The 57671-nt window shown below is 51.4% G+C and carries 46 protein-coding genes (2 of these 46 only partly in view); 29 read left to right on the top strand and 17 right to left on the bottom strand.

All coding sequences use genetic code 11. The annotated features are described in order from the left end of the window. The 4 genes from M3223_RS09970 to hxlA all read right to left on the bottom strand — a co-directional run. Window positions 1–298, bottom strand: the 5' end (the start) of a protein-coding gene (locus M3223_RS09970; RefSeq protein ID WP_251561414.1) for a DEAD/DEAH box helicase. 4823 nt of this gene lie to the left of the window's left edge; the window shows 298 of its 5121 coding nt (coding positions 1–298); the start codon lies at window positions 296–298; its stop codon lies off the left edge, out of view. A gap of 89 nt (window positions 299–387) precedes the next feature. Next, window positions 388–807: a winged helix-turn-helix transcriptional regulator gene (locus M3223_RS09965; protein ID WP_251561152.1), complete on the bottom strand. Its 420-nt coding sequence runs from the start codon at window positions 805–807 to the stop codon at window positions 388–390. 176 nt (window positions 808–983) lie between these two features. Then, complete coding sequence (hxlB, locus tag M3223_RS09960; RefSeq protein ID WP_251561151.1) at window positions 984–1538, bottom strand: 6-phospho-3-hexuloisomerase; 555 nt, start codon at window positions 1536–1538, stop codon at window positions 984–986. Window positions 1539–1544: 6 nt separating this feature from the next. After that, complete coding sequence (gene hxlA / locus M3223_RS09955) at window positions 1545–2180, bottom strand: 3-hexulose-6-phosphate synthase (protein ID WP_251561150.1); 636 nt, start codon at window positions 2178–2180, stop codon at window positions 1545–1547. 252 nt (window positions 2181–2432) lie between these two features. Between hxlA and M3223_RS09950 the strand changes: the two genes are divergently transcribed. From M3223_RS09950 to M3223_RS09930, 5 genes are all read left to right on the top strand, one after another. Next, window positions 2433–3746: a stalk domain-containing protein gene (locus M3223_RS09950; RefSeq protein ID WP_251561149.1), complete on the top strand. Its 1314-nt coding sequence runs from the start codon at window positions 2433–2435 to the stop codon at window positions 3744–3746. 90 nt (window positions 3747–3836) lie between these two features. Next, the gene (locus tag M3223_RS09945) at window positions 3837–5684 is read left to right on the top strand and encodes an ABC transporter ATP-binding protein (RefSeq protein ID WP_251561148.1); all 1848 of its coding nucleotides are present in this window, start codon (window positions 3837–3839) and stop codon (window positions 5682–5684) included. 233 nt (window positions 5685–5917) lie between these two features. Beyond that, window positions 5918–6751, top strand: a complete 834-nt coding sequence (locus tag M3223_RS09940) for a winged helix-turn-helix domain-containing protein (protein WP_251561147.1) — start codon at window positions 5918–5920, stop codon at window positions 6749–6751. 446 nt (window positions 6752–7197) lie between these two features. After that, on the top strand, window positions 7198–8238 hold the full coding sequence (locus M3223_RS09935) for an oxidoreductase (RefSeq protein WP_251561146.1): 1041 nt from the start codon (window positions 7198–7200) through the stop codon (window positions 8236–8238). A gap of 518 nt (window positions 8239–8756) precedes the next feature. Next, a complete protein-coding gene (locus M3223_RS09930) occupies window positions 8757–10265 on the top strand; it encodes a sulfatase-like hydrolase/transferase (protein ID WP_251561145.1) in 1509 nt (502 codons plus the stop codon). Window positions 10266–10397: 132 nt separating this feature from the next. On the opposite strand, the gene M3223_RS09925 is transcribed toward M3223_RS09930, so the two are convergent. The 7 genes from M3223_RS09925 to M3223_RS09895 form a co-directional block, all read right to left on the bottom strand. Then, window positions 10398–10952 carry a hypothetical protein gene (locus M3223_RS09925; RefSeq protein ID WP_251561144.1) on the bottom strand — a complete coding sequence of 185 codons (555 nt, stop codon included), beginning with the start codon at window positions 10950–10952 and terminating at the stop codon, window positions 10398–10400. Window positions 10953–11023: 71 nt separating this feature from the next. Then, window positions 11024–12304 (bottom strand): MFS transporter, encoded by a 1281-nt coding sequence (locus M3223_RS09920; RefSeq protein ID WP_251561143.1) that lies wholly within the window; start codon window positions 12302–12304, stop codon window positions 11024–11026. A 249-nt stretch (window positions 12305–12553) separates the two neighbouring features. Continuing rightward, window positions 12554–14362 (bottom strand): ABC transporter ATP-binding protein, encoded by a 1809-nt coding sequence (locus M3223_RS09915; RefSeq protein ID WP_251561142.1) that lies wholly within the window; start codon window positions 14360–14362, stop codon window positions 12554–12556. A gap of 88 nt (window positions 14363–14450) precedes the next feature. Continuing rightward, window positions 14451–16727 carry an ATP-binding protein gene (locus tag M3223_RS09910; RefSeq protein WP_251561141.1) on the bottom strand — a complete coding sequence of 759 codons (2277 nt, stop codon included), beginning with the start codon at window positions 16725–16727 and terminating at the stop codon, window positions 14451–14453. A 48-nt stretch (window positions 16728–16775) separates the two neighbouring features. Next, window positions 16776–17429, bottom strand: a complete 654-nt coding sequence (locus M3223_RS09905) for a TetR/AcrR family transcriptional regulator (protein WP_251561140.1) — start codon at window positions 17427–17429, stop codon at window positions 16776–16778. Between the two features lie 218 nt (window positions 17430–17647). Beyond that, window positions 17648–18964, bottom strand: a complete 1317-nt coding sequence (locus M3223_RS09900) for a deoxyguanosinetriphosphate triphosphohydrolase family protein (RefSeq protein WP_251561139.1) — start codon at window positions 18962–18964, stop codon at window positions 17648–17650. A gap of 175 nt (window positions 18965–19139) precedes the next feature. Then, complete coding sequence (locus M3223_RS09895; RefSeq protein WP_251561138.1) at window positions 19140–20108, bottom strand: L-lactate dehydrogenase; 969 nt, start codon at window positions 20106–20108, stop codon at window positions 19140–19142. Between the two features lie 383 nt (window positions 20109–20491). Here M3223_RS09895 and M3223_RS09890 point away from each other — a divergent pair, with 383 nt between their 5' ends. The 5 genes from M3223_RS09890 (at window position 20492) to ptsP (ending at window position 26093) form a co-directional block, all read left to right on the top strand. Further along, complete coding sequence (locus M3223_RS09890) at window positions 20492–21403, top strand: PRD domain-containing protein (protein ID WP_251561137.1); 912 nt, start codon at window positions 20492–20494, stop codon at window positions 21401–21403. Between the two features lie 403 nt (window positions 21404–21806). After that, window positions 21807–22298 carry a PTS sugar transporter subunit IIA gene (locus M3223_RS09885; RefSeq protein WP_251561136.1) on the top strand — a complete coding sequence of 164 codons (492 nt, stop codon included), beginning with the start codon at window positions 21807–21809 and terminating at the stop codon, window positions 22296–22298. A gap of 33 nt (window positions 22299–22331) precedes the next feature. Beyond that, window positions 22332–23801, top strand: coding sequence for an N-acetylglucosamine-specific PTS transporter subunit IIBC (gene nagE / locus M3223_RS09880; protein WP_251561135.1), 1470 nt, complete (start codon window positions 22332–22334; stop codon window positions 23799–23801). Between the two features lie 87 nt (window positions 23802–23888). Continuing rightward, a complete protein-coding gene (locus M3223_RS09875; RefSeq protein WP_251561134.1) occupies window positions 23889–24149 on the top strand; it encodes an HPr family phosphocarrier protein in 261 nt (86 codons plus the stop codon). Window positions 24150–24158: 9 nt separating this feature from the next. After that, on the top strand, window positions 24159–26093 hold the full coding sequence (gene ptsP / locus M3223_RS09870; RefSeq protein WP_251561133.1) for a phosphoenolpyruvate--protein phosphotransferase: 1935 nt from the start codon (window positions 24159–24161) through the stop codon (window positions 26091–26093). A 168-nt stretch (window positions 26094–26261) separates the two neighbouring features. Here ptsP and M3223_RS24250 read toward each other — a convergent pair whose 3' ends face one another. Both M3223_RS24250 and rpiA read right to left on the bottom strand, forming a co-directional pair. Continuing rightward, window positions 26262–27587 (bottom strand): glycosyltransferase, encoded by a 1326-nt coding sequence (locus M3223_RS24250; RefSeq protein ID WP_285891228.1) that lies wholly within the window; start codon window positions 27585–27587, stop codon window positions 26262–26264. Between the two features lie 96 nt (window positions 27588–27683). Next, on the bottom strand, window positions 27684–28364 hold the full coding sequence (gene rpiA / locus M3223_RS09855; RefSeq protein WP_251561132.1) for a ribose 5-phosphate isomerase A: 681 nt from the start codon (window positions 28362–28364) through the stop codon (window positions 27684–27686). A 536-nt stretch (window positions 28365–28900) separates the two neighbouring features. Here rpiA and M3223_RS09850 point away from each other — a divergent pair. The 7 genes from M3223_RS09850 to M3223_RS09820 all read left to right on the top strand — a co-directional run bounded on the left by M3223_RS09850 (window position 28901) and on the right by M3223_RS09820 (window position 35963). Beyond that, on the top strand, window positions 28901–29356 hold the full coding sequence (locus tag M3223_RS09850; protein ID WP_251561131.1) for a hypothetical protein: 456 nt from the start codon (window positions 28901–28903) through the stop codon (window positions 29354–29356). A gap of 138 nt (window positions 29357–29494) precedes the next feature. After that, a complete protein-coding gene (locus M3223_RS09845; protein WP_251561130.1) occupies window positions 29495–29974 on the top strand; it encodes a hypothetical protein in 480 nt (159 codons plus the stop codon). Between the two features lie 267 nt (window positions 29975–30241). Then, a complete protein-coding gene (gene cls / locus M3223_RS09840) occupies window positions 30242–31708 on the top strand; it encodes a cardiolipin synthase (RefSeq protein WP_251561129.1) in 1467 nt (488 codons plus the stop codon). Between the two features lie 38 nt (window positions 31709–31746). Beyond that, window positions 31747–32814 carry a cobalamin B12-binding domain-containing protein gene (locus tag M3223_RS09835; protein WP_251561128.1) on the top strand — a complete coding sequence of 356 codons (1068 nt, stop codon included), beginning with the start codon at window positions 31747–31749 and terminating at the stop codon, window positions 32812–32814. Window positions 32815–32829: 15 nt separating this feature from the next. After that, window positions 32830–34911, top strand: coding sequence for an ATP-binding protein (locus M3223_RS09830; RefSeq protein ID WP_251561413.1), 2082 nt, complete (start codon window positions 32830–32832; stop codon window positions 34909–34911). A gap of 71 nt (window positions 34912–34982) precedes the next feature. Beyond that, a complete protein-coding gene (locus M3223_RS09825; protein ID WP_251561127.1) occupies window positions 34983–35519 on the top strand; it encodes a general stress protein in 537 nt (178 codons plus the stop codon). Window positions 35520–35534: 15 nt separating this feature from the next. Further along, on the top strand, window positions 35535–35963 hold the full coding sequence (locus M3223_RS09820; RefSeq protein WP_251561126.1) for a DUF2188 domain-containing protein: 429 nt from the start codon (window positions 35535–35537) through the stop codon (window positions 35961–35963). Between the two features lie 85 nt (window positions 35964–36048). Here the strand turns inward: M3223_RS09820 and M3223_RS09815 are convergent, their stop codons facing one another. Beyond that, the gene (locus M3223_RS09815) at window positions 36049–37167 is read right to left on the bottom strand and encodes a stalk domain-containing protein (protein ID WP_251561125.1); all 1119 of its coding nucleotides are present in this window, start codon (window positions 37165–37167) and stop codon (window positions 36049–36051) included. A gap of 171 nt (window positions 37168–37338) precedes the next feature. Here M3223_RS09815 and M3223_RS09810 point away from each other — a divergent pair, with 171 nt between their 5' ends. Then, on the top strand, window positions 37339–37872 hold the full coding sequence (locus M3223_RS09810; protein WP_251561124.1) for a type 1 glutamine amidotransferase domain-containing protein: 534 nt from the start codon (window positions 37339–37341) through the stop codon (window positions 37870–37872). A 205-nt stretch (window positions 37873–38077) separates the two neighbouring features. Further along, complete coding sequence (locus M3223_RS09805; protein ID WP_251561123.1) at window positions 38078–38572, top strand: CcdC family protein; 495 nt, start codon at window positions 38078–38080, stop codon at window positions 38570–38572. Between the two features lie 129 nt (window positions 38573–38701). On the opposite strand, the gene bioB is transcribed toward M3223_RS09805, so the two are convergent. Continuing rightward, a complete protein-coding gene (gene bioB / locus M3223_RS09800) occupies window positions 38702–39766 on the bottom strand; it encodes a biotin synthase BioB (RefSeq protein WP_251561122.1) in 1065 nt (354 codons plus the stop codon). Between the two features lie 200 nt (window positions 39767–39966). Between bioB and M3223_RS09795 the strand changes: the two genes are divergently transcribed. The 3 genes from M3223_RS09795 to M3223_RS09785 all read left to right on the top strand — a co-directional run bounded on the left by M3223_RS09795 (window position 39967) and on the right by M3223_RS09785 (window position 42824). After that, the gene (locus M3223_RS09795) at window positions 39967–40539 is read left to right on the top strand and encodes a MarR family winged helix-turn-helix transcriptional regulator (protein ID WP_251561121.1); all 573 of its coding nucleotides are present in this window, start codon (window positions 39967–39969) and stop codon (window positions 40537–40539) included. Window position 40540: 1 nt separating this feature from the next. After that, window positions 40541–41077 carry a glutathione peroxidase gene (locus tag M3223_RS09790; RefSeq protein WP_251561120.1) on the top strand — a complete coding sequence of 179 codons (537 nt, stop codon included), beginning with the start codon at window positions 40541–40543 and terminating at the stop codon, window positions 41075–41077. Between the two features lie 82 nt (window positions 41078–41159). Continuing rightward, window positions 41160–42824 (top strand): glutamine--tRNA ligase/YqeY domain fusion protein, encoded by a 1665-nt coding sequence (locus M3223_RS09785; protein ID WP_251561119.1) that lies wholly within the window; start codon window positions 41160–41162, stop codon window positions 42822–42824. 120 nt (window positions 42825–42944) lie between these two features. Here M3223_RS09785 and M3223_RS09780 read toward each other — a convergent pair whose 3' ends face one another. Beyond that, the gene (locus tag M3223_RS09780; protein WP_251561118.1) at window positions 42945–44540 is read right to left on the bottom strand and encodes an S-layer homology domain-containing protein; all 1596 of its coding nucleotides are present in this window, start codon (window positions 44538–44540) and stop codon (window positions 42945–42947) included. Between the two features lie 709 nt (window positions 44541–45249). After that, window positions 45250–47736, bottom strand: a complete 2487-nt coding sequence (locus M3223_RS09775) for an O-antigen ligase family protein (RefSeq protein WP_251561117.1) — start codon at window positions 47734–47736, stop codon at window positions 45250–45252. Between M3223_RS09775 and M3223_RS09770 the strand changes: the two genes are divergently transcribed. The 7 genes in view from M3223_RS09770 to M3223_RS09740 are tightly spaced (at most 17 nt apart) and all read left to right on the top strand, a layout consistent with a single transcriptional unit that may run on beyond the window. Beyond that, entirely contained in the window at window positions 47735–49195 is a 1461-nt protein-coding gene (locus M3223_RS09770) for an ABC transporter permease (RefSeq protein WP_251561116.1), read from the top strand. The genes M3223_RS09775 and M3223_RS09770 overlap by 2 nt on opposite strands. Window positions 49196–49212: 17 nt before the next feature. Then, entirely contained in the window at window positions 49213–50418 is a 1206-nt protein-coding gene (locus M3223_RS09765; protein WP_251561115.1) for an ABC transporter ATP-binding protein, read from the top strand. A 15-nt stretch (window positions 50419–50433) separates the two neighbouring features. Continuing rightward, a complete protein-coding gene (locus M3223_RS09760; protein WP_251561114.1) occupies window positions 50434–51894 on the top strand; it encodes a class I SAM-dependent methyltransferase in 1461 nt (486 codons plus the stop codon). Continuing rightward, window positions 51887–55729 carry a glycosyltransferase gene (locus M3223_RS09755; protein WP_251561113.1) on the top strand — a complete coding sequence of 1281 codons (3843 nt, stop codon included), beginning with the start codon at window positions 51887–51889 and terminating at the stop codon, window positions 55727–55729. Before M3223_RS09760 ends, M3223_RS09755 begins: the two co-directional genes overlap by 8 nt. Then, window positions 55726–56658: an NAD-dependent epimerase/dehydratase family protein gene (locus M3223_RS09750; protein ID WP_251561112.1), complete on the top strand. Its 933-nt coding sequence runs from the start codon at window positions 55726–55728 to the stop codon at window positions 56656–56658. Before M3223_RS09755 ends, M3223_RS09750 begins: the two co-directional genes overlap by 4 nt. Further along, entirely contained in the window at window positions 56655–57632 is a 978-nt protein-coding gene (locus tag M3223_RS09745; RefSeq protein WP_251561111.1) for a glycosyltransferase family 2 protein, read from the top strand. Before M3223_RS09750 ends, M3223_RS09745 begins: the two co-directional genes overlap by 4 nt. A gap of 1 nt (window position 57633) precedes the next feature. After that, window positions 57634–57671, top strand: the 5' end (the start) of a protein-coding gene (locus M3223_RS09740; protein ID WP_251561110.1) for a sugar phosphate nucleotidyltransferase. The gene runs 706 nt beyond the window's last position; only the first 38 of its 744 coding nucleotides appear in the window; it begins with the start codon at window positions 57634–57636; its stop codon lies beyond the right edge, outside the window.

The following is a 57671-nucleotide window of genomic DNA, read 5'->3' as shown; positions in this document are numbered from 1 at the left end:
GTTCATAGATGTCGTTGTTTAACGCTTTAAGCGGGGTTACGTACAGGACGCGCACGCCTGAAACGGACGTTTGGGCGGCTGTGGAGGTTTCTTTCATGCGCAGCACCCGGTCCAGGCAGGGGAGCAGAGCCGCGAGCGTTTTGCCGGAGCCGGTCGGAGCGGCCAGCAGCGTGTGGGACCCGCTGAGGATCGCCTCCCAGCAGCGGCGCTGCGCATCGGTTGGCGAACCAAAGGCGGTGTGAAACCATTCGGCCAGCACCGGATGAAAAGGAGCCAGGGAAGGGTCGCGCTCCGCCATTACGCTGTCTGGGGCTGCGCCGCCGTTAGCGGCATGACTGTTGTTTTGCTGTGAAATGCCTGGCTGTGGAATATCGTTGGTTCCGCTCATCACGTGCCCCCTTTTTGCGCGTACTTAGGGTATTCACGGGTTAACACTGCGCTATCTTCCGGCTCGCCGGTCCAAATGACCTCTTCGCCGTATTTTTTGCCCCAGTCATACATGAGCCGCAGCACAGGCATGAGGCTTTCGCCGTATTCAGTCAACGAATATTCTACCTTGGGCGGCACCTCAGGGTAGATTTTGCGGGTGACAAGGCGGTCTTCTTCCAGCTCGCGCAGCTGATTGGTCAGCATTTTCTGGGTGATATGGGGAATCAGCTTTTTAAGCTCGCTGAACCGTTTCGTTCCTTCTATGCCAAGATGCCACAAGATAATGAGTTTCCATTTGCCGCCGATGACGGCGAGCGTAAGCTCCTTCTCGCAGTTGATCTCCTTGAGATTGATCCGGTCTTTCACATCCTGAACCATGCTTATCGATCCTCCTTGACACCTCCATTCGGACGGCAGTCTTCTTTAGTTTACTATTTTCCGTTCAGGATTGCTCGGCCATAGCCGGGAAACGCGGTGAGTTTGCGGTCTTATTAACAGCCCGATGCGCTAAAAGCCCCCTGAATCCGCGCAAGGCGGAATCAGGGGGCAGGCGGTTATTCCAAATTGGCGTGCCGTCCGAACATGGAGCTGCCGTCCAGCTCCAGCAGCTCCATCAGGCGAAGCACAACAGCGTCAAAAAAGAGCAGCAGCGCTTGCTCGAACAGCGTGCCCATCGGCTGGGCGCCGCCGCCCTCTTCCTTGGCTGAAGCCGGGAGCGCAACGGTTAAACCGGCGTCCAAAGCGAGCGGCGATTGCGGCTTCGCCGTGACGAGCGCAACCGCCGCGCCGCTGCTGCGGGCTTTGCGCGCCATAAGCAGCAGGCTCTCCGTGCCGCCGGAGCCAGAGCCGCAAACGAGCAGGCCGCCTGCGCCGATGCCCGGAGTTACCGTCTCGCCGACGACGTAGGCGCGCAGGCCGAGATGGGCCAACCGCATCGCAAACGCTCGTCCCATCAGCCCGGAGCGGCCCGCTCCGGCGAGAAACACGCCGCCGCTGCGGCCAGCCGCCAGCACCGCCTGTGCAAACTCCTCCGCCGCTGCGGCATCAATGCCCTCGACGGCGCGCGTTAGCTCCGCCGCCGCCGTCCGGGCGTGAGCCGTCATGGACATGACGGCTCAGCTCCGCGCCGCGACCAGCTCGCGCATGGCCGCTGCCGCAGCTTTTGGATCGTCCTGGCTGGCGATGCCGCCGCCAACGATAACAAGGTCCGGACCAGCCGCAATAACTTCCGGCAGCGTCTCCAGCTTGATGCCGCCGGCAACGGCTGTGCGGGCGTTGGTCACGACACCCTTGATGGCGCGCAGCTGATCGAAGGAGTTTTTGCCTTCAGCCTGATGGTCGTAACCGGCATGCACACAGATGTAATCCACGCCAAGCGCGTCGACCTCGCGGGCCCGCTCTTCCAGATTGCGCACATTGATCATGTCGATCATCACCTGGCGGCCCTGCTTGCGGGCTTCCTCAACGCCGCCCCGAATCGTGGCGTCGTCGGACACGCCAAGAATAGTCACGATATCCGCTCCAGCCTCGGAAGCTTTCATCACCTCATAGCCGCCCGCATCCATCACCTTCAAATCGGCCAGCACCCGCAGCTGCGGGAACGCCTGCTTGATCGCTTTTACGGCATGAAGACCCTCGTTGATGACGATCGGCGTGCCGATTTCCACAATATCCACGTACTCCGCCACTTTGTCCACAACTTCAATTGCCCCTTTAATATCCACCAAATCCAATGCCAGCTGCAGTTCCATGTATGCGGTCACTCTCCCAAGAGCAGATTCGCGTTTGTTGCGCGTGCTTTCCAGTTTAGCCACTTCGCTTTATTTTTGTAAGAAGGCACTTCTACGTGCCGTAGTCACCTGTAGGATACTATTGCGCGGGGCAAGGGATTGCAGCGCTTAACTCCTCTGCATTTCATGCAACATTATGGATGCCGGACTCGTTCTCACAACTAGATAAATATTCCTGTACATATTCGCTCTCGTTAAGGAGGATCATTCATCATGCCGCTTGCCCCTCAACATCCGCTGACCGCTGCGCTCGCTGCTGTTTTGCTGCTTGGCGCGGCTCTAACAGGAGCCGGATCCGCTCCGGCCCATGCCGCTATGAAAAAGGTCTCATACGACCAATCAACCGCCGTTTCCAAAACATCTTCCGCCTCCATTGTGCTGGACGGTTACCCCCTGAAGTTCCCGGTAGCTCCGCTGATCCGCAACGGTTCGACGCTTGTGCCTTTCCGCTCCATTGCGGAGGCGCTGAACGTGGCGGTCGCCTGGAATGCCAAGGCAAAGGCGATTACCGCCGTCAAATCATTCCCGGATGAGAGCAAGCGCAGCATCGAGCTTCGCTTGGGCAGCGCACAAGCGCTGCTTGACGGCCGTCCGGTGAAGCTGGGGCAGGCGCCAATCCAGAGCAGCGGAACCGTGTTAGTGCCGCTTAGCTTTTTCAGCACCGCCTTCGGGGCGCAGGTGAGCTGGAATGGGGCGTCGAAGACGGTAAGCATTCAATCTCCAGCAGAGCGGATTTATACGAAGGCTTATTATGCCATTGAGTCGTTTTCCCAATTGAAACATCTGAACCGTTTTGATGCGGTTGCTTTCGGCTGGGGAAGAATCGGAGAGGACGGCAGGCTCACGCTGAAAGGCCGTGATTTTTACTGGCCGCAGCCAAGCGGAAGCACTACGCCGGAAAGCATTGTAGCGGATGCGTCCGCGACGGGCGTTAACACGCAGTTTATGGTGTTTGGCGTTGACGGCAAAGGCGAGCTTACGAAGCTGCTCGGCGACAAAAAGCTGCGCGAGGAAGCGATTGAGGGCATCGTATCCACGGCCTCTATTGGCGGATTCAACGGTATCTCTCTGGACTTTGAAGGGCTGGGGCTTACGGGAGACAAGCTCGCTGTGCAGAAGTCGTTTACGGGCTTTGTGACGGAGCTTCGCGCCGCCTCCCAAAAGGCAGGACTTGGCCTGACGCTGGCGCTTCACCCGCTTAACGGCGCTTATGGGGGTTATGACTACAAGGCTCTCGCGAAGCAAGCAGACGAAATTGTCATCATGGCCTATGCTTATGAAGGTGAAAAGGGCCCTGAACCGCTGAACCGTGTAGACGAGGCGATTCGGCTGGCCTTAAAAGAAGTCGGCCGCAGCAAGCTGCTGCTCGGCATCTCAATGGGCAGCGAAACAGCTGAGTCGCTGCGCGGACCGGCTGGTCTTGCGAAGCGGTACGGGCTGAAGGGAATCGCTCTGTGGAGGCTTGGCGCCGGTCTTGTCGACGGGGACTCGATTGCGGCGCTTGAGAATACGGTCAAGCTGAAATAACGTCCTCATCCTCCGGTCCGATTGCAGGCGTAAATCGGGCAAGCCTATAATGGCTGTATTAGTTTATTTAGGCAAAAGGAGATGCCGATCATGTCTTCCACAACCGCCTCATCCGCTGCAAACAACCGCCGCCAAAAAGCGGCCGGCTCCGAAGCCAAACCTGAGCCCCGCGCAAATTGGCGCTCCTTCATCCGGCTAATCGCCGATACGAAGCCTCCGCGCAAACTGGCCGCCACCGCTCTTGGACTCAGCCTGGTAGCGACCGCGGCCGGCCTTGTCGTGCCGATGGCTACGAAACAGTTCATCGACGGCTTCAGCCTTAGCCAGCTGAGCGCTATGCATATTGTGCTGCTGGTGCTCTTTTTCCTGCTGCAGGCAGCGGGTGGAGCTTATTCCAGCTACCTGCTCGCGCGAATTGGCCAGCATGTCGTCGCCAGCTTAAGAGAGCGCCTCTGGCGCAAGCTGATGGCGCTGCCGGTTCCTTATTACGACCGCCATCAGACCGGGGAAACGGTCAGCCGCATGACGAGCGATACGCTCGTTGTACGCGGGCTTATCACCGATCATCTTGTCGGATTTATTACCGGCATCATATCGGCTGCAGGCGCGCTCGTGCTGCTGCTTCTGCTCGATTGGCGGATGACGCTTATTCTGCTCGTGGCGATTCCGCTGTTGGCGGGCATCATGGTGCCGCTGGGCATTCGCATGCACCGCATCGCAAAAGCGACGCAGGATGAGACGGCGGCTTTTTCCGGACATTTGAACAATGTCGTGTCCGAGGTGCGGCTTGTTAAGGCATCCGGCGCGGAAGGACGCGAGCTTCAAGAGGGGATGAAGGGCATACGCTCCTTGCAAAAGCTCGGCGTTCGCGAGGGCGCAGCCGGAGCCATGATTGGCCCGGCCGTGTCGCTGACCATCATGCTCATGCTCGTCATTATTATCGGGTACGGCGGGGTGCGTGTTTCGTCCGGGGCCATAACGGCTGGCGACTTGGTCGCGTTTATCCTTTATTTGATGCAAATTATTATGCCGCTTAGCCAAATCGCCGTGTTTTTCACCCAGTTTAACAAAGCGATGGGAGCGACGGAGCGGATCAACGCGACGCTTGCAGAGCCGGAGGAGAACTTCGCTGCGGGCAGGGAGCTCAAGCGGGCGCAGCTGCCTATTTCGGCCGAGGGCGTCGGCTTTGCCTATGAAAACGGTGAACCAATCCTGCAAGGAATGGACTTTACGCTGCATCCGGGACAGGTGACGGCAATTGTCGGTCCGAGCGGCGGCGGCAAAACGACGCTGTTTTCGCTGCTGGAGCGGTATTACGAGCCAACCGAGGGCAGTCTTCTGATCGGCGGGGAGCCGATCGGCAGCTACTCGCTGGCGAGCTGGCGCAGCCGGATCGGCTACGTGGCGCAGGAAAGCCCGCTCATGGCGGGCACAATCCGGGAAAATATGACCTACGGCATTGAGCGTACGCCGTCGGAAGAGGAATTGAAGGAAGCGGCCCGACTGGCCTATGCCGACGAGTTCATCAGCGAGCTGCCGGAAGGGTATGACACGCAGGTCGGCGAGCGCGGCATCAAGCTGTCCGGCGGCCAGCGCCAGCGGATCGGCATCGCCCGCGCGCTGCTGCGCGCTCCGGATCTGCTGCTGCTGGATGAAGCGACCTCTGCGCTTGACAGCCAATCCGAAATTATTGTGCAGCAGGCGCTCGGCAATCTGATGGAAGGCCGCACAACCGTTGTTATCGCGCACCGCTTATCCACGGTAGTGGATGCGGACCAGATTCTTTTTGTCGAAAAGGGCCGGATTACCGGCAGAGGAACCCATGAGGAGCTGCTGGCTTCGCATGACCTTTACCGGGAATTTGCGACGCGGCAGCTGCGGACGGCGGAGCAGCAAAGTTTAGTAGCGGAAGATACGGAAAACCAGTCCCGGTTATGAGGCGCAGAAGTCGGCTCAGCCCGCATGGTTGACCCATTTTGTCGAAGCCCCTATACTTAAATGCAACAGAGAAAGCGGCTTGCGCCAGCACGTTGGAGAAATCCCGATTTAATTGGTTGCTTTTACCAGATCCATATAGAGATAGACACAACAAAGAGACCCGGATACCGGGAATGGGTAGGCAAGGAATTTATCCTCTGGACCCTAGTTTGAGAATGGGAGGAGATTCTGGAGTGAGGACGATCCATACTGACGAAGAACTGCAGCGTTTGGCGGAGTTTCATTTGCCTGGATATCCTGCGGTGCAAAGCTTGAATGAGGCCGAAGAGGAGCAAGCACGTTCCGTCTCGACCAGTCCGGTTATTTTATGCGCTTCAACCCGCCGTATCGTGCTGATTAGCCCGTATCCGAACCTGCTGCATGAGCTGATTCGCGATCTTTCGGCCGCTTGTTACGATGTGCTTGTATTCCACCGTGTAGACGATCTCGTGCTGCATAGCCTGCAAGCGGATATGTACTTGCTGGACGGCGGCGCAGCTAACGTTCTGAGCTCGGATCCCGGCTTCCGCACGTTTATCGCCGATCCGGCGAAGCGCAAACGTTCAATTTCCATTAAGCCGCAAAGAGGCTCCGCTTCTTACGGAGGCAAAGCCGCCCGCCAAGCTGCCGAAGCATGGGGGCTTAGCTCTGCCGCGCCTCATGAGATGCTGGACCGCATCGGCCAATGGCTGCTGCGCGAGCCGGCCGTGGACGAAACCGGCGATCCTAGCATGCTCGGATTCAAGGATCTCGTTATCGATACAAAGCGCATGGCCGTATTCCGCTCGGGTATTCGGATCGACCTGACAAAGACGGAGTACGAGCTGCTGCTCCATTTCATCCAGGCGGAAGGCGCGGTGCTGACCCGCGAGCACATGATGGAAGATATTTGGGGAGCGACCTTTTTCGGCAACAGCAACGTCGTTGATGTGCATGTCAAAAGTCTCCGGCGCAAGCTGGGCGACAGCGCTGTTTCTCCGAGTTATATCGAGACTGTACGCGGAGTCGGTTACCGATTGGCTGACTGATCCGCTGGCAATAAAGTAAAAAGCCGTCGCTTCCGCGCAATGTCATTAATTTAAGGGCTAACTTAATGACATTGTCGCTTCTGCGACGGCTTTTTTTGTGAATTTAAGTGATGGTTCACCTCACTTGAATCAGCTATTTACCCACATGTACAGAAGCCCTATTAACACCGCTGAAAAAAGAAACGCCGCGATTAAAATTTTACCGGGGGAATTCACCCGAATCACTCCTCTTTATAAAGATTACTGACCCTATTAATGAACAGCATCTGCCTTTTGTCGAGCTCCATATTTTCATTCTACTATAGGCCTTGATGCTGCATTTTTCTAACATGCGAACAATTTGAGGCGTTTGAGCCTTCGTTTCTTTCCGATGCAAAGCGGGTAAGGTATAACACCATACAAGCAGGTTACGCATAGCGGAAACAGGCAAACGGAGGGACGAACCAATGGAAATTCCAACGGGCTTGATCGGATACGGCTTGTCCGGCTCGGTGTTCCACGCGCCGCTGATCGCGGCGGAGAAAGGGCTGAAGCTGGCGGGAGTTGTAACATCGCAGAAGGAGAAGGTGCGCGAGGACTTCGCGGATGTTGAGGTCTACGATGATGTTGAAGCGCTGCTGGACAGCGAGGTGGAGCTGATCGTTGTGGCCAGCCCCAATACGCTGCATGCCGAGCATGCCCGCAAGGCCATTTTGGCCGGAAAACATGTCGTCGTGGAAAAACCGTTTACGATCACAACTGCAGAGGCCGAGGAGCTGATTGCGCTGGCGCGGGACAAGGGCGTCCAGCTTAGCGTTTTTCATAACCGGCGCTGGGATAACGACTTTCTCACGGTCAATCAGGTGCTGGCATCCGGCGCGATTGGACGTGTATCCGTTTATGAGGCGCATTATGACCGCTACACTCCGGAAGTGGAGGGCGAGACGGCCTGGCGGGAGCAAGCGCTGCCGGGCTCAGGCATTTTGTACGATCTTGGCTCTCACCTGATTGACCAGGCGGTGCAGGTGCTCGGCATGCCGGAATCGATCTGGGCCGACCTGCGGCTGGACCGCGAGGGCGCGGAAACGGTTGACTATTTCCATCTTGTGCTCGGATACCCGCAGTCCCGGGCGATTTTGCGGGCGGGTACGCTCGTGCGTCAGGCCGGTCCGCGTTTTATGGTGCATGGAGATTTGGGCAGCTTTAACAAATACGGACTCGATCCTCAAGAGGAGCAGCTTAAAGCCGGCTTGCGCCCGGGCGACCCTGACTGGGGAACGGATAAGCCCGAATGTTTTGGCGAGCTGACGACGGCGGTTGGAGAGCTTACTGTGCGCACGAAGGTGGATACGATACCGGGCAGCTACGAATTGTTTTATCGGGGCGTCGCCGCCGCGATCCGCAACAAGGAGCCGCTGCAGGTGGAGCCGCGGGATGCGCTGAGAGTCATTCGGCTGATTGAAGCGGCGCAGCGGAGCGCCAAGGAGAAACGTGTTATCGATTTATAATACACTCCAATCCGTTAGGCGGTTAGTTTGTTAGGTCTCGATTACATTGTATACGGGGAGCTCCTTTTCATGATCAATATGGACCATTCCTTTTTGCATGTTTCCGCAATGGAGGCATGGGGAAGGGAATGGTTATTTGGCTTGCTCCAAAAACATCGTTAAATCGGGACAGGACGGGCGGTTGAGCCGCTCCAGGTCAAAAACAACAAGTCAGGGCAGGAATGACATATCGCAGGATTGTCTATTCTGAGAGAGGTGAAGTAAAAAGCAACAAAGCAAAAGCATCTTTCACAAGTTTACGATGCAGGGATCGGGAGGTAGCATGTGGAATAGGAACGGCCGCAGAAGCTGCGAGGCGTTAGGCTGTTAGGCTATGCCGGGTCATCGTTTGGATGAGGATTCGGAAATCCCGGTTTGATCTGCAAGCGCTTCCCCTTTCCTGCATATGTCCGTGCCAGATCCAGGTACCTTTTACCGCAGTCGCGAATCAGAAGTTATTCCTATTAGGAGGCTCAATCATGTCGAATACGAATGAACAAACGAAGCGCCGTCCCAACATTCTGTTTATCCAGACGGATCAGCAGCGTGTCGATACGCTGCGCAGCTACGGCGGCGAGGTATGCCGCACTCCTTATTTGAACGAGCTTGCGAAAGAAAGCGTAGTGTTTGACAATGCGTACACGAGCTGCCCTGTATGTACGCCGGCGCGCGCTTCGATGCAAACGGGCCTGTATCCGTTCAAGCATGGCATGCAAACGAATACGTACGGCATGGGCAGCATGGTCCACGAGCTGCCGGACACGCCGCGCCTGCTGAGCAGACAGCTTCAAGAGCAGGATTACAGCATTGGCTATACAGGCAAATGGCATCTTGGCTTCGGGCCGGAGATGGGCCAATGGCTGCGGGACAACCTCGCTTACATGCGTTTCCCGGACATTCATGCGGGCGTCCGTTCGCTGCCTTCAGACGTCGGTTATGAGGCGGACGATTTTGCCGGTCACGGCGGCGGCGGCATGAACTATCCGCTGTTCAAGGATTATTTGGCGCAGAACGGTCTGACCTGGCAGGAGGAGAATAAAGTGAGCGGGCATTTTGAGTTCCACTATGCCTCCGAGCTGACTTCTCCGATTGAATCGACGGTTGAATACTATTTGACAGAGCGCGCCATTCATTATATCGATCAGTTCCGCGAGCGCGACGAGCCGTTTTTCTTCTCTATGAACTTCTGGGGTCCGCATGAGCCTTACATTGCGCCGACCAAGTTCCTGGACTGGTACCGAGACGTAGAGCTGGAGCCTTGGCCGAACTTTTATGACGACAACAAGGATAAACCATCCATTCATCAGATTAAAAAGGGCAACACGAAGGAATGGGCCGATTTTGTGCCGTACATCAAACACTACTATGCCGCGATGAGCAGCATCGACGATCAGATCGGACGTCTGTTTGATTACCTGAAAAAGCATGATCTGTACGATAACACCGTCATTATCTTTACGGCCGACCACGGCGAATCGCTCGGCATCCACGGCGGCCTGTGCGACAAATCGTTCTTTATGTACGAGGAAACCTGCCGTATTCCGCTTATCGTGAAGCCTGCCGGAGCCAACAACGAGGCGCGCCGCGAGGCCAGCTTTGTGGGCACCTGCGATATTCATGCGACGATTCTAAACATCGCCGGAATTGAAGCTCCTCCTGCAGGATCGGACGGTCAGTCTTTTGCGCCGATGCTGGAAGGCAAGCAGGTCGACAATTGGCCGGATTGCGTCGTAACGGAAGGCGCAGGCCTGGAGGCCGCTATGTTCACTCAGCGCATGCTGCGCAAGGACACGTACAAATACGTGTTCAACTGCGGCGACATGGACGAGCTGTACGATCTGGCGAACGATCCGCATGAGATGACAAACCTGATCAACCGCAGCGATTACAGCGGCAAGCTGGCCGAGCTGCGCCAGTCGCTCGCCGACTGGATGATCCGCCACGAGGACTCCCTGCTGAAGCAGTTCAAGCGCATGCGCATGGAGTAGCGGGGCTGGTTGTTGCTGACGGTTGACTGCACAGGTTGAAGTTGAGCAATCACTATGTTTTATACTTGAAAACCCCCGGATCCTTTTATGGTACCGGGGGTTTTCTATGTAGAACATGAAAATAGAAGTGAATCAATCGACTATCTCAACCTCGCTATCGTTATTTCCTGCATCATGCAGAAAATAAGTAGTTCCGTCTTCAGCTGTAAAAGTTAACTCGGCCGGAACGATTTTTCCGCTTGATGAACGAAGATTAATTTTAGAGGCGGATTTTTTTAAAGAGCCGCCCCAAACGGTATGCCCGACCATATTCCCATTTTCTACAGTTGGATAAAAAGCTTTGACAATTTCACTATGGCCATTAATTAATTTGGTGTCATAGTAATATCGCCAAAGTGATTTTTCGTCTTCCTTTCGAAGTGTCAGTATATCTAGTTTTGATTGCGTTCCGTCTTTCTTTTCATATAGGTAAAAACGAAACGATGTTTTCTCCATCGTTAGTTTGATTTCAGTTTTATCTACTCCGTGTTTCCAAAGAATTCCTGTTGTCGTGCGGTTGATAACAATAAAGAGAAGGCCGCCTAATAATAGCAAACCTGCTGCTGTCAAAGATAAAACAACAGCTTTTTTGTTGAAGATCCCCAAATGAATCAACTCCTCAATCAAGGGATATTCTCTATACGTCAAACGGCCACCTGCTTTTGAGCAGGCGGCCGTTTGGTAATTCTATGGATCCCCGCTAAATTGCAGCGCGCGCATCATCGTGCGCCGGCACGTCCCCGGCGCGTCTGGCGCGCGGCGGCGTAGCCCGCGCGCTGAAGCTCGCGCTGCTGCTGCTTGCCGGGACGAAGCAGCAGCAGCGCAAGCAGTCCGGCCGCCGCTGCGCAGGCGGCCATTACGGCAAGGAGCAGGGGCACGGAGCTTCTCAGCAGCAGCGAGGCCGCGGGCGGTCCGGCCGCCACGCCGACAAAACGCATGCTGCTGTAAAGCGAGGAGATCGTGCCCCGCTCCTCTTTGGCGATGCCTTCGGTAATGAAGGCATCGAGGCAGGGCAGGGCGGCGCCGAGGCCAAGCCCGGCGGCGCTCAGCCAGGCGATGCGAGCCGCCGTCGGCATGTCGGCGATGCATAGGGCAATAGCTGCGGCGGCAAGCGCCATGCCTGCGGTTATCGTCCATTTCATCGCTTGTTTATGCTCGCCGATCAGCTTGCCCGCCGTGAAAGAGGCGGCGCAAAGCACGGCGAGCGGGATGGCCAGCACAAGCCCTTTCGTTATGCCGGTTAAGCCGTTGGTTTTCTCCAGCGTTTCCGACAAATAAAACAGCAGCCCGAACAGCGCCAGCATGCTCAGGCAGCCGATGATGAACAATGCTGTCAGCCAGCGGGCATTGGCTTTGTACAGCTTAAACGCATTGCCGATGAACCGTTTCGGCGATATGGGAATGGCGGCTTTTTTTTCAGGAGTTCTTACCAGAATCAGAAGCAGCACAATGGATACCGCGCACAATAAAGGAACCGTCCAGAATGGCGCCTGCCAGGCCAGCAGCGCCAGAGCTGCTCCGGCGATGGGACTGAGCACTTTGCCGAACGTATTCGCCGTTTCGATAAGTCCGAGTCCGGCGCTGACCTCTTCCTCGCGGCGAAACATGTCGCCGACTAGCGGCAGTACGATTGGCATCGCTCCGGCTGCGCCGATGCCCTGCAGCACTCGGCCCGCCAGAATAAGAGCGTATGCGGACTGGCCTAAGCCGCCGGCCCATCCGCATAAAGCCCCGCCGGCCCCGGCCAAAATCAGACTAGGGATAATGACTTTCCTGCGGCCGATGCGGTCCGACAAATATCCTGCCACCGGTATGAGTAAAATCGCCATTACGGAGTACACGGTGATGAGCAGACTCGACTGCAGCGATGAAATGCCCAGCGCTTCCTGAATGGCAGGAAGCACCGGGATTAGCATAGAATTGCCAAGCGTCATAATGAGCGGTACGGAGGCAAGAGCCAGCAGGGCGGATTTGTTGCTCGTGTTAGAAGACAAAGACATGACCGGTTGGCATCCTCCCGTCGTGCAATCGTCTGCCGTTATAAGAACGGTGATGCTGCCAAGGCCAGTTGAATCATGTTACCCCGCCTCTTTTGCAGCTGTTCAAATCACCGTGAAGGCGGCTTGACGCCAAATTACTATGCAACGGCGCGCCGGTTTTCATACGGCTGACATTTGGCTTATAACTGGGAATAGTCCGATCGACACAGGTAGATGACGGTGATGTTTCCTGCCGTCCGAGGTTCGGGTTCAGCCGCCTTCTGCATCGGTATCGACCTGCGGAAACTGACGTTCGTACAGGCTGCGGTAGCGCCCGTCCCTTTGTAAAAGCTCTACATGAGTCCCGCTTTCCGCGATGCGGCCGCTCTCCAGCACGACGATGCAGTCGGCGCTGCGAATGGTAGAGAGGCGGTGTGCGATAACGAGACAAGTACGGCCTTTTAGCAGCGTTCCTAAAGCTTCCTGAATGAGCGCTTCCGATTCCGTATCGAGCGATGCGGTCGCTTCGTCCAGCACGATAATGGCTGGATCGGCCAGCAGTGCCCGGGCGATAGAGAGGCGCTGTTTCTGACCGCCCGACAATCTGACGCCGCGTTCGCCGATCTCGGTGTCGTAGCCTTGCGGCAGCGCCTCGATGAAGCCATGCGCCCGCGCCGCCTCCGCTGCCTGCAGCAATTCCTCCTCCGTGGCTTCCGGTCTGCCGTACAGCAGATTTTCCCGTACCGTCCCGCTGCGCAGCATCGTTTCCTGGGTCACAATGCCGATCCGCCGGCGCAGCGAAGACTGCGTAACCTCGCGCAGCTCGGCTCCGTCTACGGTAATGCGTCCGTCCCATACCTCGTAATAGCGCAGCAGCAAATGGGCAAGCGTGGACTTGCCTGCGCCGGATGAGCCCACTAGCGCCGTTGTCCGGCCGGCCGGAAGCGTCAAGTTGAAATGCTCCAGCAGCGGCGGAGTTATAAATGGCTGTCCATAACCAAACGTAACGTCCTCAAAGCGGATTTCTCCGCCGGATACGTTCAGCTCCACGGCTCCTTCGCGGTCAGCGACCTGCGGCTTGGCATTCATCGTCTCCACAATGCGGTCATAGGCTGCGGCGGATTGCTGCACCGTTGTCATGAGCCGGCTGAAGCGGCGGACCGGATTTTGCAGCAGGCGCAAATAGGCGAGGTATGCGACAACGGCTCCCGCCGTCATTTCTCCCTGCATCGCCTGCCAGGAGCCAAATGCAAGCACAAACGCCATGCCTGCGTACTGCAGCAGATCGATGGCTGGCCCGAACATCGCTGAAAATCGCGTCGCTGCTAAATTCGCCTCTTTATTGGCTTCGCCGAGCTCGGCGAAGCGCTCATTTTCGCGTTCTTCCGCCGCAAACGCCTTAACGAGCCGGATTTGCGACAGGCTGTCCTGCAGCTGTCCGCTCATATCGGCTACCGTCTCCTGCACATTTCGGTAGCTGCGGCGCAGCTTTCCTCCGTATACTCGGGCGGCGAGCATCATAAGCGGAAAAAGCAGGAGCAGCACGGCGGTCAGCTGCACATTTTGCCAGAGCATAAAAGCGGCAATTGCCACAAAGGTGACGGCGTCCGTCAGGATGCCCATCGTTCCTCCGCTGACCATCTGCTGGAGCTGATTGACGTCGTTTGTAACGCGGGACATCAGTTCTCCGGTTCTTCTGCGGTCGAAGTAAGCCAAATCCAGGCTTTGCAGATGGCGGTAAAGGGAAGTGCGGATGTCCAGCACCGTGCGCTGGCCCACCTTGGCAAACGCATAACTGCTAATATAGCCGAACAGGCCGAGCAGGACGGCAGTTGCCATTACTCCGCCGGCAATCGCCGGAAGGATGTCGTAGTTGTGATCTGGAATGGCATGGTCAATTGCATATTGGGTAAGCCGAGGAATGACAAATTGCAGGGCTGCGATGCAGCCCGTTGCGGCCCATGCCGCGAGCAGCAGCGGCCATTGTCCCCGGACATGAAGAAACAGGCGGCGAAACATCGGCCAAAGAGGAGCGCTCGTTTTTTCTGCGGCTGCAGCTTTGGCGAATTTGCGTTTCATTTCGCTGGACACCTCCTATACAGGGGTCTCTGAGTCATCTGTTATCCGCATACGATGAGGGAAACGCTTAGCTTAAGCTCACGTAAGCTTAAGCCGGAAACAACCGCTTGGTTCCAGTTTGCAAGGGAAGCCGAATGACAACCTCCGTGCCTTCACCGACGGTGCTGCGAATAAACATAGAGCCGCCATGATTGCTGATAATCCGCTGGCTTACCATGAGTCCGAGGCCGTTGCCAGTCTCTTTGTTCGTATAAAACGGTTCGCCTAAACGATGCAAGTGTTCCTCGGGAATGCCAACGCCTTCATCGCGGATTAAAATTTCAGCCAAATCATCATCCGCCTGCTGCAGCGTAACGGTTAACCGTCCGCCGCGCTCCGGCATGGCCTCAATACCGTTTTTCATAATATTAACGAACACCTGCTTGAGCTGATTCGGCTCGCAAACGACAAATGGAACGCCTACATCCAGATCCATGTGTACGCTCACATTATTAAGAATAGCTTCCGGCTCCAGCAGGGCGGCCATATCCTCCAGCATGTGACGCAAATCGCAGGCTTGATACCGGTCAGCTTGGGGCTTCGAGAGGACGAGAAATTCACCCACGATAAAATTGATCCGGTCGAGCTCGGACAGCATGATGTTCAAGTAATAGGGCGACAGAGGTTTGCCGCTCAGCTGCATCTGCACAAAACCGCGCAGCGTGGTGAGCGGATTGCGGATTTCGTGGGCGACGCCAGCGGCAAGCTGTCCGACAATCGTCAGCTTTTCGGTGCGGCGCAGCAGCTCTTCGGTCTGCTTGCGGCTTGTAACATTACGCGTTATACAGGCTACCGCAATGACGACGCCATGCTGGTTGCGGATAGGAGACGCCGTTGTGCTGACATCGAGCCGCCGCTCGTCCTTCGTCTGCATCCAGGTTTCGGCATCGACCCAAGGAACGCCAAGCAGCACGCTCTCAATCATCCGTTCCACGTCCTGAAGCTGCTCCGCAGGCAGCTGTTTGATGCCGTCTTCCGTTAACTCGTCCTCCTGCCAGCCAAGCATGGCTTCAAAGGCGCGGTTGGCGCTGATTAGCTGACCCTTCAGATTATAGACATGGATGGCGTCGCGGGTATGAGTGAAAAATGATTCCAAATACTCTTTGGTGCTCCGCAGCTCCTCGGCCGATTCTTTGAGCCGGGTTGTATAGGTGTTTAAATTCGAAGACATGACGTTAACGCTGAATGCCAGCTCGCCGATCTCGTCCCGCGTCCGGACTGTAATGGGATAATTAAAATTTCCGGCGGCAATCTGGTTCACTCGGCGCACGACGAGCCGGAGATTGTGGACGGCGACACCGGCCAGCCAATAGCTGACGACAACCGTAATAGTAAGCAGCACGATGGAGATGGCAGACAGCAAAATCAGCTGCCGCCTCGGCTCCTCCTTAAAGGCGGACTTATCAAGCGTAACAATCATGACGTATTGACGAATGCTGTCTACCTCAAACGGTATGTAGCCGCGCAGCACTTCCCTTCCGCCAACTTTCATATTTTGAAGCAGCGTTTGCTGCGTTTGCGCTGCCTGGTGGATGAAGGAGTAATCTTCGTCAGCAGCAAGCTTATAAGTGCCGAATTCAGGAGCATGGCTGCGAAGGCCGGCGCTCCCGGCCCCGGGCGTGGCGTTGGAAGGAAGCAGGCCGAGGTTAAAACCGCTCACTTCCAGCAGCCCGCGCAGCTCAAGCGTAGAATTATCCAGCGTTAAGCTGCCTTCATCAGGGCTTGCTGCAATTAAGCTGCCGCCTTGGCGAACGCTTCGAATTATATAGTCCGTCGAGCCGTCATAATAGTAGCTGGTCAACAGACGCATCCCGTTTTTTGCTGCGGAAGTTTTGGCCCAGAAATCCCGCAGGCTGATGCCTCCCGGCAGCGTGACATATTGTTTATCGTACAGCTGCTGGATTATTTCGCGCTCCGGCGACTGGAATAGAGCAGGCTCATCCTGCTGAATGTCCTTGCCCGCCGATAAAAATACGCTAAATCCTGCATGATCCTCTTTAATCAAGGTCAAGCCGTCCATGCCTAGCTGAAGCCGCACCTCGTCCAGCTTATCTGGCGTTATTTTTTCGGATTTTGGTCCGAGTATCGCTTTGGCGGCAATGGAAGCGATTCGCTGCCGCTCGGAAAGACCCAGATCCAAATAATAACCGATTTTCAGCGTCGGGCTAAGCGTATACTTTAATTGATCTTCCGCCGCTGCCATCTGCTGCTCCGCCGCATGCTGGACCTGTGTGCTGGAATAAAGATAAAAAACGAGCAGCGTTAAACCAAGCACGGTCGTAACGACGGCGAATATTAATGCGGACAATTTGAGTTTGATGGACATGCCGTAGTTCCTTTCTTCGTAAACGGACGGCACAGACTGGTATCCGGTTCAGGAAACTCCCGACCAGAACATATCCATAATCCGCTTAGCAAGCTCATCTGTCGAGGGATACATCCGCTTGGCTGCGGGGCGGTTCCCGATCATAAGCAGGGCGGTATAAGAATGAGCGAGCAGCATCGGATTGTGGCCGTGCCTGAGCTCTCCAGATGTGCCAGCTCGCTCAAAATGGACGCATAACAAATCATGCAGCCCTTGTTCAGCCTCGCGAATCGCTGACCGCTGGCCCTCGTTCAAATAATGGGAAGCCTCGCGCATAAGCGTCTCAAATTCGATATGCTGAGTCATGGCCAGCCTGCGCTCCGCAACGGCCAGCAAGCGCTCTCGCAAGGTTCCTTCCTGAAGCAAAATCCGTTCGGTGCCTTTGCGGGCAAGCTGCAGCATGCGTGACACCGCCGCTGTAAACAGCGCGGGTTTGCTGTCAAAATGGTAATACACCGAAGCCTTGGTAACGCCGCACAGCTCAGCAATTTCATTCAACGAAACGGCATCGTAACCTTTCTCCATAAACAGGGAAGAAGCGGTTTGCAGCACGAGCTCCCTGACGGGGATCCGCTCCTCGGAGCGAGGCCGCCCAGGGGATCGTTTGCCGGGTTCGCTGTCTGGCCGGGCAGAGCCGTTTGAGTTTGAATTCGTAGGTTGCATGCGGATGCCCTCCTTTCTCTTGCCAAGCGGCTGACGGAAAGCGACCGTACATTGTAACGCTCTCCAAAAACCGCCTTCTCTGGAAAATAAGTTTACCATGAAATACAGGAAAAAGGTGACACGGACGCTTCAAAGCAGCGCAGATCCGTCATGGTTAAAGAACGATTTCGAAGGTGAAAAAACAAAAAGCAGCCGGAGGGCTGCTTTTGCTGAATGATTCAATCCATTTCATAAATCGAACCCGATTTGCTGGCAAACAGCTCCGAATATACTTTCTCGGCGTAGCTGTCGGTCATGCCGGCGATATAATCGGCGACAAAACGCGGCCAGCTCCATTTGGCGGAATGCTGCTCGTAGCTTTGCAGCCAGTCGGTCGGAATAATAAGCCGGCCTGTCTCCGGTTTGATGAAGCTGTCCCATAAGCGGCGAATCATAATTTCACTGCGCATTTGCAGCCGTTGGACGCGGAAGTCCTTGATCAGCGTCACCCAGGCCAGCTTTTTGAGAATTTCCATCGTGCGCAGCAGCTCGTAATCGCAGGCTCCGTCGCGGACAAACGTCACCCGTTTCCAGCCGTCTTTGTCGATGATGCCGATTCGTCCGGCGAATGTGCTGACCCATCGAGCTTTAATTTCTCGCCGGGAGCGCGACGACTCGCGCCCGACAGAGCGGTAAATTTGCTCCCACTGGCCGATGAACTCGTCCAGCACGCGGCGGACCATCGCAGGAATATCGACCTCTTCCCAATGAAAATCCTTATTTCCTTCGTCGTCGACGATTTCCTGCACCAGATGGGAATGGAGATGCTCGCTTTCAAAAAAAGAGCGGTCCATGACAATTTTTCCGGCACGGATTCCGTCCTCGATATCATGGGTGGAATAAGCGATATCGTCGCATAAATCCATTAGCTGGGTTTCAAGCGTGCGCGCGCCTTCCGGCATGTCCCACCGTCCGCGAAGCTCGTTGATAATATCCCATTCTGGACCGTATACGCCTTTGAGACGGCCCGGTTCATCAAGGCAGTACGGATATTTATTAACGGCGAGCAGCACAGCGGCGGTGAGATCAAGCCCGCTGCCGCTTCCGGCGCGTTTTTCGAGAAACATTAGAATGCGGAAATTTTGCGCGTTGCCCTCGTATTTCATTCCAAACTGCTCCTGGAGCAGATGATTCAGCACCTCTTCGCCGCGATGGCCGAACGGCGGATGCCCCAGATCATGCGCAAGAGCTGCGCATTCCACAACGGCGGGGTTGACAACAAGTCCGGGGTGCTCGCTGTTTTCCGTTTTGACAAAAGGATAGTGCTTGGCCAGTCTGCGCGCCGCTTCGCGGGCGATCTGCGACACCTCCAGAGAATGTGTCAGCCGCGTCCGGTAGTAATCCCCGGAGCCTGCGCCGAAAACCTGGGATTTGCCCTGCAGCCGGCGAAAGGCCGGCGATTGAATCAGGCGGGCATAATCGCGTTCATATTCTTCGCGTTCCTCGCTAAACGTGCCAAGGGCAGGTTCGTCCAGCCGCATATGTCGAATGTCCATTGTTGCCGCATCTCCCTTGGGCTCTCTGCCGCTTGCTGCGGCAGGTTTATTGCTGTTTTGCAGCAGATTGCACTGCTCCCGCAAATGCGGGAGGCTTATTTCTGCAAGCAGAAAGCTTATTCCATCGATTGTATCACTAGGCGCCGTGCGCCCGAAAGGGGGGATAGCGGAGCGGTTAATCGCCGACGGCCTGCAGCTCAGGCAGCGATTGGATCGCTTCGCGAATGACGGCGCAGGAATGGGCGAAACGGAGCTGTTCGGCATCGTTCAGCCTTAGCTCCAGCACTTCCTGTATACCGCTGCGCCCGATAATCGCCGGTACGCCTATTCCTATATCTTTTGCGCCATACTCCCCGTCCAATACGGCGGACACCGCTGCGATCCGGCAATCATTGTTGAAAATCGAGCGGGCAATCGACGTGAGCGCAGCGGCAATGCCGTAATGGGTAGATCCTTTGCCCAGCAAAATGTCCCAGCCGGCGTTCCGCGTACGCCTTTCGATATCATCCAGGCTTATATTTCCGAACCGCTGCGGATGCTGGGATATGATGTCCGACAGCGGCTTGCCGCCAACTGTAACATGCGACCATACCACGAACTGGGACTCTCCATGCTCGCCCATCACATATCCCTGTACGCTGCGGGGATCGACCGGCAAATGCTCGGACAATAGCGTTTTGAGCCGGGCGGTATCGATGGAGGTGCCGCTGCCGATTACGCGCTCCCTCGGCAAGCCCGACAGCTTCCACACCATGTAAGTTACGATATCAACGGGATTGGTCGCGACTAGAAAGATGCCGTCAAAACCGCTGGCCATCATCCGGCCGATCATGTCCCGGTATATCTCGTAGGCGGAATCCAGCAAATCAAGCCGCGAACCGCCCTCAACAGGGTTGCCACCGGCACACAGGACAATCAGATCCATATCGCCGCATTGCTCTAATGTTCCGGCGTAAACCTGCGTCCGGGAATGGCTGAAGTCGACACAATGAGAAAGGTCCTGCGCCTGGGCGCGAGTCCGTTTGTCGCTGCGCCCGACGAGCATAATTTCATCACAAAGCGACTGATTCAGCATTGCGTAAGCGCAGCTCGCTCCGACGTAACCCGCACCGATAATAGCAGCTTTGCGAAGTTTGCCCGCCATAATTTCTCTCTCCTTTACCTCATTTTCATGATATAAAATATGACGGAAAGGACGTCCGATTTCGTAGGACAACAAAAAAAAGTTTAACATGTCAGTTTAGCTAACAAATTTGTTGTGGACTGGCAGAGGCTGGAGCTTGACGCAAGCGTTTTAGATGGGCTATAGTGTGCGTACACCGGGCGGTTATAGCCGTTTCGGGTGTTCCATTTAATTTCATAGCCGTTTTCTAAGGCGTGCGACTATTTGATTAGGCATGAGCCAAGGAAAGTGTAGAACAGAGGCATTGTTAGCCAACAATGCGATTTTTGTCCTGTTCTCGCTATCCTTGGTTTTTTTGCGTTCTCCGGGGAACGGTAAAGGAATGAGCGGAAGGAGGAGGAGCGATGGGGGCGGCTGCAGACTACAGAATTGAGCGGTCCGTAGGCAACAACGTCGTATTGACGGTTCGCTCCGACACAGGCCAGGAGTACGTTCTGTTCGGGAAAGGGCTTGGTTTTGACGCTAAGGGCCAGGAAGTGCTTTCCGGTGAAGATTCTAGAATTGAGAAGCGCTACCGGCTGGACGACAAGGCGGAGGCCGACCGGTACCGGCTGCTTCTGGAGGAGATCGAGCCGGAGTCGGTGGCGATAGCCGAGCGAATTGTTGAGCGCATCCGGCGGGACATGGGCATTCCGGTTAGTCCCAAAGTATATTTTGCGCTTCCCAGCCATATACAGTTCGCCGTTTACCGGCTGCATAGCGGCATGGAAATCAGCAACCCTTTTCTGGAGGAGACCAAGCTGGCGTTTCCGCAGGAGTATGCCATCGCGGCTGAGGCGGCGCTCATGATTGAGGAGGCGTTCGGAGTGCCGATTCCCGAGGAGGAGATCGGGTTTCTAGCCTTCCATGTGCATTCGGCGGCAGGAGAGCTGTCTGCGGGTCAGCTGGCTCGCCGATCCAAGCTTGTCGGCGAGACGATTGCGCTCATTGAGCGCGAGGGAGGCATCTCTATTCCGCGCAGCGGCAGCGATTATGCCCGTCTCGTGATGCATCTGCATCATGCGGTGGATCGGCTGTCCGAGGGCAAAAGCTCCACCAACCCCTTCGCCGATGAAATCGCCGAAAAGTTCCCCGATGTGCATCGGATTGCCGCGCTGGCGGCGGTGAAGATGAAGGAGGAGCTGGATCTTCCGGTCAGCAAAAACGAGATCGCTTTTCTGGCGATGCATGTGCATCGTTTGCTGGAGGCCTGGGGCGGCAAGGGGACCAAGGCGGAGCAGCTGGAAGCGCCGGGGGATGGTAAGCGGCAGGCTTGAGGAGCGGTCCAGATAAGTTAGTCAAATGACCTTAAGCCGCACCGGAACGTGCTGGACGGTTCGAATAAGGTCGTCAAACGACCTTAAGCCGCGCCGAAACGCGCTGGACGGTTCGAATAAGGTCGTCAAACGGCCTTAAGCGGCACTGGAACGAGCAAAGTGGTGCGGTTAAGGTCGTCAAACGACCTTAAGCCGCGCCGAAACCTGCTAAACGGTTCGAATAAGGTCGTCAAACGACCTTAAGCCGCACCGGAACGAGCAAAGTGGTGCGGTTAAGGTCGTCAAACGACCTTAAGCCACACCGAAACGCGCTGGACGGTTCGAATAAGGTCGTCAAACGACCTTAAGTGGCACAATAACGACCTTAAGCGGACCATTATTTCACTTGAAAGGAAGATCAACCATGTTCAAAAAAATGTTCAGCAGCAAAAAACAAGCCGTCGTCGAAGCAGCTGCGGCCATGACGGGGCGGCTTGTTCCGCTGGCCGAGGTGCCGGACGAAGCTTTTGCCCAGGGGATGATGGGACCCGGCGCGGCGATTGAGCCGGCCGAAGGCGTAGCGGTAGCGCCGTTTGACGGCGTCATCGCGCATCTGATCGATACGCATCATGCAGTCATCGTTGAGCATGAATCCGGGCTGCAGCTGCTCATTCATATCGGCATCAACACGGTGGGCATGAAAGGCGATGGCTTCAAAGCGCTCGTTAAAACCGGCGACGCCGTCAAAGCTGGACAGCCGTTGATTGAGTTTGATATAGAGGCGATTCGCGCGGCGGGCCATTCCATAATCTCCCCGGTTATCGTTGCTGAGGAAGAGGCGGCTGAAAAAGTAGAATGCCGGTATGGCTCGGTTAAGGCTGGAGAGATCGGCAGCTATTTGGTCACGCTCAAATAAGTCCGTTTACAACCATCAAAGGAGACAAAGCTTATGCTTGCATTTTTGCAAAAAATCGGGAAATCTCTCATGCTCCCCGTGGCGGCGCTGCCTGCGGCGGCGATTCTGCTCCGGTTCGGCAATATTGATTATGTAAAGGATTTTGGCTGGGGAAGCGCCGGGGAATGGCTTAATACGTATATTGCTCCGTTCCTGGCGGCCGGCGGCTCGGCGATTTTTGACAACCTGCCGATTATTTTTGCGGTCGGCGTAGCAATCGGTATGGCCGGGGACGCTGTTGCAACGTTGGCGGCGGTCATCGCCTACCTCGTGCTGCAAAATGTTTTAAAGGCCGGCCCGGCGGTATTCCCCGGTATTATCGGCAAAGACACCGTGCTTAATATGGGAGTGCTGGGCGGTATCGCGGCGGGTCTGGTCGCATCGTTTATGTACAACCGTTATCACAAAATCAAGCTTCCGGATTGGCTCGGATTTTTCGGCGGCAAACGGTTTGTTCCGATTGTCACCTCGGTGTCGATGATATTTGTCGGCCTGGTGTTTGCTCTAATCTGGGGTCCGGTTCAGGGCTGGCTCGATACGTTTGGCAACTGGGTTGTAAGTCTTGGAGGCGTCGGCGCGTTTATTTACATGGTGGCAAATCGGCTGCTCATTCCGTTTGGCCTGCATCATATCATCAACAGCATCGCCTGGTTCCAGATCGGCACTTTTACCGATGAAGCCGGGAAAGTGGTTACGGGCGATCTGCACCGTTTCTTCGCAGGCGACAAAACGGCGGGCATGTTCATGACCGGTTTTTTCCCGATTATGATGTTCGCGCTGCCTGCAGCGGCGTTTGCGATTATTCATACTGCGCGCCCTGAGCGCCGCAAGGTCGTTTCTTCCATTTTTGTCGGTGCGGCGGTCGCATCGTTCCTGACCGGTATTACGGAACCTCTGGAATTTGCGTTCATGTTTGTCGCTCCGCTGCTGTATGTAGTGCATGCCGTTTTGGCCGGTGTCAGCGGCTGGCTCATGTATGAGCTTGGCGTCAAGCTGGGCTTTGGCTTTTCCGCAGGTTTGCTCGATTATTTGATCAACTTCCAGCTATCCACCAAGCCGCTGCTGCTCATTCCGGTAGGCCTCGCTTTTGCTGCGGTGTATTATGTGCTGTTCCGTTTTATGATCGTCAAGCTGAACCTGAAAACGCCGGGACGTGAAGACGAGGAAGCATCGGAAACGGGCACAAGCGGCAATCCGCAGGATGTTGCGGGCAGCTCAACGCTTGGTTCAAACGATAAGGCTTCCCAGGTGCTTGCCGCGCTTGGCGGACCGGATAATATCGAGAGTGTGGACGCCTGCATTACGCGGCTGCGCCTCGTAGTGAAGGACGATCATGCGGTACGCGATTCCGAGCTGAAAAAACTCGGCGCTTCCGGGGTAATCCGGCTCGGTAAAGGCGCGGTACAGGCGATTTTTGGCACTTCGTCAGAGCAGCTGAAGGATGACATCAAGAAAAAGCTTTAAGCGTTGGAGATAGGCTGACAGTTGCGGAATTCAGCCGTTGTCGAATCGGCGCATGCAGGCGAAGAAGATGAGGGGAGAGAGTACATCATGGAAAAAACATTTACGATTGCGAATCCGACGGGCATTCACGCCCGTCCGGCGCGGAAAATAGTCGAGGCGGCGAAGCCTTTTGCCGGAGACGTGCATCTTGTAAAAGGCGAAACGCGCTCTAGCGCCAAAAGCCTTGTAAAAGTGCTGTCGCTCGGCGCGAAGCAGGGCGACACGGTAACGGTGGCCGCCGAGGGAGAGGGAGCCGAGGCGGTTGTCGATGCAATCGGCGCGGTGCTCAGCTCCGCCGAAGCGGAGTAACGGGCGGCGATGAGAACGATTCAGGGAATCGGAGCCGCCCCGGGTTACGCCATCGGCATCGCGAAGCGTGCCGGGGCGGAGGTGGCCGTAGCCGCGCGAAGCATCGCGGCGGAGGAGGCTGGGCGCGAGGCGGAGCGTTTCGACGCCGCCGTAGCGCAGGCTTCCCGGGAGCTGGAGGCGATCCGGGAGCGGCTTGGCGCCGAGGGGCGTGAGCACGAGGCGGAGATTTTTGAAGCTCACGTCTTCCTGCTGGAAGACGAGGAGCTGGTTGGCGCAGCCCGGGAGCGCATTACGGACCGGCTGCAGGCCGCCGACTCCGCGCTTTGGGAGACGGCGGAGGAGGTGGCGGCGGTTATTGCGGCGCTGGACGATCCGTACTTGCGGGAACGATCCGCCGATGTAATCGATGTTAGCCGCCGCGTTATCCGCATTTTGCAAGGAGCAGGAGCGGGGCAAGCCGCTGCCGGGACGGCTGACGCTAGAAATGATGAACCGGCTCAGTTGGCGGAATCGTCCGCATCTTCAATGACAGGAACAAACAACAGGGGAAGCGTATCCGAAACCGCAATGTCTAGTACAGATAATCGGGCGACCAGGGATGCGGCTAACCCGTCGACCCTCCCGAGAGATGGCCAAGGAAATGAAGCTCCGACAGGAGCGGCCGTAATCTACAAACAAGTGCTGATTGCAGCGGACCTCACACCGTCGGATACGGCTCAGCTTGACCCTGGCCAAGTTGCCGGGTTTGCAACGGCTACCAGCGGACGGACCTCGCATAGCGCCATTATCGCGCGTTCGGTCGGCGTAGCCGCCTCGGTAGGCGCAGGCGAGGCGCTGCTGGAAGTTAACGATGGCGAACTGCTTATTGTCGACGGCTTTAACGGCCTTATTTTAATCAATCCTCCGGAAGAGGAAGTTCAGCGTTACATCAGACTTGAAGCCGACTACCGCCAAAGCCAGGCGGAGAACGAGGCGTTCCGTGGCAAACCATCGTTAAGCGCCGACGGGGTACAGGTAGAGCTTGCAGCCAACATCGGCGCCGCGCAGGATGCCGTCCAGGCGAAAAAACACGACGCCGAGGGGATCGGGCTTTTCCGTACGGAATTCCTGTATATGGGCAGGGACGCATTGCCGGGTGAGGAAGAGCAATACGGGGTATACCGCTCTGTAGCTGAGGCGCTTGGCCCGCAGGCTTCGGTCGTTATCCGCACGATGGATATCGGCGGGGATAAAGAGCTGCCGCTGCTGGAGCTGCCGCGTGAAGACAATCCGTTTCTCGGCTATCGCGCCCTGCGTATCAGCCTGGATCGGCCCGAGCTGTTCAAAACGCAGCTGCGTGCCATCCTGCGCGCCAGCGCTCACGGCAATATCAAAGTTATGTTCCCGATGGTCGCTACGCTCGGCGAATGGCGCCGCGCAAAAACGCTGCTGGATGAAGCACGTGAGGAGCTGCGGGCCGAAGGAAAGCCATTCCGCGAAGCGATGGAAGCCGGGATTATGATTGAAATTCCCGCCGCGGCAATGATGGCGGACCGGTTGGCTCGTGAGGTCGATTTTTTCAGCATTGGCACCAATGATCTCGTGCAATATACGATGGCTGCCGACCGGATGAATCCGAAGCTGGCCTACCTTAGCGATCCGCTGCATCCGCCCGTGCTTCGCCTGATCGACCGCGTGATCAGAGCGGCCCATGCCGAAGGCAAATGGGTTGGCATGTGCGGTGAAATGGCCGGAAATCCCGTGGCGGTGCCGCTGCTGCTTGGGATGGGACTGGACGAGTTCAGCATGAGCTCGTCCGCGATTCTTGGCACGCGAGCGCTTCTCTCGCGCTTGCACCGGAGCGAGCTGGCGGAGCTTGCCTCCGCAGCTCTGGAGCTGGATAGCGCGGACGAGGTGCGCGCGCTAGTTGAAGAGCGCGTGCCGCAGTTAACTGCGCGCCAATAAAGGGATACATCACCGGCAATTCTGCAATCTCCACTCGCACCCGTGCGCCGGAGCTAGCGGCTTGCTTAAACTTAAAAAGCTTCTGACCTGTTTAACGGGTCAGAAGCTTTTTTGTCATGAGCCGACCTTCTCGTCCGGGCTCCTTATTGTCATTTTGTCCTGTCCGCCTCAGCTGCGGCCTTCCGCCGTCTCCCGGATGAGGCGGTGCAGCAGCGGCAGAGGATCGGCGGGGGCGGCCGCCGCCATCCGCTCCTGCAGCTCGGCCCGGTCAATCGTGAGCATGCGCAATTCCTGCTGCAGCGTCACGGTGTTCAGCTGCTCTTCCGGCAGGACACGGGCAAGACCTGCAGCTTCAAAAGAGGCGGCGTTGCGAATTTGGTCGCCGCGGCTTTGCGCCAGCGGAAGAGGCACGAGCAGCATCGGCTTTTGCAGCGCCAGCAGCTCAAAGATCGCATTTGCGCCCGCGCGCGAGAGTACGGTATCGGCCAGCGCCAGCACGTCCGGGAGCTCCTCCGACAAATACTCAAACGAGCAGTAACCAGTGAGGGGAGAATCGGCCAGCTGGCCTAACAAGCCTTTTCCCATTACCGAACGGGTCGTATCATCTGTCTCCTCCGCTAAAGCTGTTACCTCTCCCGCAGTCGCGGAAACATACGCTTTATCCGAAGCCTGCGGAGTTCCAGATTCATCTTCCGAAAAAATCTGAGCCTCTTCGGATTCCCTCAGAGCCATCTCTGCCATATCCGCCGTCTCATCCGCGACTAACGCCGGATCAAGCGCCGCCTGCCCCTTGCCGCGCAAATGAACAACCTGCCAGCGCGTCAGCAGCTCCGGCAGCGCCGCGGCTACAGCTTCATTGAGGCGGCGGGAGCCGAGGCTGCCGCCCATGACGAGCAGCACCGGCCGGCTGCGGTCGAAGCCGCATAACGCGCGTCCGCGCTCGGCGTCTCCCGCCAGCAGCTCCGGTCTGACGAGCGGACCTGCCTGTACAACTCGCGCCTTTTGAATGTGCGCCGCCGTTTCGGGAAAAGTGGTGCATACGGCCGATGCGCATGGAAGCGCAATACGGTTGGCCAATCCGGGAGTGACGTCGGACTCGTGGATAATAGAGGGAACGCCGTTCAGCTTCGCGGCGAGCACGACCGGCACGCTGACAAAACCGCCTTTGGAAAAAACGACGTCAGGCCGAAGCTTGCGCATCAGCGCTACCGCTTGAGCCAGTCCTTTGACGACCCGCAGCACATCGGTCAGATTGCGCTTGTCCCAATAACGCCGCAGCTTGCCCGTGGAAACGGAATGGTAACGTACTCCATCCAGCGGTTCGATCAGACTGCGCTCGATGCCGTCTTTGGAGCCTATATAATGAACGTGCCAGCCGTCCGCCAGCAATCCGGGAATGAGCGCAAGGTTTACACTCACATGTCCTGTGGAGCCTCCGCCGGTAAGGACGATCGTTTTTCCTTCTGCAACCGCAATGTTGTTCCCGCGGCCCATGCCGTTAGTCTCGTTATTCATGCTGTCCTTTCCGGTGGACCGTCGCAGTTGACTGCGCGCTCCTGTTGGTTCATTATTCTTTTCCATATTGAAGGCCTATTGACCCGCCCCGCGTCGCAGAACGCGAACGCCTTCCGGACCGGCGATATACACCTCGTCCGCCATGCCGACAAAAAAGCCTGTCTCCAGCACGCCAAGCAGCGCTTTCAGCTTGCGGTCGAGTGTTCCGGGATCCGTGATAAGCCCAAAATCGCAGTCAAGCACATAGTTTCCGTTGTCAGTTACGACCGGTTGGCCGTTCCGCTCGCGGCAAACGGCTTTGCAGCCCAGCGCTTCAACGCGGCGGGCTGTGGATTTCCAGCCGTAAGCGGCAATTTCAACCGGGACGGTAAAAGCACCAAGCTTTTCCACCGCTTTGGATTCGTCGGCTACGATAACGAGACGTTTCGAGACGGCCGCCACCATTTTCTCCCGAAAATGCGCCGCGCCGCCGCCTTTAATTAAATCCAGGCTGCCGCTCACCTCGTCCGCTCCGTCAATCGTGACGTCCAACGGCTCCAGCTCGGACAGCTCCGCAAGCGGAATGCCGAGCTCCAGCGCCAGCTTCTCCGTTGCGTCCGAAGTCGGAACGCCGGTAATGCTCAGCCCTTCCTCTTTCATCCTGCGTCCCAGCTCCAAAATCGTATAATACACCGTCGAGCCGGTTCCCAAACCGACCTTCATGCCGCTCGTCACAACGCCTGCCGCTTGCACGCCTGCCGCTTCCTTGAAGTTCATGTTTCTGATTCCTCCCGATGTTAAATACGGTTCCATCCGGCCGTCGCCCAAGCCTGAGCGCACGCGGCCTGTCCGTTCTCCTTCGCACATTAGACGGTTACAGAAGCCTTGTCAATGCCGCAGGTTATTTCTCTGTCCGAGACACGGCGGTTGCTCAAGGGAAAAGAAAAATCCACTGAAATTGGTCTTTTAATAGGTTATCAGCCAGGGGCCGTTTTTACCTTAGATTCATAGACTATAAAATGTTAATAGCTTTGTATGGCAAAAGCATCTATTGAAGCGATTTGGAGGGAAGGAGTGAGGAAGCATAGCGGAACTGGGAGTTGGCGTCCGGCCACCTGTGCCGGATGTCGCGTCGACAGGGCCAATAACAACAAGCGTCAAACAGGGCTCGGTCCCCGCTGATCCGTCCTTGATGATTAAGGAAAAAAAGCTCGTAAAGGCGAATATGCCGGTATCTATCCCGGTCCCAGTCTCCTCTACTCGTATGGAAAGTAAGGCGCAGTACGGACAATCATTTGCTTAGGAGGATTGAAATGAAAGAAGACATATTGCATACAAGCGGATCAAAGTACTCTCGTGTAGTGAAGAAGAAACTCCAAAAGAAAAAAAGAAGGAAATGCGGGTGCAAGCCGCCGCTGCTTGGTTCAACGGAAGGCTATAACGTGCTAAACCGAACGAGCAGCACCACCTTTACCCTTTCTTCCGCTACCGGGGATTTGCAAAGCCCGCCACCGGCCGTCGGCACGACTCTCACTCCTGGAAACAGAGAGAATTTTGAGGTCGACTTCGATGAATTCCAAAATAACAGCGCTTCTATTGCATACACCGCAACGGCAGCGGACGGAACGCCAATCCAGCTCTCCTTTAAACTGAACAGCGGCGGAGGAAATAGCGGCATTCAGAATGTCAAATCAACGGGGCCAATAAACGTTAATGTCAATCAGGGGTCAATCTCTTCTGATCCGTCCCTGACAATTACGGATAAGTGAAAACCGAAGCAATTCAAACGACCGAGGCCAACATTGTCCCGTAACCGCCAAGTGGGACCCTAATCACCAGCCCAGAACAGATTCGAGTTTAATTATCTCCGACAGCTAGTGGAGCGGAAAAGAAAGGATTATTGATAGATGAATTATAGTTATGCTAAGACAAAGAAGCCGAATTTATGGCTCGGTGTGAGACTGGTGTTGCTAATTCTGCTTCTTATTGCAATTAAGCTGATCAAGAAAAGAAAAAAATGCGGATGCCCGCCGGTAATCGGGACTACGCAAGGCTTCGAAGTTGAAAATAACACCAAGAGCATCACATTAACCCTCACGACTGCAGGCGGAAGCCTGGAAAATCCGCCTCCTCCTCTTAATACGCCGTTTCCTCCGGGAAACAAGGCCGATTTTGAAGTGACAACTAGAGCGGCACACACTACCCGCGGCTACATTGGATATACCGGAACAGCAGCGGATGGAACCCCCATCACAGTCACGTTTACTCTAGTGAATTACGGAGGAGTGTTCACCGGCGTTGACGATCTTAAATCGACGGGTCCGGTAAATGTCAATGCAACTACTACAACCGACGCTGCTGATTTAGTTACAATAGCGGACTCTTAACCTAACAACGATTTGGCGAGCCCGGTACAGACCCGCGCTTGCTGATCTCCGACAGGTAGCCAACATATGGCTTGCTTTATTTCGTAGCTGTGTTTTGCATTCAGAAGATTTTGTAGACAGGAAGCAAAGCCCTGCGGCTCTGCTTCCTGTTTTTTTGAATTCTTTTCCGTCTTAACCCACAAGCCTGCATGCTGATCTATCAAGTCTGTTATACTGGAATAGCCTGTCTCCCGAGCGTTCTCGCTCGTTGGAGCTGCAATGATTAACATGAACAGGGCGGGTGCCAAGTTGATTTATTTCCAGCAGGCTTATTCCATTTTTTATGTGCTAAATATCGTCCTGGCCATCGCGGTCATCTTTCTGGAGCGGCGCAACATCGCTTCAACCTGGGCATGGCTGATGGTGCTCTACTTTCTGCCCGGCGTCGGCTTTGTGCTCTATCTGCTGCTGGGACAGAACCTGAGCCGGCGTAAAATATACAAATTTAAGCTAAGCCAGCTCAAAAACGCTCGTCAACGCTTAAAAACACAGCAGCGCATCGTCGAAAAAGGGCTGTACACATTTAACGATCCGCTGATGACCTATTATCAGGACATGGTTTACATGAACCTTGTGTCCAGCGACTCTTTATTTACTCAGGATAACGAGGTGGAGGTGTTCACCGACGGCGAGCGCAAGTTCGACGCCCTCATTCGGGATATGGAGGAAGCAACGCATCATATCCATCTGATGTATTACATCATCCGTGCGGACAAGCTCGGACGGCGCGTACTGGAAACGCTTTGCCGCCGGGCGGCCGAAGGCATTGAGGTGCGCCTGATTTATGACGATATCGGGAGCATCCGCCTGAACAAAAAGTATCTGCGCAGGCTAATCAAGGCCGGCGGACAGGTCGGCGCGTTTTTTCCGACCAAAATCTTTTTCATCAATCCGCGCCTGAATTACCGCAATCACCGCAAAATCGTCGTTATCGACGGCAAGGTCGGATATGTGGGCGGGTTTAATATCGGGGACGAATACGTGGGCAAGGTGGAGCGCTTCGGCTTTTGGCGGGACACGCATCTGCGCATTCAGGGAGGGGCGGTTGCCCAGCTGCAGGGCCGGTTCCTGCTTGACTGGAGCCTTGCTTCCTCGCAGCCATTCCTTACCGATAGCAGATACTACCCGCCGCTGGCATCCGGCGGCTCCGTCGGCATGCAGATTGTATCGAGCGGCCCGGACTCCGAATGGCAGCATATTAAGAATGGTTATATCAAAATGATCAATTCCGCCAAAATGTCGGTGATGCTGCAGACGCCGTATTTTGTGCCGGACGACAGTCTGCTGAACGCGCTCAAAATGGCGGCGCTGTCCGGCGTTGACGTAAAGGTAATGCTGCCGAGCAAGCCGGATCATTTTTTCGTCTACTGGGCTTCCCATTCCTACTTCGGCGAGCTGCTGTCGGCAGGCGTGAAATGTTATTTGTACGAGAATGGCTTTCTCCACGCCAAAACGCTTGTTGTCGACGGCAATATCGCCTCCGTTGGCACAGCCAATATCGATATCCGCAGCTTCAAGCTGAATTTTGAAGTGAATGCGTTTATCTATGATTCCGCAACCGCTGCGAGGCTGCAGCGTATTTTTCAGGATGATCTGCTGCAGTGCCGTGAGCTGTCGCTGGAGGATTACGATTCGCGCTCCATATGGAACAAGTTCAAGGAGTCGCTGAGCCGGCTTCTCTCTCCGATTCTTTGAGTATGGTATAATAACGGCATGTTGAAAGGATGATTCCTATGTCAATTGACGTTGCAGTCGTCGGCAAGCTCATCCTGGACCAGGAAGACCGCATTGCCGAGGAAATTACCCGATTGCAGTACGAACGCCAGCCGGAGCTGTCGGCCCGGTTCGGCGAGATCGGCTGGATCAAGACAAAACAGGATACGCTGTACAGCCTCAAATATTTGGCGGAAAGCATTCATTTGGGCAGTCCGCTGTTATTCTCCAGTTATATGACCTGGCTGCGCGTGCTGCTGCAGCAGTACCGGGTTTCAACGGAAGATATTTACGTGAACATTCTCTGCTTTCAGGAAGTTCTAATGGCGGAGCTTGGCTCCGAGTATTACGAGACGGCCGAGCCGCATCTGGAAGCTGCGCTGCGCCAGCTCAGCTCCGACGAGGTGCGGCAGCATTCCCATTTTCAAGACAGCAGTATGGTGGATGAGGTTACCGCTTATACGGAGCTGCTGCTGGAAGGCCGGCGCGCGGAAGCGAGCCAGTTGATTATGGATCTGGTAGATCGCGGCACGCCGCTGCAAACGATTTACCTGGATATTTTTCAGCAATCCCAGTACGAAATCGGACGGTTATGGCAGACGGGCCGGATTACGGTTGCTCAGGAGCATTACTGCAGCGCGGCCACCCAGCTCATCATGTCGCAGCTGTTTCCTTATTTGTTCACTCATTCCCGCAAAGGCCGCAAGCTGGTTTCCGCATGTGTCGGAGGCGAACTGCATGAGATCGGCCTGCGTATGGTAACCGACATTTTTGAGCTGAACGGCTGGGACACTTATTACGTCGGCGCAAACGTCCCTGTCGGGCCGCTTATCGCCATGCTGAAAGAGTATAAGGCGGATGTGCTTGCCATCTCCTGCACGATGACCTATCATGTCGGACTTGTGCGCGACTTAATCGCGGATGTGCGTAAAGACCCGGAATGCGACAACATAAGAATTGTCGTTGGAGGCTTTCCTTTTAATATTGACCGGGAGCTCTGGCGGAGCATCGGAGCAGATGGCTACGGCAGCAATGCCGAGGAATCTGTTAAGGTGGCGACTGAGCTTGTCCGGACTGACGGGCGGTGATGAAGCGTGCAAGGCATGAATCAGGCGCCGCAGCCGGATCAGCGGGTCATTTCGCTGCTGTGCGAGCGTTCCGGGAAGATTGCGGACATTATCCGCGATGATTTTGGACTTACTCCGCATTTAAGCTTTAGCGGCAGCGTTTTTTCGATTATGGACGAAATGAACGCCATCAAATTCCATGACTTTTTGAATCGGCTGGAGCAGGAAAAGGCAGTGTTTAATTGGGAGCTGAACCTTAACCTGGAGGGACGGCCGATTTTGTTTTATTTTAACGGCGGACTGTTTGATAACCGGCTGCTCGTCGTTGGCTCGACCTATCATCCCGGCTATGCTTTTTTCTACGATGAGCTGATGAAGATTAACAACCAGCAGATGGTGACGCTGCGGGAGACGATCAAGAAGCTCTCCAATCAGATTGTGGACAAAATGGAGCAGGAGCTGCGCGGGTTTGACGAGTTCTCCGCGCTCAACAACGAGCTCGTTTCGCTGCAGCGGCAGCTGGCCAAAACAAACATCGAGCTGAAGCTCGCCAAGGAAAGCGCGGAACAAGCGAACCGGTCCAAAAGCGTGTTTCTGGCGACGATGAGCCATGAAATCCGTTCGCCGATGAACGGCATCATCGCAATGAGCGAGCTGCTTGCCCAATCGGATCTGAGCGAGCAGCAGCGGGATTCTGTCGCCATTATTATGGATTCCGGCCAGCTGCTGCTGACGATTATTAACGATATTCTCGATCTGTCGAAAATTGAGGCCGGCGAAATGAAGCTGGATAGAGCTGAATTCGATCTGCGTGCCAGCCTTCAGCATACGCTGGGTCTGCTGCAATCCCGGGCTCAGCTCCAGCGCAATACGCTGCGCTGTTATATCGATCCCCGCGTGCATACCGAGGTGATTGGAGACGGCGGGCGTTTCCGTCAGATTCTGATCAACCTGATCGGGAATGCCGTCAAATTCACTCAGGACGGAGAAGTGGAAGCAAGATTGTTTCTGCTTTCCCGAAGCGGAAGCCGCCAGAAGCTGCGCCTTGAGGTGAAGGATACCGGCGTCGGCATATCGGAGGACAATATAACACAGCTGTTTACGCCGTTTTATCAGGTGGACAGCTCGCTTACTCAGCGTTTCAGCAGCTCGGGGCTTGGTCTTTCCATTACGAAACATCTCGTGGAGCTGATGGGCGGTCAAATTTCCGTAGACAGCAAGCTTGGCGAAGGCTCGGTGTTCTGGATCGAACTGGAACTGGAGCAGCAGCAAGCGGGTCAGGAGCCGGACAAGGCCGGCCGCTCCGCTGTGCGGGGGCGGCTTGAGGCGAAGGATCGCCAATCGGTCATTTTACTGGCCGAAGATAATCCGGTGAACCAGCATGTGACCTCGCTGCAGCTCCGCAACCTGGGCTTCGACACGATTGTAATCGCAGGCAACGGGGCGGAAGCCATTGAGCTGTGGCGCAAGCATGAGCCGGAGCTGATTTTAATGGATAACCAGATGCCGGTAATGGACGGTTTTGAGGCTGCGCGGATGATTCGGGAAGAGGAGAAACGGCAGGAGATGAAACATGTGCCCATCATCGCTCTGACCGCCAATGCGATGACCGAGGATCGCAGCCGCTCGCTCCATTCGGGCATGGACGACTACCTGACCAAGCCAGTCACGCTGGATAAGCTCGCTGCGACGTTGCTGGAATGGCTGCCCGACGCGCAGCGGCAGCGCGACATGCCCAGCGCCAATGGTCGTAACGGGGAAGCGACGGAGCTGGTCTATGTTCCTACGCTGGAAGATATCGCTCCGCGTCCATGGAGCGCGGAAGACCGCGAGATGCTGCTGCGTCTGCTGGAGCTGTTTGAGCAGGACACTCCGCCTAAGCTGAGCCGAATGCGGGAGCTGGCTGCCGGAACGGAGCATGAAGCGATGGAACGACTTGCGCATAACGTCAAGTCGGCGTCGCTCAGCATCGGTTTGGCCGGTGCGGCCCGTCTGGCGCTGGAGCTGGAGCAGAAGGCAAAATACGGAACAGGCGGGTATGAGCCGGAGCTGGAACAGCTGGAGCGTTGCTGCGCTTGTTCGTTCAAGTTATACAGGAGAATCGTGGAAGAAGGCTAATTGCCGATTGCGCCGCCTCTTATTCGGGTAAAAGCATCTTAGATGCAAAACCGAAGAGGAGGCGTTTTTTTATGGCAATTCGTTATGTAGGCGTATATGAGGATGACAGACATGCCATGCGTGCGCTGGAGGAGCTGCAGGAGGAGGGATTCCACCGCGACGATCTGTCCGTGCTGACGAAAGACCGGGACCGGTACGAAGGTGTAATGGACGAGTCCGGCACGATGGCGCCTGAAGGCATAGCCGCCGGTGTCACAACGGGCGGACTTGCGGGAGGAACCGTCGGATTGCTGGCAGGCCTTGGAGCGCTGGCCATTCCTGGAGTCGGGCCGCTGCTTGCGGCAGGTCCCATCCTGGCGGCGCTTGGCGGCGCTGCAGTTGGAGCAAGCGCGCTGGGCATCATGGGCGGCTTGGTCGGCATGGGATTTACCGAAACCGATGCCGAGCGTTACGAGAAAGAAGTGCATGAGGGGCGTATTCTTGTTTTTGTCGAGACCGGCCCGGAGGATGCGCGTGATGTGAAGGCCATTCTCATCCGCTCCGGCGCCGTTCGTACGGATCGGCTTGTAGACGGGGAACGGCGCGCCGACGATATTACAGTCGTCTAGAGAGGAGGAGCGGATATGCCCTGGAGCAAAAACGACTATCCTCCCTCCATGAAAAACATGGACGAGCGGGCGCGCGCCAAAGCGGTGGACATCGCCAATGCGCTGCTGCGCGACGGATATGAGGAAGGCCGTGCCATCGCCATCGCTACATCTCAGGCGGAGAAATGGGCCCAGGAGCATCCTGGAGCGGAAGCGAGCAGCGGCCCGGATTCCAATGAGGAACGGTATGCTCATAACAAAACGGGCGCATCCGGCGGCATTCAGCATGTCGTTCCGCATGCCGGCCAGTGGCAGGTCAAGGACGAAGGCGCTGATGACGGCAAAACCTTTGCCACCAAGGAGAAGGCAGTCGACTACGCCAAACAGGCCGCCTCCGATCGGGGCGGCACGGCAATCATCCATCGTGCGGACGGCACGGTGGAAACATCGCGCAACTACGCTTAACTAGAAAAAGCCCCGCTGTACAGCCGATTTTCGGCTGGAGGCGGGGCTTTGCTGTGCAGATTGAGTTGTCAGTCGGGATGATTCTCTAGGCTTGCAGGTCGACCTTGTCGCCGCTGCTGCTGTATTCGGCTTTGGCTTTCAACATTTCGGTGAATAGAGCTAGCGGAACCGTCAAGCGGCCTTGCTTATCCAGCACAGGCGCGGAGCCCAGGCTGACGGGCGCGGAGTTATTGCTGCTGTAACTATCGCTGTCTATTGTTACCGAGGTCCAGCTGTCTCCTTTTTGCAGTTCCAGCGTGTTTTTCGCAGTGTTCCACTTCAGCTGGTAACCGAGCGCCTCGGCCGGCCCGCGCACGGGAATCATCGCAATGCCTTCTTTACTCTGGGTCACCGTAATTCCGTCAAGAGCCTTGCCGTTTACGGTTACCTTCATGGATGGATCAGGATCGGCCTTCGGCAGGGAGAGCTTGAACTCCGGAATGCCTGTGGCGTAAGGGGCAATTTCGTACGGCTGGAACACAACTTGGACGCTGCCGTTTTGGATATAAAACGGTTGGTTTGCCTTAACGCCGGTAAATCCGTCTTCAAAATATAGCTCCGGCTTGGCCTTGATTTGCTGCCGGATTTCTTTGTCCACAATGGAGGCATAGGAGCTTCCGAAAATCGATTTTAACGTAATGTCGGATGCTTTTTTGCCGTTGGCGATATTGTATGTTTCAATGTTTGAAATGCCGTGAGCGCCGCCTGTATACATGTAGGTATGCAGCTTCAAGGAAATAAAACCGCCCTCGGATAACGAGCTGCCTTTATTCGCGGCAAATTGCAGCTTCAGCTCATGTTTGTGGAAGGGGTAGCCGCCTTTTTTCGATTGGGCAAGATCATCGGCTGCTTGCTTGCGAATGACGTTCAGAGTTTTCAGCGCATTGTTTTCAAGCGTTTGATTCAACTTCTGCTGGTAGCCCGCATCCGTCATTCCGCTTATAACAGGGATATAAAGAACGGCTTTATAAGCATCGCCTGTACGAATAATCGATTTAGTGCTCACCTTTATTGCAGTGCTGCTGACAGACGCAGGTGCGGTTGGAGCTGCAGCCATGGCGTTTTGTGCGGGCACAACGGAGCTGCCGATCAAGGACGCTGCTGCGAGGCTCAGTAAAAGCATGCGCGTAGACGATACGCGGCGGTAATGAGTGTGAATGTTCATCTGAATTCCTCCTCAAGGAAAATTGTTCTATATGAATTAGACTCGGTTAAGCTCGTGAATGTTTCATTTTGGAATATTTTTGTCGAATTGAGGTTTCGTTTGTGATCATATCGTTAAGGGTAAGTAAGAGGGAGTGCTTAAAGAGATCATCATGCAGAGGAGAGAATCGATATGGCAAAAATTGCGTTTTTGCTCGGACCGCAGTTTGAGGACAGCGAGATGCAGGCACCCTATGATGCGATCCGCGCTGAAGGTCACGAGACGGTAGTCATTGGCCTTAAGGCTGGCGAGAAGCTGCAAGGTAAACAAAAGAAAGCTGAATATACCGCTGAGCTTGCGATTGGAGACGCCAAACCGGAGGATTATGCGGCAGTTGTCATTCCCGGCGGTTCGTCGCCGGAGGCGCTGCGCAACGAACCGGACATTCAGCATTTTGTCCAGCGGCTTGACGAGCAGGGCAAAACGATTGCCGCCATCTGCCATGGCCCGCAAATTATAATCAGTGCCGGTCTGGCTAAAGGCCGCACGATGACCTGTTACGCGGCTCTGCGAGACGACCTGGCAAATGCGGGAGCTCATTACGTCGATCAAGAGGTCGTTGTGGACAGAAACTTTGTCACATCGCGCATGCCGCAGGACGAGCCTGCCTTTATACGAGAAACGCTGAAAGGGATCGAGGCGCATTCCGCGCAGTCGGCTCGTTGATTCAGCCCTCAGCGTTTAGGGACAAAGCCCCGCAGCATTTAGCTGCGGGGCTTTGTGTACGGCTTCATTTATCGCTCCGGCGCGAATGGATTTGCGCGAAAGCCCTATTTCCGATACGATGGAAGAAGATGTACAAAAGGCCCCGGTCGGTGAAGCTGTTTCCCGCCTGGCGCGGCCTATTCTCCAAGAGGAGTGCCGATGTACGATGAATTTTTCCATTCAGATTTCACCTTTATGGTCTCTGCTCATTCCGCTGCTAGGCGGATTGGCGATTATTATGGTCCGAGTGCGTTCCACCCGCAAGCCGACAACTCTGCGTAAAATATTGATTCCGCCGCTTGGCATGGCAACGGGCTTTTTGATGTTTGTTGTGCCGGAAACGCATATTCCGGTGAGCTGGGCGCTTGGCGCCTTTGCGGCTGGCGCGTTGTTTTTCTCCATCCCGCTCATCATGACGTCCAAAATGGAGTTTGTCGGCGAGGATGTTTATCTGCGGCGCTCCAAAGCGTTCTTCTTTCTGATTTTGATTTTACTGGCGATTCGGCTGGTGCTGCATGATGTTGTGGAGCAGTATGTAACCGTCATGCAAACGGCGTCGATCTTTTTCCTGCTCGCCTTTGGCATGCTTGTGCCTTGGCGGCTGGCGATGGCGTACAAGTTTCGCCGACTGCATCAGGAGCGCTCCGGCGCAGCGGTGTAAGTTTATTTACATTTAAAAGCGCCTGAAGTTCCACTAGGAACTTCAGGCGCTTTTATTGTTAAGCCGTAAGTTGTTTCGGGAGGGCGGGAGCATTAGTAATTCAATCGGCGTTATGGATGGGGGCTGGCGTTATCCGCATTGTTCCGGGATGGGACGGCTCTCTGCCTCCCATTCGCCGCTGACCTCCGGCGTAACACGTTCGATTTCAAAGCCCATATCCTCCAGCATGTCGTGGTCTTTGCGCCATTCTTGGCCGGAGGTTGTTAAATAATCGCCGAGGAAAATTGAATTCGCCACATACAGAGCGAGCGGCTGCAAGGAGCGGAGCGTAAGCTCGCGGCCGCCGGCGACGCGAATCTCTTTATCCGGGCAGACGAATCGGAGCAGCGCGAGCATGCGCAGCGCCTCCATGGGGCGAACCGGCTTTTTGTCCGCCATTGGAGTTCCCTCGATTGGATGCAGGAAGTTTACCGGGATGGAATCCGCTCCGAGCTCTCTTAGCGCAAACACCATATCAATCCGGTCATCCAGCGATTCCCCCATGCCGATAATGATGCCGGAGCAGGGAGACATGCCGGCTTGTTTAACTCTGTTCAACGTTTGCAGACGGTCGTCGTAGGTATGCGTCGAAACAACCTGGTCATGATAGGAGGAGCTTGTATTCAGGTTGTGATTGTATCTCTTGACGCCGGCATCCTGCAGCAGATTCGCCTGATCGTCGGTCAGCCGGCCGAGGCAGGCGCATACTTTAAGCGGCAGCTCCGCCGTAATTTCGCGGACGACATCTGCGATCCGGGCTGTTTCCCCGCGGCTCGGCCCGCGTCCCGAAGCAACGATGCAGAAGGTGCCTGCGCCTCTGGCATAAGCTTCTCTCGCTCCGGCGAGCAGTGTGTCGCGGTCAAGCAGCGCATATTTGGCGATTGGCGCGTTGGAAACAATGGATTGGGAGCAGTAACCGCAGTCTTCCGGGCATAGTCCGCTTTTGGCGTTCAGCAGCATATTGAGCTTCACCTTGCGCCCAAAATAATGCATGCGGACGCGGAATGCCGCCTGCATCAGCGGTAGCAGCTGAACATCGTCGGATTCCAGCAGCGCCCGGGCCTCTTCCCGGCTTGGTATGATACCGGTCAAAGCTTTATCGGCGAGCTGTTCCCATAACGATTCCGGAGAAATGGCTTTTGCAGCATTGTTCATAAAATAAGAGGGCTCCTTATTACCAAATTTGTTAACCTATTTATAGATTATTTTGGTTAACATATAGTCTGTGTTAGTTTAGCAGGCCTTTCCATAGGCTGTAAAGCTCGAGGAGAGTAGATTTGACATGACAATGGCATCATGCTAACCTGAATAAGCGGATTGATTGTATACAATTTAATTGAACGGAGGCGCATGCCATGACTCCATCCGATTCCCGGAGCGGTCCAAACTCCAATGATTTATCTGCCAAAAGCATTTCGGCCAAAGCTGGCCCAATCGGCGCAGATGCTGACTCGGAGCATCAACTCGGGGAACCGGCCAGCGTTTCGCTGGGACTGGATCAGCAGCTGTGCTTCGCCCTCTATGCTTGCTCCAAGGAAATCACCCGGTTGTACCGGCCGATGCTGCAGGAGCTTCAGGAGGGGCTGACGTATACGCAATACGTCACCTTGCTTGCTTTGTGGGAGCAGGACGGAGAGTCGGTCAAAAGTTTGGGACAGCGTTTATTCCTGGATTCGGGCACCTTAACCCCATTGCTGAAAAAGCTGGAGACATTTGGCTTGGTTCGGCGGGTGCGCGACGGTGCGGACGAGCGTCTGCTGAGGGTTTTTTTGACCGACAAAGGCCGCGCGTTGAAAGAAAAGGCATTTTGCATACCGGATCGTCTAAGTGCAATTTCCGGTCTGCTGCTTCAAGAGGCAGACGAGCTGCGAATCAGGCTTCAGCGACTTAATCAAGTCATTCAACACCACTATGAGGAGGAGATTTAAAATGGCTGCACTGAACAACTATAAGCTGGAGACGCTTAAAGGTGAAGGCGCTCAAGTGGAAGATTATAAAGGCAAGGTTCTGCTGATCGTCAATACGGCCAGCAAATGCGGTCTGACCCCGCAATATGAGGGGCTGCAGGCGCTGTACAACGAGTATAAGGACCAAGGTCTGGAAATTCTCGGCTTCCCGAGCAATCAATTTGCCGGACAAGAGCCCGGCTCCAGCGATGAAATTGAAGGGTTCTGCCAATTGAACTATGGCGTAACCTTCCCGCTCTTCGCCAAAACCGACGTTAACGGTGAAAACGCGCATCCGCTGTTCCAGCAGCTGACCTCGGAAGCGCCGTTCCAGGGCTTTGATTCCTCGCCAAGCGGCCAGCGTTTTGCAGGCATGTTCAGCCCGGAGCAGCTGCAGAGCAACGATGTGAAATGGAACTTCACGAAATTCCTCGTCGGCCGCAACGGAGAAATCGTCGCTCGCTTCGAGCCAAACGTGCTTCCGCAGGATATCACGGGAGAAATTGAAAAGCAGCTCTAGCTTGCTCTCTAGCCCCCTTATATTAGGGGGCTATTTTGTGTACAATAGTAGGATACAATTTATAGAGAGGTTGGGTGGTCGCATGGAGACGAAGAATCCTCCGGTTTCTAATTTCATTCGCGCAATTGTCGTCGACGACGTGGAGAGCGGCCGCACGCAGCAAGTCGCTACGCGTTTTCCCCCGGAGCCGAACGGTTACTTGCATATTGGCCATGCCAAATCCATCTGCCTGAACTTCGAGCTAGCCGACGAGTTCCGCGGACGCACCAATCTGAGGTTTGACGATACAAACCCGGTTAAGGAAGATACGGAATATGTGGAGTCCATTCAAGAGGATGTCCGCTGGCTTGGCTTCGATTGGGAGGAGCTGCGCTTTGCGTCGGACTACTTCGAGGAATTTTATGAAAGAGCGGTTCTGCTCATCCGCAAAGGTCTGGCTTACGTAGACGATTCCACGCCGGAAGAAATGCGCGAGCTGCGCGGAACGCTCACCAAGCCGGGCGTCAACAGCCCTTACCGCGATCGCAGCGTCGAGGAGAATCTGGACCTGTTTGCGCGTATGCGTGCTGGCGAATTCCCGAATGGCGCAAGAGTGCTGCGCGCCAAAATCGACATGAGCTCGCCGAACATTACGCTGCGCGACCCGGCTCTGTACCGGATTTCCCACGCCCATCATCATCGCACTGGCGACGCTTGGTGCATCTATCCGATGTATGATTTTGCGCATCCGCTGAGCGACGCCATCGAGGGTATTACACACTCCATCTGTACGCTGGAGTTCGAGGATCATCGTCCGTTGTACGACTGGACAATTGAGCATTGCGAGATGGAAGCCCGCCCGCGCCAGTACGAATTTGGTCGGCTGAACCTCACCAATACGGTCATGAGCAAGCGCAAGCTGAAACAGCTGGTAGACGAGGGAGCCGTAGACGGCTGGGACGATCCGCGTATGCCGACAATCAGCGCGCTGCGCCGCAAAGGCTTTACGCCGGAAGCGATTCGCACCTTCTGCCGCGAAATCGGCGTAGCCAAGTCGAACAGCATCGTAGACGAGCAAATGCTGGAGCATTTTATCCGCGAGGATCTGAAGCTGAAGACATTGCGCACGATGGCTGTTGTCCGTCCGCTCAAGGTGGTCATTACCAACTACCCGGAAGGACAAGTGGAGTGGCTGGAAGCGGAGAACAACAACGAAAACGAAGAGATGGGCACGCGGCAAATTCCTTTCTCCCGCGAGATTTATATCGAGCAGGATGATTTTATGGAAAATCCGCCGGCCAAATATTTCCGACTGTTCCCCGGCAACGAGGTGCGTCTCAAACATGCATACTTCATTAAATGTGAGGAAGTCGTCAAGGACGAGGCTGGGGAAGTGATTGAGCTTCGCTGCACGTATGACGTGGAGACGAAGAGCGGCAGCGGATTTACTGGCCGAAAGGTGAAGGGAACGCTGCACTGGGTCGAGGCATCACATGCCGTTAAGGCTGAATTCCGCCACTTCGAGCCGCTCATTACGAGCGAGGCAGAAGAGAGCGGCAAGCCGTTCATGGAATGTATCAATCCGGAATCGCTGCAAATTTTGGAAGGTTTTGTTGAGCCAGGGATGAAAGAAGCTGCGGCTAACGACAAATTCCAATTTTTCCGGCATGGTTATTACAGCGTCGATCCGAAGCTGACTGGAGCAGAACGTCCGGTATTTAACCGTGTCGTTTCGCTGAAAAGCTCGTTTAACCCGGTCAAGGGGTAATACGGGTTATGTATTAATTATAGGGAGCCTGTTTCTTCAAACTTGAAGAGGCAGGTTCTTTTTATGGAAAAACAGAAAAGCGACCCCGAAGGGCCGCTTTACACTGGAATATAAGAAGGATTAGTTCGTAAGACCAGCGTTAGGCAGGTAGCGAGCGATCAGCGTTGCTGCTTCAGCACGGGTAGCGTTGGCGTTTCCTGCGATCAGAGTCGAGGATTGTCCAAGCACCAGACCGGCTTTAACAGCGGCTGCTACTTCAGCTTTTGCCCATCCGAGGTTAGCGGTGTCCTTGAATCCAGCCAGTGCTGCTGTTGCTTCCGCATCAGTCAGCTTGATGGATTTGCCGGCAAACTCCGTCGCGCGAACGACGATAGCTGCTACCTCTTTACGCGTGATTGGCGCGTTCGGGTTGAAGTTGCCTTTGCCATCTCCAAGCACCAGGCCGATCTCAGCAGCAGCAGCTACTGTACCAGCATACCATTTGGAAGACAGAACGTCGTTGAACTTGTAGGTCGAGGACGTTACAGGCTGAACTCCGAGCGAACGGATAACCAGCGCCGCGAATTCTGCACGAGTGATGTTGCGGTTAGGCGAGAACATGTTCTTGCCAGTGCCTTCAACGATCAGTTTCTCGGACAGAGTCGCGATATGATCTTTGGACCACAGTGGAAGCGCATCGCTGAACTTCACTGCTTTACCTTGGATCACCGTGTAGATGGAAGTACCGTCACGTTTCAGCGTAGCAATTGTCTTGTTGTTCTCCGTTGCGAACGTGCTAGGCACGAAGCTCAGCTCTTTCGCAGTCGGATTGTACACGACACCTGTAGCATTTTCCGTAACAGCAGAAGTCAGAGGCACCGTACGGGATACGAATTGCCCAAACTTCTCAACCGCAACTTCTTTGCCACCACCGACAGCTACGACACGGAAGTCGTAAGCATCAGCCAGTTGGGTAGCACCGATAGCGCTGATAGCATCGGATACTGCTTTCGCAGCATCGCCCGTCAGCTTCTTCATTTCAACACGGATCACCAGATCTTTAAGCTCAACCCCGAGGGATTTAGCCAAGTCAGCCAGTTTCAGTGCGGAAAGCGGAAGCGTGATGGATACGCCAGCCTCATTGTAGATGGTCAGCGTTTTGCCGTTCAGCAGCGCATCAGCAGGCAGATAAACCGTGTCCGTAGCAGTTTTGATACGGGCGTTTTCATTTGCCTTCAGAGCTGCGATCAACAGGTCGCGGTTAACTTTGCCGTCTGCACCGACGATTTCACCACCAGGAGTTCCAGGGAACCATGGTCCCCAGCCACCGCCAGGCGTGTAGCCATCCGTCACTTCCTTGTACACTACACCGCCAACCGCGGAGGAATCCAGGTAGGACAAAGTGTAGTAAGTCGAGTAAGCAACAGATTTCGGTTCGATTTTGTAAATGTATTGTCCTTTTGCTTCGTCGTATGTATCGAACGTAGCGTAGACATGTTCTGCTGCCGTAGAGTTAGCACCGTATACGTTAATCGCAATACGGTTTTGTTTCTGACCGTATACGCTGTAAGAAGCGTAAGTAGCAGAGTCTACGTAGATCGAACCCGTAACAGAACCGTTGTTAACAGTAGCTGTTTTGAATCCGGAAGCCGCAAAAGCAAGAATTGGAGACAATGCAGATACAACCATCATGAAGACGAGCAAAGCCGCAGTCTTTTTGGTTACAAGCTTTTTCATTTTTTCTTTTCACCTCCTTTCAAGTGAATATATGTAAGTGGAAGGAACAAGAGTCCCCTGAATTTATAGTGTTCTCAGACTATTCTCCCAGGAAATCGAGGACAGTTGTTATTATAATCAACTTCTCTTTGGAAGAAAAGAGTTTTTGTGGAAAAATCAAGAATTATTAGGTTTTCAATAAAGCTTTGTCAATCAGTGTCGATTTTAAGGCGCTACTTCCTTCTTAAACAGCCGCACTTAAAACGAAACAGCCTGGCAAAGAATTTAGTAGTGAACATAACATGCTGACTTGTTCAAATTTCAGTTGTGCTAGAGTTGTTAATTCTAACTCCTAAATTTCCAATTCCATAGAGCATACTACCTCTTAAGGCCTAAAAATTTTTTGCTATTGGCCTGTACTGTCTAGGATGAAATTCATAACACAAAACTTGCTGTCGTATTCAGGACGTATAATTTGACGCGTGAATACCTCTAAAAGTTGCGCCTCTTGAAGAATTTTTTTTATTTCCTATAAATGTGCGGAATTTTATGTCTGTCAGAAGGCTTGAGTAAGCTGTTCCATTACGATTAAATGAGATATGAATGAAGGTATAAACGATTGATCTTCAGTATTAGAATTGGAAATTGTAAAAGGTTATTACCACCCTTTAAAAACTAAAATAGGACGAGGCAGATTAATTATTCTGCTTCGCCCTATCGTGGTCGTATCTTACTTTGCGGTTAACTCTTTTAATAAAGCTTCCTCATTCGGATCTGCCTGAACCAGCTTCTCTTTCAGAGCGGGGTCGTTTTGACCCAGTTTCTCCAACGAAGCCAGATAATAGCGAATTGCAGAGCGAGAAGTAGCCGCGGCTGCAACGACCTCTTCCATTTCATTTTGCGGTACGAGAGCATCTCCCAAGGTCGGCTTCAACATTTCTACAGCTTCAGCGTAACGCCCCGAATAATAGTCGATTTGAGCCAATGCTTGTCTGCCCGTTGTTGTGATGTCGAAGGGGCGCCCCTGCAGCTGTTCTTTTGGCAGCAGCTTCAACTTCTCCTTGCGATCCAAAATTTCCTTGTAAAGCAGTGCTGCTTGATTCCATTGATCTTGGAAGGTTCCGGTTTGGGAGTTCTTCTCCTGTAAGCCGAGATCCGCATACTGCTTTATTCCCATTTCATAAAACCTAATGTCCCAAGGGAACTTAGTCAGTCCGTCATTGACAATTTTAATTGCTTCAGGGATATTATTGCCCAACAATTGGTTTTTGTACTTTTCCTGGATCAGCTGACGGTCGTAAGGATCATGACTCGCTGCTTTTTGAAGGACAGCGTTAGACTGTGCTAAATAATCGCCATTTTGAGTCTGTTTGTAGACCTGTGTAAGCCAATCCGCTTTTACCAAATAGTATTGGGTATTAGACGGAGAAAGTGAAATCGCCTTATCTAATACAGGGAAAATCTGGTCAATCGTCGCTTGCTGCTGAGCCATTGTCCGTGCTTTATCGAACTGGATATAAGAAGCATAGAATCGGTAAGCAAAAATGCCGGTCACGATAATAACAAGAGACAGAACCGCCGGATAAATATGTTTCAGCTTCTGGTTTTTCAGGGTAAACTTCGGTAGCTCCAGTTCTTTATCATAAAAACCAACCATGCTTCCGAGACAGAAGAAGACGATGGCAGCAATTGAGATATAGCTCATGTCAAAGTCGAATAAGCTATGAAGCAGTATAGATACTGTGAATATAAAGTAGATTAACTGGTTTCCGCGTTTTTCTGGATGGCGGATCCAGCTGCGTACAAACAGCCAGTACGCCAGAACGAAGAATCCAAGATGCAGCAGAAGTCCGATCCAACCGGTCTCAACAAGCACTTGCATTAGATAGCTATGGGTTTGGTTACTTGTATAAGGGTTTGTCTGATACTTCTGGTACAAGGCTTGCCAACCGCCGCCGCCCGTTCCGAATAGAGGGTAGTCGGCAACAATTTTCAATCCATTTTCGTAAAAAGTACCGCGTTCAAGCACGCTGTGCTGCTTAAAGCTGATATTTTCCAGTCGGTCGCTCAGATTTGTAGGCAGCAAATCACGTACGGCTGAACTCGAAAGAATAAGGACGGCACCTAGCACGGTTAAAACAATCATGGATACGGGCGCAGCCAGATAGGAAATTTTTCGTTTGGAGAAACGTTCCAACTTCGTTTCAAGCCATGGCTCAATCCAACGATGGAGAGCGAGAATCAGCAGCAAACTGACCACTGAAGCTCCGATCAGAACACCCCATCCGGTAAGAGCCTCAGAACTGAACAGAGGCATGAGCTTTTCCGGCGGGATCTGGGATCCGTTATCGTTAAAGCGCAGCACCTTTTGAGCAATTGAGAATGCTTTGGATTCAATCGTTCCGAGCACCGCAAAGGAAATGGCGACAGTAATAAACAAATGAAAAACGTACATAAGCTGTTTGGATACTTTAAGGAACGGCATCGTCAGCAGCACTGCAAGCGGAATAACTACCAGGGCTGCACGGGAGTAAGTCAGCATGAACGAAACGAATACAGGAACGAGCATAAACGCATGGATTCCGATCCAAATGCGTTTTTTGGCATGTGTCGTGTAGTAAGCTGCCGCAAGCAAAATGGCGATCAGCAAGGCGGCGTACGTATTTGGATATTGGAAAACAGAAGTCATCCGATACGTTTCAAGCTGGAACCAAAGTGCGTCCGGATACCAGTACTGACCGAATAAATTAAGGATTCCAAACCAGACCAGAACATAGCTGGTTAAAATGAGAATTGATTCCAGCGCAACTCTCGTATAACGATTGTCGTTATAATAGAGACCGAACACAAAAAATGCGGCTAACAAACAGCTAACCATTGTCATAATATTGGCTGTATTGTCGGAAGCGGCGCCGATGGAAGAAATCGCAAAGCTGAGAGGGAGCAGCCAAACGGCGATGGAGAGAATCGCTTTCCAGCTGTTCGTGTTCCATACCTTAAATAGATGGACGCACATCAGAAGGACAAAAACGAGGGAATAGATCGAGGCTCCGATCAATTTCTTTTCGAAATTGAAGTCGTATCCGTTGAAAAGCCCGGCCTTGAAGGTGTACACCAGGAAGAAAATAGCAGCCATGAGAATAGCTGACCATTTTAATAGGGAAACGTCAGAATCTTCCTTTTTGATGTACTTCGGTGGTGAAGGTTGTCGATTCATGGTAAACTCCTTTTTAGTGGGTTCAGCAGCTATTAATTTTCTTACATATTTTAATACGAACGACTTAAATGTGCAAAAGAATGTCGTTAAAGGGGATCACAATGTGTTTGTTATGAAGAAGTTGAAGTTTCTTGTTTTGTTTCTGACAAGCCTGATCTTAATAAACTCGTTATTGCATTTTGTTTCTTCTCCTGAAGGCTTATATAGACTACAATTTGAAGCAAAAAACAAACAGGACTCCTATATTCAAGTTTATTACGGTGATAGTGATCAGTTTAGTGAAATGCAATCCTTTAAAGTTAAACTGGGTCAAAACGATTCTGTTAATGGGACAGTGTCGGGGCAGTTTTTAAGAATTGATTTAGGAGATAATCAAGGTGTGTGGCAACTAGGAAACATGATAGTATCAACTCGTTTTAAGTCTTATGGAATTGGATTGGAAGATACCGGTATAAAAAAGGTTAATAATATTAGTTCGATTAAATCAAAAAATAGAAATATAGAGATTATTGCTGATAAACATGATCCTAATTTTGAGATTGTGATTCCGGATAATGTTTATGCGGAAATGAAAAAGGATTTTAAGAATGAACTTTTTTTGAGCAATATTCTTATTTCAATTATTCCTGGGATAATCGTAGCGCTTGTCATTCAAAGAAGAACGTTAATACTATATTGGATTAGAGAGTTCTATGCACAGAGACACTTGATTAGAAATCTATCCCAAAATGATTTCAAAACCAAGTACTCGGGTTCCTACCTTGGTATTTTTTGGGCATTTGTTCAACCTGTAGCGACGGTTCTGATTTACTGGTTTGTCTTTCAAATTGGATTCAGGTCAGGGCCAGTTCAGGATGCTCCATACATTCTGTGGTTAATTGCAGGGTTGGTTCCCTGGTTTTTCTTTTCAGATGCAGTTACTAATGGAACGTATAGTCTGCTTGAATATAATTATTTAGTTAAAAAGATTGTCTTTAACATTAACATTTTGCCTGTCGTTAAATTAGTTTCAAGTTTATATGTCCATATATTCTTTATACTTTTGAGCTTTATTGTTTTTGGATTGTATGGTTATTATCCTGATTTATATTACATTCAAATTTTATATTATTCTATTTGTATGATTGTGCTTGCATATGCACTATCCTTGTTGACCTCTTCATTAATACTATTTTTGAAGGATATAGGGCAATTCATTAGTATTGTGTTGCAATTTGGGATGTGGCTAACACCGATCTTATGGAATATTAGTATGATGCCGCAAAGGCTTCATTGGTTGATGAAGCTGAATCCAATGTTTTACGTAGTTGAAGGGTATAGGGATGCTTTAATTGGACATGTCTGGATGGTGGAGCGTTATAATCAAACAATCTATTTTTGGACGTTTACAATAGCTGTACTTTGGCTTGGAACTTTTATTTTTAAACGATTGAGACCCCATTTTGCCGATGTTCTTTAATGTTTGGAGGTAATAGCTTGGCAACTCTTATTAGTGCGAGAAATATACACAAAACATATAAGCTCTATGCAAAACCGGTTGATCGTCTGAAAGAGGCCACGAGCCTGAAGCGTAAGAAGTATAGTCGCGAATTTAATGCTCTCAGCAATGTTAGCATTGAAATAGGTAAGGGTGAAATTGTTGGCATTATCGGAAAGAACGGATCGGGGAAGTCTACACTTTTAAAAATAATTACAGGTGTGGTTTCTCCAACCTCAGGCAGTATTGAAGTTAATGGGAAAATCTCTGCTCTCTTAGAGTTGGGAGCAGGATTCAATTTGGAATATACTGGTATGGAAAATATTTATTTGAATGGCATGATGTTAGGGTTCTCTAAAGAGGAAATGAGTGAGAAGATAGAAGGAATATTGGCTTTTGCAGATATCGGAGAGTTTATCCATCAACCTGTAAAAGCTTATTCAAGCGGTATGTTTGCTAGGCTGGCTTTTTCTGTAGCTATAAACGTCGATCCGGATATCTTGATTGTGGATGAAGCTCTCGCAGTGGGGGACTTGAAATTTCAAATTAAATGTATGGAAAAGTTTAATGAACTTCGTTCTAGAGGGAAGACAATTCTATTTGTTTCACACGATATAAATAGCATTAAGAGATATTGCCATAGAGCCATATGGATAAACGAAGGTTTAGTTGTTGCTCAAGGACATACTGAAACCATTTGTGATCGTTATACAGATTACCTCAAATACGGCACCCTAGAGGTTGTTTTAAATGAAGAAAAGGCTACTGAGCCAGTCGAACGTGTTTTGACTGAGGATACGATTGGTTATATTGAATCTTTTGTTATCAAAAATGCTGCAGGTGAAGAAGTAGATGAAATCTCCTATGGAGAATGCCTGAACGTTGAAGTTGAATTTGTTATGAATAAGAATAATCTACATTCCATTGTAGTAGGAATTGCAATTCACACAATCGACAATATATATGTAAGTGGCTTGAATACATTATTAGATCAGCATGAAATTAAATATGAGCTCGGGTCAAATAGAGTTAGATTGATTTATAATAAAATTATTTTGTTAGGTGGCTCCTATACATTTGATGTGGCACTATTTGAAGCTAACGCCCATGTACCAATTGATTATAAAGCTAAGGTAAAGTCCTTTTTTGTCAAATCGCCATATGTCGCTGAAGGATTAATTGCTATGGAACATCATTGGGAGTAGAAGGGAGACAAGCGAATGAAATATGATTTTGATTTGGATTTATCGACGGCTAATTCACTTTCTATTCTTGCCAGCCGTATTAAGGCGGGAAGTACTGTGTTAGAGTTTGGTCCGGCCACAGGTCGATTCACCAAACATCTTAAACAAAACTTGGGATGTAAAGTCTATATAGTTGAAATAGATCCAGATTCTGCTGCACATGCTTCTTTGTATGCAGAAGAAACGCTTGTTGGAAATATAGAAGAGAATGAATGGTTGACTCGATTTTCCAATATATCGTTTGATCATATTATATTTGCAGACGTACTTGAACACCTTATTGATCCTACACAAGTGCTTGTAAATTGCAAAAATATCCTCAAGATGGATGGGACAGTTCTGATCTCGGTACCACATATAGGTCATAACAGTATCTTGATTAATTTGTTCAATAATAAATTTGAATATCAAAAGATTGGTCTATTAGACGAAACACATCTGAAATTCTTTACAAAAGGAAATCTCGAAAAAATGATCGAGGAATCGGGATATACGAGCATATTTAAAGATGCTGTCTATAAAAATCTGGAGGAAACAGAATTTAACGTTTTCTTCGATCAGTTACCTAAATCACTTCAATATGAATTTAAAAATAGAGAATATGGAAATGTTTATCAATTTGTTTATGAAATTCAAAGTGGAGAATCGAGCTTATTGGGGGAAGAGGACTATATCAAGCGGCAATCAGATATTTATTTTTCCCAATTATATTATGATCTCGGAGAAGGTTTCTCGGAAGAGCTAAGTACTAAGAAGCCGATATCTATTAAAGAGAAAACTATCCGGATGCAAGCTAATGATGATTTTAAATCACCTCTTAAGCGGATAAGATTCGATTTTATTAATACAAATGCGATTCTTTATATACGAAAAGTATATGCTGTTGGGCCGAATTTGACGATTTTTCCGCTAGTATGGAGTGAATCAAACCATCATTTTGAAAAAAATGATTTTTTTATTTTCCGAACTGAAGATCCGCAACTCATTTTCGAAGAGATTCCAGAAAATCAATTATCTGAAATTGTTATGGAAGTGGAATTTATTCAAGTCGATTTATATATTCAAGATTTAATATATCAAACTATAATTGATCAAACATCCCTTATCCAGAGGCAAATAAAAGAACTTGATGTAGTAAATACACAATTGAACTTAAGTCTTACTGAAATAGAGGGTTTAAAAGGTCGTCTTAATGAACTACAGAATCTGAATAATCATTTGAAGGCATCTCACGATGAGGAAAAGTCTAAAAATGCTCGAAATACTAATCAGATCAATGAAATGGCACGAAAAATGACAATTTTAGATAGTGAGAATGAAGCTTTACGAAGGTATTTGGATCAACTGCTTTTTATGTCCCCATATAAACATCCGATACAATTCCTTAAATTGAGGAAGGAATATCGTTCAGACTGGAGAGAATTAAGTAATGATTAGTCAGATGATTTCCGAACTTAATCAAATTTTAGCCCGAAACAAACCTAAAAATCTTTTTGGAAGAAGTAACCGAGGAGTGCAGGTAACTAGTGTTTCAAACATAAAGGGAAAAGATGGGGAATCATTCCTTGTTGAAAATGCTAATGAAATGACAACTGTGCTTTTGAAGCTTGAAGGTTGGTTCAGGCATTTTAAAATTGTCTATCGGTTTGAAAGCATAGATGCAGGAGCTGCTGTTAGCATTGAAAACTCTGAGGGGCAAGTATTTAATATTGGCCAAACGGGAACTACTACGGTCGTTTATTATTGTCGGTTTGAGAAAAAAACTGACAACATACTGTTCCATTTAAAGAATACTCCTTTTTTTTCTTTAGGCCAACTAGAGATTTTGAGTATTACAGAGTCAGAATATAAGCTAAAAAAAGCTGAACAGTATTCCAAAAAGGTGAGATTGTTAGTCAAGCAGCAGCCACACCTGAAACAAAGATTCTTTGAAGAATTAAAGGAGAATGGCTTAAAAGAAGCCGTTAGGCTTTTTAAAAATAAAGCCAAGTCGAGCGATCTAAGCAAAGTAAATATAATTACAACCACCTCCGAACAAAAACTGGGAACAAAAGTGATAAAAAATGGAATCTTAGTTGTTTCTCATGATGCTCAACGCGCAGGAGCTGCAATTCTCGCCTTAAATATTTGCAAAACCCTGAAATATGAATATAAAAAGCAAGTATATATTCTATTGATGCAAGGTGGGCCTAACGAAAAGGAATTCGAAAAGTACGGAACAGTTTATAATCTTAACCAATCAACTTTATCTTACTTAGAAAACGAGAGTTCAGTTAAATTGCTTTTAGAGGGTTTTGTCGAACAAGGCATAAAACACTGCATTGCAAATACTGTTGTAACTGGAATTTTGAGTGAGGGACTTTATAGAGCCGGGATTAAAACAGTTAATTTGGTGCATGAACTGCCTACCTCTATTAAAACATACAACTTTTCAGAAGGTGCCAAAAAAACTAGTGCATACTCAAGTCATGTTGTCTTCCCCAACCAATTTGTTAAAACCGAATTCAAGGTGTTGTTTGAGATTGATGAAGAGAAGATTGTCATTCAACCTCAAGGCGCTTATGCGAGAAATCATCTTTCCTTATCCAAAGATGATGCACGCAAGAAGATTTGCTCGGAACTTAAAATTTCTTCTGATAGTAAATTGGTTATTAATTGTGGATATGCCGATATGAGGAAAGGTATTGATTTGTTTTTTGAAGTAGCTAAATTGTTAATAAAAGATAACTCGCTTGATAACATTCATTTTCTTTGGATCGGAAATATGGAACAAGTCCTAAAACTTTGGCTAGAGCATGATGCCAAGAAGCTTGGATTAGATAAAAACTTTCATTTTATTGGTTTTACCGATAACCCTCAATTATACTTCCAGGCCGCTGATTTGTTTCTTCTCACCTCAAGGGAGGATCCCTTTCCAACGGTTGTGCTCGAAGCTTTGGACAGCCGAACGCCGGTTATTGCTTTTAAGGAAGCGGGTGGTATACCAGAGTTGCTTGAAGAAATTGGTGGAGTGAGTGTGGATTATGGAAGTACCCATCAGATGGCCTCTGCTGCTAGAAGGATTCTTTTCCAAGAAGATGTTAATTTAGCCGTATTAAACAAGGGGAAGGCAATTATTGACGAAAAGTATAATCATGAAAATTATGTGGCTAAGCTGCTGTCTATTTTGGAGCAAAGGGATATTGAACTTATCCGTAAAAAACGCCTCGTCACTGCTTGCAAGGTGTCTGTAGTTATACCGAATTATAATTACGAGGATTTCTTAGAGGAGCGAATCTACTCTATAACTAGTCAAACCATACAGCCTTATGAAATCATTTTTCTTGATGATTGCTCAAAAGACAACAGTGTAAACAAGGCTCGCTCACTTCTCGAGGTTAGCGGAATACCTTTTAAAATTATTGAAAACGAAACAAACAACGGCTGTTTCCGGCAGTGGATCAAGGGAATTCAGGAAGCAACAGGTGATTTAATATGGATTGCGGAAGCTGATGATGTTTGCGAACTGAATCTAATCGAAAGCCTTATCCCTGCATTTGATGATCATGAAGTCAGTCTTTCTTATTCCCAGTCACAGATTATAAATGAGTATTCCGAGCGAGTTCCTTTTTCTTATACTGATTACACTAATGATTTGTCGAGGGAAAAGTGGTTATCAGAGTATGTGCTTTCTGGTCAGGAAGAGGTTGTTCAGGGGCTAGCTATAAAAAACACAATTCCGAACGCAAGTGCGGTTATTATGAGGAAATCAGCCTTAATATCAATCGAAAAGGAATTATCTCGGTTTGATATTTGTGGGGATTGGCTTACTTATCTATTTGTAATTAAGGACGGTAAAATTGCGTTCCAACCCCAGATTCTAAATTATCATCGCAGACATTCAAAAAGTATCATCAGTGTTCAAGAACAATCCGTAAAGCTATATCAAGAACTTATTGAGGTCAAGAAATTTATTCTGACCACCTTTGAACTGCCTGCTTCTATACAAGAAAGGTTTATTCAACATATCAAATTAGAATATAAACGCCTTGGATGCAAAGAGACGGATTCAGATAACCTGGAAGAAAACACCACCTTGGCCCCAGCATTTAATGATTTGAAAGAGATTTATAACAATTGTCTCTTGGAACACAATTATTTGCGCTCTCGCCAAAAAATTCTACTTGTTTCTCCTGATTTTGAAATCGGTGGCGGTCAAATGTTGATTATGCGACTTGCTAATTTCTTTGCTGCCTTCCATGATGTTTATGTATGCAATGCTCGTCCGGGTCTACAACAAGATCAGTTTATTTCGATGCTCTCTTCTTCAATTACGATTACTCCATCTTTCAAAACGGCTGATGATATGGCTGCTTATATTAGAGTAGAAGGAATAAGTATTGTCAACTCTCATATTTGGTGGTCGGATAAACTGAGCTTCCTGGCCGTAAAAGAAAACCCAGATGTCAAGTGGGTTATCTCTATGCATGGTTGTTATGAAGCCATCATTGAGCAACCTTCAATTGATAGAGATTTTGGGAAAATGGTAGAGAAAATGTTTCAAAGAGCTGACCATATCATATATGCCACGGATAAGAATAAACAGATATTTAACCGAGTGTCGGTGCCCGAGGAAAAACGAAGTAAAATATATTACGGGTACAAGCTCCAAAATATTCAGCTTAAACAGAGAGCTTTTTTGGGCATAAACGATGATGCATTAATTTATGGACTGGTATCTAGGGGGATTAAAGAAAAGGGCTGGGAAGAGAGTATTCTGTCCATTATCAAACTGCAAGAGGAGAAGCTAAACGCTCACCTAGTTCTTGTAGGGGCAAGTGAGTTTGTAGATGAATTAAAGCTCAAATATTCTAAGTATCCCTACATCCATTTTATTCCTACTATTACAGAGCCATCTGGATGGATAGGATGGGTGAAAATGTTTGATGTCGGTTTACTCCCGTCTTATTTCGTCTCTGAAAGCTTGCCGAATACGGTTATTGAATATTTAGCATATGGAAAACCGGTAATTTCAACTAACATTGGAGACATTAAATATATGATTACAGCTCCGACAGGAGATGCGGGTCTACTTTTAGAGTTGGATGAGAATAGAAAGCTAGATTGGAATGTCCTGTATGAAGCGATGCGATCCATTTATCTTAACAGTGAGCTTAGGGAACGATTGACGCGGAATGTTCCGAGCTTGTTTGAGCAATTTCAGATGGAAACTTTTGCGTCGAACTATTTCTCCCTATATACCGAGAACACAAGACAGGGAGTTGCATTATGACGGCATGTTTACTTCTAGGTGGTGCCGGCTTTATCGGGTCTAATCTGGCTGAGCTGTTACATGAACAAGGACATCAAGTGTCCATTTATGATCGTAATGTCGAGGAGAAAGTCGAATCATCATCTTATGATCTGATTGAAGGGAATTTTTTTGAGGAGCAGGAGCTTGAGAGGATCATAGAAAATCACGATGTCGTCATTCATCTCATCAGTAGTATTGCCCCGGCCAGTTCGATGGATAACCCTAGGCTAGGTTATGAAAAAGATGTAATAAAAGCCCTTGAGCTTCTTGAGATCTGCCGAAGCCAATCTAAAAAAATCATTTTTATATCATCGGGTGGAACAGTTTACGGAAGGCAAGATGCCTCACCGATCCGAGTAGAGGCCTCAACTTATCCTGTAAACCATTATGGAATCACAAAGCTTGCGATAGAAAAAATAATGCTCATGTATAATGACCTCTACCAGATGGAAAATATCATTCTAAGAGTAGCAAATCCTTATGGGAGAGGTCAGATTCCTAACAAACGTATCGGAGCTATCTCTGTTTTTATCGACCATATATTGACCGGAAAAACAATTTCTATTTATGGAGATGGCTCAACGGTCAGGGATTATATTGAAATTACAGATGTTTGCCAAGCCATAGCACTCGCTGTTAATTACCGGGTACGGTCAGAAGTAATTCCAGTATTTAATGTAGGGACGGGAACAGGCATAAGTATTAAAGATATCATTCGTAAAATAGAAGAGGAAACCTATGTTGAAGCACAGACTCAGTATTTAGAAAGCCGTTCGTTTGATGTCGATTATAATGTACTTGATATATCCCAAACGGTTCTAGAGCTTGGTTTTAAGCCGAGTATCGAGATTAACCGAGGCATTCAGCAGTGTGTATGGGAGTTTACTTCAAGGATAGAACGCTTATGAGCGTTACAATTGTAATTCCTAATTTCAACGGAGAGCAGTATATTGAGACTTGTTTGGACTCTTTAAATCAACAAATATATAAAGATTTTGACGTTATTTTTGTTGATAACGGCTCTTCGGATTGTAGTTTGACATTAATAAGGAAGAAATACAGCGAAGTTAAGATAGTAGAGCTTGATAAGAATCTAGGTTTTAGTGCGGCCGTAAATCTGGGAATTAAACTATCTCGAAGTAAATATGTGGTACTTCTTAACACGGATACAAAGGCTCTCGATAACTGGCTTGAAGAATTAGTAGGGGAAATGGAGCGGCAACCAGATGCTTTTTCCTGCTCGAGCAAAATGCTTCAATATAACCATCCTGACTTGATAGATGATGCCGGTGACGAGTTCACAGCCTTTGGATTTGCCTATCAAGCGGGACACGGAAAGTCATCAAACCTTTATACTGAGTGCAGGAAAGTTTTCAGTGCTTGTGCTGGGGCGGCAATTTACAGGAGAGAGTTTTTTGATGAAATTGGTTACTTTGATGAGCGCTTTTTTGCTTATATGGAAGATGTCGATTTAGGGTTTAGAGCACGAGTTCTTGGATATGAGAACATCTATTGTCCGACAGCTATAATCTATCATATCGGAAGTGCCACCAGCGGTGGAGGAATTAACAGTTTTAAACTAAGGCTCACTGGAAGAAACACCATTTTTCTGCTGAAGAAGAACATGCCATTACTATTAATTGCGTTAAATATCCCTTTTCTTCTTACGGGGATCTTGTTGCGGCTTTTATTGCTCCGAGATAAGCCTCGAAGAAAAGCATACTGGGAAGGAATTCTACTGGGTTGGAGGGAACGGCGTTCGTTTGAAAGAGTGAAGGGGGGGGCAATGCTCTCTCGAGAATGGTTTCAAATAGAATGGAGACTTATTAGAAGCAGTTGGATGTATATTCGAAATAAATTAATTCTATCAAGGAGGATTTAAAATGAAAGGCATTATTTTGGCAGGTGGGACGGGTTCCCG

This window comes from Paenibacillus pasadenensis, from assembly GCF_023715725.1.
In the GTDB taxonomy this organism is placed as follows: Bacteria; Bacillota; Bacilli; order Paenibacillales; family Paenibacillaceae; genus Paenibacillus_O; species Paenibacillus_O pasadenensis_A.
This window is presented reverse-complemented; position numbering and strand designations above follow the sequence as displayed.

Excerpts from the sequence above, each read along its gene's own strand:
- M3223_RS09890 (WP_251561137.1), top strand. The coding sequence starts at position 20,492 with ATGGGGGCGGCTGCAGACTACAGAATTGAGCGGTCCGTAGGCAACAAC.
- nagE (WP_251561135.1), top strand. The coding sequence starts at position 22,332 with ATGCTTGCATTTTTGCAAAAAATCGGGAAATCTCTCATGCTCCCCGTG.
- M3223_RS09915 (WP_251561142.1), bottom strand. The coding sequence starts at position 14,362 with ATGAAACGCAAATTCGCCAAAGCTGCAGCCGCAGAAAAAACGAGCGCT.
- M3223_RS09950 (WP_251561149.1), top strand. The coding sequence starts at position 2,433 with ATGCCGCTTGCCCCTCAACATCCGCTGACCGCTGCGCTCGCTGCTGTT.
- M3223_RS09810 (WP_251561124.1), top strand. The coding sequence starts at position 37,339 with ATGGCAAAAATTGCGTTTTTGCTCGGACCGCAGTTTGAGGACAGCGAG.
- M3223_RS09920 (WP_251561143.1), bottom strand. The coding sequence starts at position 12,304 with ATGTCTTTGTCTTCTAACACGAGCAACAAATCCGCCCTGCTGGCTCTT.
- M3223_RS09965 (WP_251561152.1), bottom strand. The coding sequence starts at position 807 with ATGGTTCAGGATGTGAAAGACCGGATCAATCTCAAGGAGATCAACTGC.
- M3223_RS09910 (WP_251561141.1), bottom strand. The coding sequence starts at position 16,727 with ATGTCCATCAAACTCAAATTGTCCGCATTAATATTCGCCGTCGTTACG.
- M3223_RS24250 (WP_285891228.1), bottom strand. The coding sequence starts at position 27,587 with ATGGGCCGCGGGAACAACATTGCGGTTGCAGAAGGAAAAACGATCGTC.
- M3223_RS09750 (WP_251561112.1), top strand. The coding sequence starts at position 55,726 with ATGACGGCATGTTTACTTCTAGGTGGTGCCGGCTTTATCGGGTCTAAT.
- bioB (WP_251561122.1), bottom strand. The coding sequence starts at position 39,766 with ATGAACAATGCTGCAAAAGCCATTTCTCCGGAATCGTTATGGGAACAG.
- M3223_RS09745 (WP_251561111.1), top strand. The coding sequence starts at position 56,655 with ATGAGCGTTACAATTGTAATTCCTAATTTCAACGGAGAGCAGTATATT.
- cls (WP_251561129.1), top strand. The coding sequence starts at position 30,242 with ATGAACAGGGCGGGTGCCAAGTTGATTTATTTCCAGCAGGCTTATTCC.
- M3223_RS09760 (WP_251561114.1), top strand. The coding sequence starts at position 50,434 with ATGAAATATGATTTTGATTTGGATTTATCGACGGCTAATTCACTTTCT.
- M3223_RS09845 (WP_251561130.1), top strand. The coding sequence starts at position 29,495 with ATGAATTATAGTTATGCTAAGACAAAGAAGCCGAATTTATGGCTCGGT.
- hxlB (WP_251561151.1), bottom strand. The coding sequence starts at position 1,538 with ATGTCCATGACGGCTCACGCCCGGACGGCGGCGGCGGAGCTAACGCGC.
- M3223_RS09805 (WP_251561123.1), top strand. The coding sequence starts at position 38,078 with ATGAATTTTTCCATTCAGATTTCACCTTTATGGTCTCTGCTCATTCCG.
- M3223_RS09770 (WP_251561116.1), top strand. The coding sequence starts at position 47,735 with ATGGTAAACTCCTTTTTAGTGGGTTCAGCAGCTATTAATTTTCTTACA.
- M3223_RS09930 (WP_251561145.1), top strand. The coding sequence starts at position 8,757 with ATGTCGAATACGAATGAACAAACGAAGCGCCGTCCCAACATTCTGTTT.
- ptsP (WP_251561133.1), top strand. The coding sequence starts at position 24,159 with ATGAGAACGATTCAGGGAATCGGAGCCGCCCCGGGTTACGCCATCGGC.
- M3223_RS09795 (WP_251561121.1), top strand. The coding sequence starts at position 39,967 with ATGACTCCATCCGATTCCCGGAGCGGTCCAAACTCCAATGATTTATCT.
- M3223_RS09785 (WP_251561119.1), top strand. The coding sequence starts at position 41,160 with ATGGAGACGAAGAATCCTCCGGTTTCTAATTTCATTCGCGCAATTGTC.
- M3223_RS09830 (WP_251561413.1), top strand. The coding sequence starts at position 32,830 with ATGAATCAGGCGCCGCAGCCGGATCAGCGGGTCATTTCGCTGCTGTGC.
- hxlA (WP_251561150.1), bottom strand. The coding sequence starts at position 2,180 with ATGGAACTGCAGCTGGCATTGGATTTGGTGGATATTAAAGGGGCAATT.
- M3223_RS09790 (WP_251561120.1), top strand. The coding sequence starts at position 40,541 with ATGGCTGCACTGAACAACTATAAGCTGGAGACGCTTAAAGGTGAAGGC.
- M3223_RS09885 (WP_251561136.1), top strand. The coding sequence starts at position 21,807 with ATGTTCAAAAAAATGTTCAGCAGCAAAAAACAAGCCGTCGTCGAAGCA.
- M3223_RS09815 (WP_251561125.1), bottom strand. The coding sequence starts at position 37,167 with ATGAACATTCACACTCATTACCGCCGCGTATCGTCTACGCGCATGCTT.
- M3223_RS09755 (WP_251561113.1), top strand. The coding sequence starts at position 51,887 with ATGATTAGTCAGATGATTTCCGAACTTAATCAAATTTTAGCCCGAAAC.
- M3223_RS09850 (WP_251561131.1), top strand. The coding sequence starts at position 28,901 with ATGAAAGAAGACATATTGCATACAAGCGGATCAAAGTACTCTCGTGTA.
- M3223_RS09825 (WP_251561127.1), top strand. The coding sequence starts at position 34,983 with ATGGCAATTCGTTATGTAGGCGTATATGAGGATGACAGACATGCCATG.
- rpiA (WP_251561132.1), bottom strand. The coding sequence starts at position 28,364 with ATGAACTTCAAGGAAGCGGCAGGCGTGCAAGCGGCAGGCGTTGTGACG.
- M3223_RS09945 (WP_251561148.1), top strand. The coding sequence starts at position 3,837 with ATGTCTTCCACAACCGCCTCATCCGCTGCAAACAACCGCCGCCAAAAA.
- M3223_RS09780 (WP_251561118.1), bottom strand. The coding sequence starts at position 44,540 with ATGAAAAAGCTTGTAACCAAAAAGACTGCGGCTTTGCTCGTCTTCATG.
- M3223_RS09900 (WP_251561139.1), bottom strand. The coding sequence starts at position 18,964 with ATGGACATTCGACATATGCGGCTGGACGAACCTGCCCTTGGCACGTTT.
- M3223_RS09935 (WP_251561146.1), top strand. The coding sequence starts at position 7,198 with ATGGAAATTCCAACGGGCTTGATCGGATACGGCTTGTCCGGCTCGGTG.
- M3223_RS09820 (WP_251561126.1), top strand. The coding sequence starts at position 35,535 with ATGCCCTGGAGCAAAAACGACTATCCTCCCTCCATGAAAAACATGGAC.
- M3223_RS09875 (WP_251561134.1), top strand. The coding sequence starts at position 23,889 with ATGGAAAAAACATTTACGATTGCGAATCCGACGGGCATTCACGCCCGT.
- M3223_RS09895 (WP_251561138.1), bottom strand. The coding sequence starts at position 20,108 with ATGGCGGGCAAACTTCGCAAAGCTGCTATTATCGGTGCGGGTTACGTC.
- M3223_RS09835 (WP_251561128.1), top strand. The coding sequence starts at position 31,747 with ATGTCAATTGACGTTGCAGTCGTCGGCAAGCTCATCCTGGACCAGGAA.
- M3223_RS09775 (WP_251561117.1), bottom strand. The coding sequence starts at position 47,736 with ATGAATCGACAACCTTCACCACCGAAGTACATCAAAAAGGAAGATTCT.
- M3223_RS09905 (WP_251561140.1), bottom strand. The coding sequence starts at position 17,429 with ATGCAACCTACGAATTCAAACTCAAACGGCTCTGCCCGGCCAGACAGC.